The sequence below is a fragment of the Streptomyces parvulus genome, assembly GCF_014648855.1.
Classification (GTDB): Bacteria; Actinomycetota; Actinomycetes; order Streptomycetales; family Streptomycetaceae; genus Streptomyces; species Streptomyces parvulus.
The window spans coordinates 1-57671 of record NZ_BMRX01000008.1 but is presented as its reverse complement, the minus strand read 5'-3'; the positions used below and the strand labels follow the sequence as shown (position 1 = coordinate 57671).

Genomic DNA, 57671 nt, shown 5'->3' with positions numbered 1-57671 from the left:
GCCCATCTCCTTGCGGAACTCCGACTCGCCCTCCCGCGGCCCGGACGCGGCCGCGGCGCCGCCCGGCGCCCCGGCGGCGCTCACCGGTCCCGCCCTTCCGTCGGCAGCGGGCGCGGCGCGGGCCGGGCGGTGATCAGGTCGGCCGCGCGTTCGGCGGCGAGCAGCACCGTGACCATCGGGTTGATGGTCGGCATGGTGGGGAAGACCGACGCGTCCACGATGCGCAGCCCGTCGTGCCCGCGCAGCCGGAGCTGCGGATCCACCACGGCGAGCGGATCGTCCTCCGCGCCCATCCGGCAGGTCCCCGCCGGGTGGTAGACGGTGTGCGCCGCGCGGCGCCCGTACTCGGACAGGTCCGCGTCCGACGTCACGTCCGGGCCGGGGGCCACCTCGCGCACCAGCCAGTCGCTGAGCGGGGCGGTGGCCGCCACCTCGCGGGCGATCCGCAGACCGTCCACGACGGTGCGCTCGTCGTGCCCGTCCGGATCGGTGAAGTAGCGGAAGTCGAGAGCCGGTTTGACCTCGGGGTCGGCGCTGTGCAGCCACATGCGGCCCACCGAGCGGGCGCGCGGCACGTTCGGGGTCATGCACACGCCGTGCTCCGGGACGGGGTAGCCCAGCCGCTCCGTGTTGACCGTGAACGGCACCTGGTAGAAGTGGAACATCAGGTCCGGGCGCGGGCCGCCCGCCGGGTCGCGGCGCACGAACAGGCCCGCGTCGGAGTCCATGGCCGAGTTCGGCGGCAGCGGCCCCCGGGTCTCCCACACGATGACCGACTCGGGGTGGTCCAGCAGGTTCTCGCCCACGCCGGGCAGGTCCGCGCGCACCTCGATGCCCAGGTCGCGCAGGTGGCCGGCGGGGCCGATGCCGGAGAGCATCAGCAGCCGCGGCGTGTCGATCGCCCCGGCGCACAGCAAAACCTCCGCCTCGGCCTCCAGGGTCGACAGGGAGCCGTCGGGATTGCGCACCTGGACGCGGGTGAAGCGGCCCTCGGCGTCGGGCAGCAGCCGGTACGCCCAGGTCTCCAGACGCACCGTCAGGTTCGGCCGGTCCAGCACGGGGTGGAGGTAGGCGACCGACGCGGAGGAGCGGCGGTTCGTCTCCGGGTCGTACGCCAGGGAGAAGAAGCCGGCGCCGTCGGTGAAGGGGCGGGCGTTGAAGTCGTCCACGACCGGTACGCCGAGCCGGGAGGCGGCGGCGGAGACGAAGTCCTGCGCGATCGCGTTGCGGTCGGCGGCGCCCACGGGGACGATCGTGTTCTGGAGCCGCTGCCGGTACGGCAGGATCGTGTCGGGCCCCCAGCCCTCGCAGCCGCGGGCCACCCACTCGTCGAGGTCCTCGGGGAACGGCAGGAAGCTGATCAGCGTGTTGTGCGAGGAACAGCCGCCGAGCACGCGCGCGCGGGAGTGCAGGATGTGCGAGTTGCCGCGCGGCTGCTCCACGGTGGTGTAGCCGTAGTCGAACTCGGAACCGAGCAGGTTGATCCAGTTGCGCAGCCGCAGGATGCGCTCGTCGCCGACGTCGCTGGGACCCCCCTCCACCACGCACACCCGGCAGGCCGGGTCCTCGCTCAGCCGCGCGGCCAGCACCGAGCCCGCCGTGCCGCCGCCGATGATCACGTAGTCGTAGGTCGTCGTCTCGTCGTCCATGCGTCGCCCTCTCTCGCCCTGTCCGATTCAGCCCTTGAACCAGCCGGACGGGCCCGGCCGCAGGTTCTGGTAGATGTGCTTGGCCTCCTGGTACTCGCGCAGCCCGGTGGGCCCCAGCTCCCGGCCGATGCCGGAGCGGCCGAAGCCGCCCCACTCCGCCTGGGGCAGATAGGGGTGGAAGTCGTTGATCCAGACGGTGCCGTGCCGCAGCCGCGCCGCCACCCGCTGGGCGCGCGACGCGTCGCCGGTCCAGACGCCGCCGGCCAGGCCGTACCGCGTGTCGTTGGCCAGCTCCACGGCCTCCTCCTCGGTGCGGAAGCGCTCCACCGTGACGACGGGGCCGAAGACCTCCTCCTGGACGATGCGCATGGAGCGGTCGCAGTCGGCGTAGATCGTGGGCAGCAGGAAGAAGCCGTGGGAGAGGTCCGGGTCGTCCGGCCGGGTGCCGCCGCAGACCAGGCGGGCGCCCTCGGCCTGGGCGATCTCCAGATAGGACTCGACCTTCGCGCGGTGCTCCGCCGAGCTGAGCGGCCCGCTCTCGGTGGCCGGGTCGAGGCCGCTGCCGAGCCGGATGGTCCGCGCGCGGGCGGCCAGCCGCTCCACGAACCGGTCGTGCACCTCGTCCTGCACGATCAGCCGCGAGCCCGCCGAGCAGACCTGCCCCGAGTGCAGGAACGCGGCGTCCAGCGCGTAGTCCAGGGCGGCGTCGAAGTCGCAGTCGGCGAAGACCAGGTTGGGGTTCTTGCCGCCCAGCTCCAGCGCGAGGTTCTTCACGCCCGGCGCGCACGCCTCCATGATCCGGCGTCCGGTGGCCAGACCGCCGGTGAAGGAGACCAGGTCCACGTCCTCGTGGGCGGACATGGCCGCGCCCACGGTGGAGCCGGGGCCGAGCAGAAGGTTGGCGACACCGGGCGGGGCGCCCGCCTCGGCGATCAGGCGGACCATGTGGATCGTGGACAGCGGGGTCGTCTCGCTGGGCTTGAGGACGAAGGTGTTGCCCGCGGCCAGGGCGGGGGCGACCTTCCAGGAGGCCTGCAGCATCGGGTAGTTCCACGGCGCGATCAGCGCGCACACCCCGATGGGGTGGTAGGTGACGCGGCTGAGCACGTCGGGGCCCACGTCCACGACCCGGCCGCCGTCCTTGTCGGCGATCTCGGCGAAGTAGCGGAACGCGTTGGAGACGTCCTCCACGTCGATCCGGGCCTCTTTGAGGGTCTTGCCGGTGTCCAGGGACTCGACGTGGGCGATCTCCTCCTGGTCGCGCAGCAGGAAGCGGGACACCCGCAGCAGCACGTCGGCCCGCTCGCGGGTGGGCGCCGAGGACCAGTCGCCCCGGTCGAAGGCGCGCCGGGCGGCCGCCACCGCGAGGTCGACGTCGGCCTCGTCCGCCTCGTCGACCTGCTGGACGACGGAGGCGTCGTACGGGTTGATCACGTCCCGCCGCGCCCCGCCCACGGCGCCGGTCCACTCCCCGTCGACGAACAGTTCCGACATCGCGGCTCCCTCGCTCTCGTACCCGTCCGGCGCGGCACACGCCGCCCACCAACATGGGCCGTACGGGCCGCACCGGCCGCGTGGACGCACCGGGGGCCGGGAGGGGCGGGCGGGGATCAGACCCGGTCGGGCTACAGGCGCGGCGCGCGGACGCCGCCGGGAAAGCCCGAAGGGCCACCGCGTCCGACCGGGACGCGGTGACCCTTCCGAGGAGTGCCGGGGCCGGCGGGCCTCAGCGCACGTCGCCCATGAGCTCCTTGACGCGCTTGCGGTACATCCAGATCGCCACACCGGCGACGACCGCGAGGGTCGCCTCCGCGGCCACGATGCCCGTCTTGTTCAGGTCGACGCCCGCGATGGAGAGGAGGCCGGTCGTGGCGTCGCCGGCGGTGACGGCCAGGAACCAGACGCCCATCATCTGCGAGGCGTACTTCACCGGCGCCATCTTCGTGGTGACCGACAGGCCGACCGGGGAGAGCAGCAGCTCACCGCAGGTCTGGACGAAGTAGATCGCCACCAGCCACAGCGCGGCCGCCTTGTGGCCGCCGTCCGCGATGGCCAGCGGGGCCAGGAAGAGGAAGAAGGACGCGCCGACCAGGACCAGGCCGAACGAGAACTTCACGATGGTGCTCGGCTCCTTGCCGCGGCGGGCGAGCGCCAGCCACAGCATGGCGAAGACCGGGGCCAGGGCCATGATGATGACCGGGTTGACCGACTGGTACCAGGAGACCGGGAAGTCCCAGCCGAGGACGCTGTTCTCGGCCGAGGAGTCGGCGAACAGCGACAGCGTCGAGCCGCCCTGGTCGTAGATCATCCAGAACACGGCCGCGGCGACGAAGAACCAGATGTACGCCGACATCTTGGACTGCTCGGCGCGGTCCAGGGACTTGTCGCGCTTGATGCGGGTCAGGACCAGCACCGGGATGATCACGCCGAGCAGGGTCAGCGGGACCAGGATCCAGTTCAGGGTGTAGGCGCCGGAGAAGCCGACGATCGCGTAGAACACCACGGCGAGCGCGGCCCAGAAGGCGGCCTTGCGCAGCGTCGAGGTCTTCTCCTCGACGGACAGCGGCTTGGGGACCACGCTGGAGTGCGGGGCCAGGTGGCGGCTGCCGAGCAGGAACTGGATCACGCCCAGGCCCATGCCGAGCGCGGCGAGCGCGAAGCCCAGGTGCCAGTTGACGTTCTCGCCGATGGTGCCGATGACCAGCGGCGCCGCGAAGGCACCGAGGTTGATGCCCATGTAGAAGACGGTGAAGCCACCGTCGCGGCGCGGGTCGTCGGGGCCGTCGTAGAGCTGGCCGACCATCGTGGAGATGTTGGCCTTCAGCAGACCCGAGCCTATGGCGACCAGGCCGAGGCCCGCGTAGAAGGTGCCGGAGGACGGCAGGGCCAGCGTGAGGTGGCCGAGCATGATCACACCGCCGGCGATGGCGACGGTCTTGCGGGGCCCCCAGACGCGGTCGCCGAACCAGCCGCCGGGCATGGTCAGCAGGTACACCAGCGAGAGGTACACCGAGTAGATCGCGGTCGCGGTGCCGGCGTTGAGGCCGAGGCCACCCGGGGCGACGAGGTACAGCGGGAGCAGAGCCCTCATGCCGTAGTAGGAGAAACGCTCCCACATCTCGGTCATGAAGAGTGTGGCCAGTCCGCGGGGGTGGCCGAAGAAGGTCTTCTCGGGGCCGGGGGTGCCCGGTGTGACCGAGTCCTTCGTCAGGCTGGACGCCATGGTCGATCCTTGCTGGTCGGGACGCGCTCATTGAGGCGATGCGCGCCCGGTGGGGGGCGGCCGGCACCGGCGGCCTCCACCCGTCCACCCCACGCCTGAGGGATTTCCGCCCCGGATCACGGAGCGGAGGACGGCGGCCACCGGGATCCACGCCTGAGCGTGCTTCAGCGCACGCTTCGAGGCCCGGCCACAGGTCATTCCTTTCGAGGCCGGCCCTGGGCCGGCCCGCACACAAAAGAGACCTTCAGCGTCGAACTGTCGCCAAAGGTCCCCTGGGTGCTACAGGCGCTGATTCACCATACGGCAGGACACCGCCCGGTATGGAAGGACTTGAGACACGGATCACAGGTGATTCCGGAACCGGGAACGATCATTCGAAGGTCCACGCCAGGATGGCATCCCACAGCCGCAGGGCCGAACCGGGGGTGTACGGACCCCGTCGGCACGGGGGTGTCCGGCTTGTCCCTGGGTAAGAGTTCCGGGCGGCGATCATGCCCCGGCCGTTGCTCCGAGCGGTCTACCATCAGCTCATGACCCGTGTACTGCTCGCCGAGGACGACGCGTCCATCTCGGAGCCGCTGGCCCGCGCCCTGCGCCGGGAAGGGTACGAGGTCGAGGTGCGTGAGGACGGCCCCACCGCACTCGACGCCGGGCTCCAGGGCGGCGTCGACCTGGTCGTGCTGGACCTCGGCCTGCCGGGCATGGACGGTCTCGAGGTCGCCCGGCGGCTGCGCTCCGAGGGCCACGCGGTACCGATCCTGATCCTGACCGCGCGCGCCGACGAGGTGGACACCGTCGTCGGCCTGGACGCGGGCGCCGACGACTACGTCACCAAGCCCTTCCGCCTGGCCGAGCTGCTCGCCCGGGTCCGGGCCCTGCTGCGGCGCGGTGCCGTCGAGCCCCCGCAGCCGCCCGCCACGCACGGCGTGCGCATCGACGTCGAGTCGCACCGCGCCTGGATGGGCGAGGAGGAGCTGCAGCTCACCGCGAAGGAGTTCGACCTGCTGCGGGTGCTGGTGCGCGACGCCGGCCGGGTCGTCACCCGCGACCAGCTGATGCGCGAGGTCTGGGACACCACCTGGTGGTCGTCGACCAAGACCCTGGACATGCACATCTCCTGGCTGCGCAAGAAACTGGGCGACGACGCCGCCAACCCCCGCTACATCGCCACCGTGCGCGGCGTGGGCTTCCGTTTCGAGAAGAACTGACCCCTTCGCAGGGCCTGCCCGGGTAAGAGGACATGCGCCGCCGACTGATCCAGTCCACGCTCGCCGTGGTGCTCGTCGTGATCGCCGTCTTCGGCGTCTCCCTCGTGATCGTGGAGACCCGCACGATCAGCAGCACCGCCCAGGAGCGCGTCGACCTGGAGGCGGTGCGGCTGGCCAGCATCGTGGACAGCCGGCTGATCGGCACCGGCTCCGTCGACGCGACCTTCCTGCGGGAGCAGATCCGGGACGCGCGCTACGCCGTGATCCGCATCCCGGGCGAGCCGGTCATCGAGGTCGGCACCAAGCCGACCGGGGAGGTGCTGCGGGGCAGGGCCACGGGCGAGGAGGGCGAGACCGTCCTCGTCGAGGAGCCCAGCTCCTCGGTCACCCGCGAGGTGGGCCGGACCCTGCTGATCATCGGCCTGGTGGCGCTGCTCGCCGTGGTCGCCGCCGTCCTGCTGGCGATCCGGCAGGCCAACCGCCTCGCCTCCCCGCTCACCGACCTCGCGGAGACCGCCGAACGCCTCGGTTCGGGCGACCCGCGCCCGCGGCACAAGCGGTACGGCGTCCCCGAGCTGGACCGGGTCGCCGACGTGCTGGACTCCTCCGCCGAGCGCATCGCCCGGATGCTCACCGCCGAGCGCCGCCTGGCCGCCGACGCCTCCCACCAGCTGCGCACACCGCTGACCGCGCTGTCCATGCGGCTGGAGGAGATCACCCTCACCGACGAGCCGGAGACGGTGAAGGAGGAGGCGACGATCGCGCTGTCGCAGGTGGAGCGGCTGACGGACGTCGTGGACCGGCTGCTGACCAACTCGCGCGACCCGCGCAGCGGCTCCGCGGTCACCTTCGAGCTGGACGACGTCATCCAGCAGCAGATCGCCGAGTGGCGGCCCGCCTACCGCAGCGAGGGGCGGGCCATCGTCAGCTCCGGCAAGCGCCATCTGACGGCCGTGGGCACCCCGGGCGCGGTCGCGCAGGTGCTGGCCGCGCTGATCGAGAACTCCCTGATGCACGGCGGCGGCACGGTGGCCCTGCGGACCCGGGTGACCGGCAACCAGGCGGTGGTGGAGGTCACCGACGAGGGCCCCGGCGTCCCGGGCGACCTGGGGGCGCGGATCTTCGAGCGGGCGATCAGTGGCCGCAACTCGACGGGCATCGGCCTCGCCGTCGCCCGCGACCTGGCCGAGGCGGACGGTGGCCGCCTGGAACTCCTCCAGGGGCGCCCCCCGGTCTTCGGCCTGTTCCTGTCCCGCACGCCGCCCCCGAAGAAGTCGTCCGGGGACTCGGGCGGCACGGTGCGCTAGCCCTCGTCGCGGGGACTCGTCGCGGGGACTCCGCGCCGGTCCGCGCCGCGAGGGCTCAGCGGCGGCCGGCGGGGGTGCCGTCGGTGGTGGGCACCGCGGTCGGGTGCTCGTGCTCCAGGAAGGTCTCCGCCCGCGTGACGGGCGGCCGCGCGGGCAGGGCGCGGAAGACCCAGGTGCGGTACGACCAGAAGCGGAACAGCGTGCCGAGGCCGATGCCGAGGAACTTGAAGATGTTGCTCTGCAGCGGGCTGTCCCAGCCGAAGCCGTACGTCGCCGTGTAGAGCACACCGTTCTCGATGACCAGTCCGACCGCGCTGAACAGCAGGAACAGCGACATCTCCCGGGTCCGGTGGCCCTTGTCGCGGTCGCGGTAGGTGAAGTAGCGGAAGCCGACGTAGTTGAAGACGATCGCGACGATGGTCGCGACGACGCTGGCCCGCACGACCTGGAGGTCGCTCACGTGCCGCACGAAGTTGAAGACGAGGAGGTTGACCAGCACGCCCGCGCCGCCCACCGCCCCGAACTTCACGATCTCGCGGACCAGCCGGTCGATCCGCCCGCGCAGCGCGCCGCGGGGCGCCGGGGGTGCGAGGGGAGCCGTATGAGCACCCGAGGAACCACGTTCCATGGCCGTGCAGGCCCCCGTCCGTCGATTGGCGTCAATCTGTTCATGCTAACCACCCGGACGCGCGATCTTCCTGCGGACCGACCGGCGGGGTCCGGGAACGGGCGGCCGGGACGGCGGGAAACGGCCGGTAAACAGGTGGGCTCCCCGCGGCCGATACGCTAGGGGTGTGACGTTCCCCGTAGTCGGCATGGTCGGCGGTGGCCAGCTCGCTCGTATGACACACGAGGCGGGCATCCCGTTGGGCATCAGGTTCAAGCTCCTCAGTGACACTCCACAGGACTCCGCGGCGCAGGTCGTGAACGAAGTCGTCATCGGCGACTATCGCGATCTGGACACGCTGCGCGAGTTCGCGCGCGGCTGTGACGTGATCACCTTCGATCACGAACACGTGCCGACCGAGCACCTCAAGGCCCTGGAGGCGGACGGCATCCCCGTCCGGCCGGGTCCCGACGCGCTCGTGCACGCCCAGGACAAGGGCGTCATGCGCGCGAGGCTCGACGCGATCGGAGTGCCCTGTCCGCGCCACCGGATCGTGCGCGATCCGGCCGACGTGGCCGCCTTCGCGCAGGAGGGCGACGGCTTCCCCGTCGTCCTCAAGACGGTGCGCGGCGGTTACGACGGCAAGGGCGTGTGGGTGGTGGACTCCGTGGAGGAGGCCGCCGAGCCCTTCCGTGCCGGGGTGCCGGTCCTCGCGGAGGAGAAGGTCGACTTCGTCCGCGAACTGGCCGCCAACGTGGTCCGCTCCCCGCACGGCCAGGCGGTGGCCTACCCGGTCGTCGAGTCGCAGCAGGTCAAGGGCGTCTGCGACACGGTGATCGCGCCCGCCCCCGGCCTCGACGAGGACTTGGCCCTGCACGCCGAGGAGATGGCGCTCAGCATCGCCAAGGAACTCGGCGTCGTCGGCCACCTCGCCGTCGAGCTGTTCCAGACCCGCGACGGCCGCGTCCTCGTCAACGAACTGGCGATGCGCCCCCACAACTCCGGCCACTGGACGATGGACGGCGCGATCACCTCGCAGTTCGCCAACCACGTCCGCGCCGTCCTGGACCTCCCCCTCGGCGACCCGCGCCCGCGCGCGAAGTGGACCGTGATGGTCAACGTCCTCGGCGGCGACTACCCGGACATGTACTCCGCGTACCTGCACTGCATGGCCCGCGACCCCCAGCTGAAGATCCACATGTACGGCAAGGACGTGAAGCCCGGCCGCAAGGTCGGCCACGTGAACACCTACGGCGACGACCTCGACGACGTGCTGGAGCGCGCCCGTCACGCTGCCGGCTACCTGAGAGGGACGATCACCGAATGAACCCGGTAAGTCCGGTGAGTCCAGTCGTCGGCGTCGTCATGGGGTCGGACTCCGACTGGCCCGTGATGGAGGCCGCCGCCAAGGCCCTCGACGAGTTCGAGATCCCCTACGAGGTCGACGTCGTCTCCGCGCACCGCATGCCGCGCGAGATGATCGCGTACGGCGAGCAGGCGGCCGGCCGCGGCCTGAAGGCGATCATCGCCGGGGCCGGGGGCGCCGCCCACCTGCCGGGCATGCTGGCCTCCGTCACCCCGCTGCCGGTGATCGGCGTGCCGGTGCCGCTGAAGTACCTGGACGGCATGGACAGCCTGCTCTCCATCGTGCAGATGCCGGCCGGCGTCCCCGTCGCCACCGTCTCGGTCGGCGGCGCCCGCAACGCCGGTCTGCTGGCCGCCCGCATCCTCGCCGCGCACGACGAGGATCTGCAGGGCCGGATGCGCGAGTTCCAGCAGGAGCTGAACGACCAGGCCACCGAGAAGGGCAAGCGGCTGCGCAGCAAGGTCGAGGGCTCGGCGGCCGGCTTCGGATTCGGAAAGTGACGGAGGGGACGCGGATGACCTCGCTGGACCGGGCCCGGGAACTGCTGCGCGAGTTCCCCGTCGTCGACGGGCACAACGACCTGCCCTGGGCGCTGCGCGAGCAGGTCCGCTACGACCTCGACGCCCGCGACATCGCCGCCGACCAGTCGGCCCACCTGCACACCGACCTGGCCCGGCTGCGGGCCGGCGGCGTCGGCGCGCAGTACTGGTCGGTGTACGTCCGCTCCGACCTGCCGGGCGCGGTGACCGCGACGCTGGAGCAGATCGACTGCGTACGGCGGCTCATCGACCGCCACCCCGGGGACCTGCGGGCCGCGCTGACCGCCGCGGACATGGAGGCGGCCCGCGCCGAGGGCCGGATCGCGTCCCTGATGGGAGCCGAGGGCGGCCACTCCATCGACGACTCGCTGGCCACCCTGCGCGGCCTGTACGCGCTCGGCGTGCGCTACATGACGCTCACCCACAACGACAACGTGGCGTGGGCCGACTCGGCGACCGACGAGCCCGGCGTCGGCGGCCTGTCGGCCTTCGGCCGAGAGGTCGTGCGGGAGATGAACCGCGAGGGCATGCTGGTCGACCTCTCGCACGTCGCGGCGACCACGATGCGCGACGCGCTGGACGCCTCGACGGCGCCGGTGATCTTCTCGCACTCCTCGGCCCGGGCCGTCTGCGACCACCCGCGCAACATCCCGGACGACGTCCTGGAGCGGCTGCCCGGCAACGGCGGCGTGGCGATGGTGACGTTCGTGCCGAAGTTCGTGCTCCAGGCGGCCGTGGACTGGACGGCCGCCGCGGACGAGAACATGCGCGAGCACGGCTTCCACCACCTCGACTCCGGGCCCGAGGCGATGAAGGTCCACCAGGCCTTCGAGGAGCGCACGCCGCGCCCGGTCGCCACCGTGTCCACGGTCGCCGACCACCTCGACCACATGCGCGAGGTCGCGGGCGTCGACCACCTCGGCATCGGCGGCGACTACGACGGGACGCCCTTCACCCCGGACGGCCTCGGTGACGTGGCGGGCTACCCGAACCTGATCGCCGAGCTGCTCGACCGCGGCTGGTCCCGCGCCGACCTGGCCAAGGTGACCTGGAAGAACGCGGTCCGCGTCCTGGGCGACGCGGAGGACGTGGCGCGGGGCCTGCGCACGACGCGCGGTCCGTCCCACGCGACGATCGAGGACCTGGACGGCTGACCCGGCCGACCCGGGCCGCCCCGCGCGGCCCGGGTCCGTTCCGTACCCCCGAACGCGCCACCCACCAGGAAGCCCTTTCCGCTCCGTGCGACGGTGGCCGTACCTCACGAACGAGCGTACGGAGCGCGCCATGGCAGACCTCCAGGACGACCTGCACACCGGTACCGAGGCCGGCGGGCTCGGCGACCTGTCCGAGCCGCTCACCGCGCAGGCCTACCCGCCCGAGCCCTACGCGCCCGTGTCCGACCCCGACGACGAGCCGCTGACCCGCGCCCACGCCGTGCTGGCCGCCCACCCCGTCGCCGACGGCTACAGCGGGCTGCCCCGGGCCCTGGGGCGGCTGCCCTGGTACGACCTGGAGCTGGGCGAGAGCGGCGTCGACACCGACGTGCCCCGGCTGCGCGAGGGCCACGTCGGGGCGCTGCTGTGGTCGCTGCACCTGCCCGAGACCCCCGAGAACGCCCGCGGGGACCGCGCGGTCGGCGCCACGCTGGAGCAGCTGGACCTGGTCAAGACGGTCGTGCGGGCCCACCCGGAGGGGCTGCGCCTGGCCTACGACGCCGGGCAGGCCATCGACGCCCGCAACTGCGGCCGGGTCGCCGTGCTGCCCGGTCCGGCCGGCGCCGCCGCCCTGGGTGACCGCCTGGGCATCCTGCGCTCGCTGCACGCCCTCGGCCTGCGCGTGCTGACGCTGTCCGGGGTGAGCTGGGCGGGCGACGCCGGGCTGACCCGGTTCGGCGAGGAGGTCGTCCGGGAGATGAACCGGCTCGGTGTGCTCGCCGACCTCTCCGGCGCCTCGGCCGGCACCGTCCGCCGCACCTTCGCCGTCTCCAAGGCGCCGGCCCTGTGCACCCGCTCCGGCGCCCGGGCCCTGCGCCCGCACCCCGCCAACCTGCCCGACGACCTGCTCGTGGAGCTGGGCGCGGCCGGCGGCCTGTGCATGGTGCCGCTGACCGCCGAGCAGACCGGCCCGACCGTCCGGGACGTCGCCGACCACCTCGACCACGTCCGCACCGTGGCCGGACCGCAGAGCGTGGGCCTGTCCGGCACCTACGACTCGGGCACCGCCCACCCCCTGGAGCTGGGCGACCCCTCCTGCTACCCGCGGCTCATCGCCGAGCTGCTGCGCCGCGGCTGGGACGAGGCGGACGTGGCCCTGCTGACCTGGGGTAACTTCCAGCGCGTGCTGCGCGGCGCGGCCTTCACCGCCCGCGCCGTGCGGCAGCGCCGGGAGCCGTCCACGGCCACGATCGCCGAGCTGGACGGCTGAGCACCGGCCCCGTCAGGGGCGCTCGATGCGGCACAGGCAGAAGGGGTGCCCGGCCGGGTCGGCGTACACCATGAAGTCCTTCTTCTCCCGGTCCTCGAGGTCCAGCGGGCGGGCGCCCAGCGAGAGCACCCGCTCGTGCGCCGCGTCCATCTCGGCCCAGGTCGCCCCGCCGTCGAGGTCGAGGTGGAGCTGCTGGGCGTTGCGGTCGGAGCGCGGCCACTCCGGAGGGGTGAGGTCGGGAGCCTGCTGGAAGGCCAGCCGGGGCCCGCCGGGCACCTGGAGCACCACCCAGTCGGGGTCCTCGCCCTCGGGCGTGCCGCCGACGACGGCGGCGTAGAAGCGGGCCAGCTCATGAGGGTCGGGGCAGTCGAGGACGACGGAGCGGAAACGGGCCACGGGTGCCGTGGATGCCATGGGGGGACCTCCGGAGGTCTCGCGGTGTGCGGCGGGCCGGTGTCAGCAGGCGCAGAGGCAGAACGGGTGCCCGGCCGGGTCCGCGTAAACGCGGAAGGTGCGGGTGCGGTCCTCCGCGTCCAGCGGGCGCGCGCCCAGCTCCAGAACGGTCTTCTCGGCCGCGTCCAGGTCCTTCACGTCGAGGTCGAGGTGGAACTGCTGGGCGCCGTCGTCCCCGGGCCACTTCGGCGGCACATGGCCGGGGGAGCCCTGGAAGGCCAGCGTCCGCCCGCCGGGCAGATTGAGGTCGACCCACTCGTCCTGGTCGTCGCTGCGGTCCTCGACGGTCCCGCCGAGGACGCCGGCGTAGAAGCGCGCCAGCGCGTGCGGGTCGGGACAGTCCAGGACGACGGGGCCCAGTTCGGCGACAGCCATGACTTCCTCCTTGAAGTCCGCGTGGTTACCGGCACAGCACGGATAACCGGTAACGGTTACCTCATGCTCTCGTATTGGCGGTAACGTCACAAACATGAGTGTGAGGTCGCCCGCGCCGGGGGGTCTGGAGCTGGTCCGGGCCCTGGTGAACACGCTGGACGTCGACACGGGCGCCGACTGCCTGGACACACCGGAGAACCGGGCGCGGTTCGGTCTGGCGGAGGACGACGCCCCGCCGGCCGCCCGCGAGCTGCGCGAGTCCCTGCGCGTGACGCTGCTCGCGCACGCCGGGCACCCGCCGCACCGCGCGGTGACCCCGCTCGGCGAGCTGCTGCGGTCCGCTCCGCTGGTGGTGGCGGTCGACGACGCCGACGGCTCCGCCGCCCTCGCCCCGGCCCGGGAGGGCGTGCTCACCGCCCGGATCGCCGCCGCGATCGCCGAGGCGCTGGTCGCGGGCACCTGGAGCCGCCTGAAGGCCTGCGAGGCCGCCGACTGCCTCTGGGCGTACTACGACCGCAGCCCCGCCGGACGCGGCCGCTGGTGCTCGATGCAGGTGTGCGGGGCGCGGGCCAAGATGCGCCGGTACCGCGCGAAGGAGGCGTGAAGGGACGCGGAGTTCGACGGCCCGGGACGGCTCGATGGGGCAGAATGCCGACGGCGCCGGTTCGGCCGACTGAGCCTCGGCCGAACCGGCGCCGCCCGCGCGGACCGGGGTTCAGGCGGTGGGGCGGCCCATCGCCCGGTAGCTCCAGCCGGCCTTGCGCCACAGCTGCGGGTCCAGGGCGTTGCGCCCGTCCAGGATCACCCGGGCCGCCGCCGCCTGGCCCAGCGCCTCGGGGTCCAGCTCGCGGAACTCCCGCCACTCCGTCAGGTGCAGCACCACGTCGGCGCCCCGCACCGCCTCCAGCGCCGAGTCGGCGTAGCCGAGCGTCGGGAAGAGCCGCCGCGCGTTGTCCATGCCCTTGGGGTCGTACACCGTCACCTGGGCGCCCTGGAGGTGGACCTGCCCGGCGACGTTCAGCGCGGGGGAGTCCCGCACGTCGTCGGAGTCGGGCTTGAAGGTGGCGCCGAGCACCGCGATGCGCTTGCCGAGGAAGGGGCCGCCGCCGAGCGCCTGACGGGTCAGCTCCACCATCTGGCCGCGCTGGCGCATGTTGATCGAGTCGATCTCGCGCAGGAAGGTGAGCGCCTGGTCGGCGCCCAGCTCGCCGGCGCGGGCCATGAACGCCCGGATGTCCTTCGGCAGGCACCCGCCGCCGAAGCCGATCCCGGCCCGCAGGAACTTGCGGCCGATCCGGTCGTCGTACCCGATGGCCTCGGCCAGCTTGGCGACGTCGCCGCCGGCGGCCTCGCAGACCTCCGCCATCGCGTTGATGAAGGAGATCTTGGTGGCCAGGAAGGAGTTGGCGGAGGTCTTCACCAGTTCGGCGGTCGGGAAGTCCGTGACCACGAAGGGCGAACCCTCCGCGATCGGCGTCGCGTACACCTCGCGCAGCAGCTTCTCCGCCCGCTCGCTGCGCACGCCGACCACCAGCCGGTCCGGCCGCAGCGTGTCCTGCACGGCGAGGCCCTCGCGCAGGAACTCCGGGTTCCAGGCCAGCTCGGCGTCCGCGCCGGCCGGCGCGTGCTCGGCGAGGTAGGCGGCCAGCCGGTCCGCGGAGCCCACGGGCACGGTCGACTTGCCGACGACGAGGGCGGGCCGGGTCAGGTGCGGGGCGAGCGAGGCGATCGCGGAGTCGACGTACGACATGTCGCAGGCGTACTCGCCGTGCTTCTGCGGTGTGTTGACGCACAGGAAGTGCACGTCGCCGAAGGCCGCGACCTCCGCGAAGTCGGTGGTGAAGCGCAGCCGGCCGGTCGAACCCCCGATCCCGGCGACGTGCTTGCGCAGCAGCTCCTCCAGCCCCGGCTCGTACATCGGCACCTGGCCGCGGGTGAGCATCTCGATCTTCTCGGGCACCACGTCAAGGCCCAGCACCTCGAAACCGAGCTCGGCCATCGCCGCCGCGTGCGTCGCGCCGAGATAGCCGGTACCGATCACGGTGATCTTGAGGGCCATGGGTGCTCCAGAGGTGTACGGCGTGGGGTGCGCGCCCGAGCATACGGGGACGCGCGGCGCGCGCCCCGGTCGGCTGTCGTCAAGCTCACCTATCCACGACCGCGGGCGGGGCTCTAAAATTTGGGTTACTTAACGGTAGTTAGCGTGCCCAGCATCACAGCGTTTTGGAGCGTGAGACACCTTGGCCGGATCGGCTGACTTCGACCTGTACCGCCCGTCCGAGGAGCACGGCATGCTCCGGGACGCCGTCCGTGCGCTCGCCGAGGCGAAGATCGCGCCGCACGCCGCGGCGGTGGACGAGGAGGCCCGCTTCCCGCGCGAGGCCCTCACCGCCCTGACGGCGAACGACCTGCACGCGGTGCACGTCCCCGAGGAGTACGGCGGCGCCGGCGCCGACGCGCTCGCCACGGTCATCGTGATCGAGGAGGTCGCCCGCGTCTGCGCCAGCTCCTCGCTCATCCCGGCGGTGAACAAGCTCGGCTCCCTGCCGGTCATCCTCTCCGGCTCCGAGGAGCTGAAGAAGAAGTACATGAGCCCGCTCGCCAAGGGCGAGGGCATGTTCTCCTACTGCCTCTCCGAGCCGGACGCGGGCTCCGACGCGGCCGGCATGAAGACCAGGGCCGTGCGCGACGGCGACTTCTGGGTGCTCAACGGCGTCAAGCGCTGGATCACCAACGCCGGCGAGTCCGAGTACTACACCGTGATGGCCGTCACCGACCCCGACAAGCGCTCCAAGGGCATCTCCGCCTTCGTCGTCGAGAAGTCCGACGAGGGCGTCTCCTTCGGCGCCCCCGAGAAGAAGCTCGGCATCAAGGGCTCGCCCACCCGCGAGGTCTACCTGGACAACGTCCGCATCCCCGCCGACCGCATGATCGGCGAGGAGGGCACCGGCTTCGCCACCGCGATGAAGACGCTGGACCACACCCGCATCACCATCGCCGCCCAGGCCCTCGGCATCGCCCAGGGCGCCCTCGACTACGCCAAGGGCTACGTCAAGGAGCGCAAGCAGTTCGGCAAGCCGATCGCCGACTTCCAGGGCATCCAGTTCATGCTCGCCGACATGGCCATGAAGATCGAGGCCGCCCGGCAGCTGACCTACGCCGCCGCCGCCAAGTCCGAGCGCGTTGCCGCCGGAGGTGGAGAAGGGGACCTGACCTTCCAGGGCGCCGCCGCCAAGTGCTTCGCCTCCGACGTCGCGATGGAGGTCACCACCGACGCCGTCCAGCTGCTCGGCGGCTACGGCTACACCCGCGACTACCCGGTCGAGCGCATGATGCGCGACGCCAAGATCACGCAGATCTACGAGGGCACCAACCAGGTCCAGCGCATCGTCATGGCGCGCAACCTGCCGTAGCGGGCGCGCGCCGACGGCTCAGTCCTCGTACCCCTCCGCCACCCGCCGCTGCCGCAGCTCCATGATCGCGCGGCGGCGGGCCAGGCGGTGGGTGCGGCGGATCTGCGCCTCCTGGTAGCGGCGCTTGTCCTTCTCCGTCTCCGGAAGCACCGGCGGGACCGTGCGCGGCCTGCCGTCCGCGTCCACCGCGGCGAAGACCAGGTAGGCCGAGCCGACCTGGGTGGCGGGGGTGGACTCGTTCCACCGCTCCGCCATGACCCGCACGCCGACCTCCATGGAGCTGCGGCCGGTCCAGTTGACCTGGGCCTTCACATGGACGAGGTCGCCCACGCGGACCGGTTCGAGGAACGCCATCTCGTCCATGGACGCGGTGACGGCCGGACCGCCGGAGTGCCGGCCGGCCACGGCGCCGGCCGCGTCGTCGACCAGTTTCATGATCACGCCGCCGTGCACGGTGCCCAGCAGGTTGGTGTCCCCGTGGGTCATGATGTGGCTGAGGGTGGTGCGGGAGGCCGAGGTCGGCTTGCCCGGGATCTCCGGAGGCGCCGACCGCGCGGCCGAGGCCTGTTCTGCCTGGTCTGTCATGGCCTCCACCTTATGCCGGGGCGACACCGCCGTAATTTTGTGTCAGCTTCGCAACAGCGCTGACCTGATTTTCCGACGACCCTTGTATGGCCCGTAGGGCGGACCTGCACACTGGTGCGCATGAATGATTGGCCCGAGGGATGGTCCGGTGACAACCGCGGCCGGTACGGACGTGGCAGCGGGAGCGCCCAGCCCGAGAGCGCACGCGTGATGCGCCAGGTCCGCCGCGGCGCGGCCCCGCCGCCCGGCCCGGGCCCGTCGGCCCCGCCCTACGGCGGCGGGGTGCCCCAGCAGCCGTCCTACGTCGACGGCCAGGGCCACGGCGGCGACGGCTACGACAGCGGGTACAACACCGGCCAGGTCTACGGCAGCCCCGGCGGCCACGGGCCGGGACAGGGCCGCGGCGGCGCCGGCCGGCCCGCGCCGGACTGGCGCAGACGGATCAAGTGGACCGCGATCACGGTCGTGACCGCGCTGGTCGTCACCACCGTCGGCACCTACTTCTGGGCCGACTCCAAGCTGAACCGCGAGGTCGACCTGTCCAAGGTCATCGAGCGGCCCGAGGCCGGCGAGGGCACGAACTACCTGATCGTCGGCTCGGACAGCCGCGAGGGCATGACCGACGACCAGAAGAAGGACCTGCACACCGGCTCCGCCGAGGGCAAGCGCACCGACTCGATGATGATCCTGCACACCGGGGACAACGGGTCGACGCTGATCTCGCTGCCCCGCGACTCGGACGTGGAGATCCCCTCCTTCGTCGGCTCCGACTCCGGCAAGACCTACCCGGGCACCGGCCGGCACACCAAGCTGAACGCCGCGTACGCCGAGGACGGCCCCGAACTGCTGGTGCGCACCGTCGAGCACAACACCGGTCTGCGCCTCGACCACTACGTCGAGATCGGCTTCGCCGGCTTCGCGAACATCGTGGACGCGGTCGGCGGCGTCGAGATGGACATCCCGCAGGACATCAAGGACAAGAAGTCCGGCGCCGACCTCAAGAAGGGCAAGCAGACGCTGAACGGCGAGGAGGCCCTCGCCTTCGTCCGCACCCGGTACGCGCTGGCCGGCTCCGACCTGGACCGCACCAAGAACCAGCAGAAGTTCCTGTCGGCGCTGGCGAGCCAGGTGGCCACCCCCTCGACGGTCCTCAACCCGTTCAAGCTGTACCCGACGATGGGCGCCGGCCTGGACTCGCTCATCGTCGACAAGGACATGGGCTTGTTCGACCTGGCGAGCATGTTCTGGGCGATGAAGAGCGTCAGCGGCGGCGAGGGCACCTCGATGAACATGCCGATCTCCGGCAGCGTCGGCGGGAACCTCAAGTGGGACGACGCCAAGGTCAAGCAGCTCGTCCAGGAGCTGAAGAACGACGAGAAGGTCACCGTCTCCGGCAAGTGAGGGCCGCGCTCACTCCTTGCCGCAGACCACCTCGTCGCCCCGCACCACGGTGCCCGACTCCTGCGGCGGGTCGGCCGGCCGCACCTTCACGGCCTGCCGGAAGTCGGCGCCCGCGATCACCTTCAGGGTCGCCCCCTGCCCCTTGACCGGCCGCAGCTCGCTGCCGGGCAGGGCGGCGGCCAGCGACTTCGCCGACTGGTCCCAGCGCGGGTCGTAGGCGACCACGGTGCGCTCGACGGCGCGGTCGGCGGCGTTGCGCGGCAGCCGGGTCGTGCGGAAGCCGGTCGCGGCCAGCGCGTCGTCCACCCGCTTGCCGAGTCCCGCGGTGCGGGTGCCGTTCTCCACCTGGACCCGGATCTGCTTCGGGTCCACCGGGACGCGCACCGGCGCCGGGCCCGCGGGCTTCGGCCGGGGCGCGGACAGCGGCTTGTCGTGGCGCAGGGAGTCGAAGATCCGCTCGGACTTCGCCGGGTCCCACTTCAGCGTCGAACCGACGCCCTTGACCGCGTAGCCCATCTTCCCGATCGGCACGGTGGTGAACTCGGAGGACGACGGCGAGAAGTTCCGCATCGCCCGCCCCAGCGCCAGCAGCTCGTCGGTGCCGAAGCCCTTGTCGGCCCGGACCGAGCCGAGCACGGCCCGGGTGACGTCACGGAACTTCAGCGGGTTCAGCAGGATGCCCGACGAGGTCGCCCGGTCGATCAGGGCGGCCAGGAAGCGCTGCTGGCGCTTCATCCGGCTCAGGTCGGAGGCCCCGTCGAGGTGGCGGGCCCGGACGTACTGGAGCGCCTGCCCGCCCATCAGGGTGTGGTCGCCGGCCGCCAGGTTCAGCCCGGTGTAGCTGTCCTTCAGCGGCTGGACGGTGCAGATTTTCACACCGCCGAGGACGTCCACGGTCTTCATGAAGCTGGTGAAGTCGACCTCCAGATAGTGGTCGATCTTCACGTGCGTCATGTTCTCCACGGTGCGGATGGTCAGCTGCGGGCCGCCCTCGGCGTAGGCCGCGTTCAGCTTGACCGGGTGCCCCCGGTGCTGTTCGCCGGTGGTGCGGTCGGTGTGGCCGGGCGTCAGGGCGTACGAGTCGCGCGGCAGGCTCACCACGCTCGCCCGCTCCCGGTCCTCCGAGATGTGCACGATCATGATCGTGTCGGTGCAGTGGCAGGGGGCGCCGCCCAGCCGGTACCGGCGCCGCTCCTCCTCGCTGATCCGGTCCCGGCCGTCGGTGCCCACCATCAGGACGTTCATCCCGTCGCCCGCCCGGGGGCGGTTCTTCATGTCCTTGAAGGGGTCGACCCGCGAGATGTCCGAGTCCAGCCCCGAGAGCACCGCGTGCCCGATGCCGGCCGAGGCCAGCACCACCACCGAGAGCGCGGTCGCCGCCCGCATGGCCCAGCGCGGCTTCTTCCGCCGTACGGGGGGCCCGGGCGGGCGTCCGGAGGGCCGCGGTCCGCCGCGCTGGGGCGGGGGGCCGCCCCGGGGGGACGAGGCCGGGACCCGGGGGGAGCGGGGCGGCGTGGGCAAGGTGACACCTCCGCGAGGACGGGGCCCTGGCTGCGGACCGTGAGGCCGGACGTGGGATCCGTGAGCACCGTAGGCCCATACGATCTGCTGCCCGGGGCTGTGACCCCCGCGGCGCGCACCGGTGTCCCCCGTTCGCGGTAACGTGAGCACCGATGAACGCCAAGTCCGACGTGCGGCCGCCCGCCGTTTCCGTGATCATGCCCGTCCTCAACGAGGAGCGGCACCTGCGCGGCGCCGTCCGCGCCATCCTCGCCCAGGAGTACGCCGGCGAGATGGAGGTCGTGATCGCCCTCGGTCCCTCGACGGACCGTACGGACGAGATCGCCGCCGAACTCGTCGCCGAGGATCCGCGCGTGCACACCGTGCCGAATCCCACCGGCCGTACGCCCGCCGCGCTGAACGCCGCCATCAAGGCCTCCCGCCACCCGGTCGTCGTCCGCGTCGACGGCCACGGCATCCTCTCGCCCGGCTACATCGCCACGGCCGTACGGCTGCTGGAGGAGACCGGCGCGCAGAACGTCGGCGGCATCATGCACGCCGAGGGCGAGAACGCCTGGGAGGACGCCGTCGCCGCCGCGATGACGTCGAAGATCGGCGTGGGCAACGCCGCCTTCCACACCGGCGGCCAGGCCGCCCCGGCCGAGACCGTGTACCTGGGCGTCTTCCGCCGCGAGGCGCTGGAGCGGCAGGGCGGGTACAACGAGGAGTTCATCCGCGCCCAGGACTGGGAGCTGAACTTCCGCATCCGCGAGGCCGGCGGCCTGATCTGGTTCTCGCCCGAGCTGCGGGTCTCCTACCGGCCCCGGCCGAGCGTGCGCGCGCTGGCCAAGCAGTACAAGGACTACGGCCGCTGGCGGCACGTCGTCGCCCGCTACCACTCCGGCTCCATCAACCTGCGCTACCTCGCCCCGCCGACCGCCGTGTGCGCCATCGCGGCCGGTGTCGTGGTGGGCGCCGCGCTGACGCCGTGGGGCTTCGTCGTGCCGGGCGCCTACCTGGCCGCCATCGCCGCCGGGTCGGTCCCGGCGGGCAAGGGGCTCGGGCCGAAGGCGCGGGCGCAGATCCCCGTGGCGCTGGCCACCATGCACATGTCGTGGGGGTGGGGCTTCCTGACCAGCCCCAAGTCGCTGGCCAGGAAGGTCATCGCCTCGCGGCGCCCGGCCGTCAAGGCCGACACCGGTACCGCCGACGCCGCCGGAGCGCGCTGACGCCCCTCAGGGGCTGAACGCCGGGTCCACCTTCATGCAGGCGCTCGCGTCCGCGCCGTTGAGCGCCTCGGCCGACTCCGGGGTGCGGTCGTCGGACTCGGGCGCCTCGTAGGCGGTGCCCTCGCGCCAGTCGGCGCCCACGACGAGGGTGACGCCCGAGACGTCCGTCGACCGCTGCACCGAACTCGCCGGTATGCCGAGGGACTTGGCGACGCTTCGGGCGTCGCCCTCCAGGTCGGCGCTCGGGTAGCGGACGAGCGTGCGCTCCTCGCTCGGCAGCACCGAGGGGTCCGCGACCGCCTTGGTGAAGCCCCGCTCCACCAGCAGACCGGCGACCGTGTTCGCACGTCCGCCGGCCGCGCCTAGGCGGTCCGTGCGGGTGCCGTTGCGGACCTGGACCGCGATCTCGTCGTCCGGGGCGGCGGGGTCGTCCGGCTCCCGGGGCTCCGCCGGCTTCTTCTTCGCGTCCTTGCCGTCCAGCGCGATGTCCTCCCGTACCAGCCGGAAGAGCTGCTCGGCGTCCTCGGTCGGCTCCACGCGCGCGCCCACGTACCGGTTGGGCATCGTCGTCATCGTGATCCGCTCGGGCTTCACCCGGCGCAGCTCGTCGCTGAGGTCGTACAGCTTCTTGACGGTGTCCAGGCCCGGGTCCACGGTGAGCGCCGAGGTGGCCTCCTCGGCCAGCCTGCGCAGCTTGTTGGGGTTGCCGAGGGTCGCGTTCTCGCGCAGCGTCCGGACCATCGAGTTGAGGTACATGTGCTGGGCCTTGGCCCGCGCCAGGTCGCTGCCGTCCTCGAACCCGTACCGGGTGCGCAGCCACTGCAGGGCCTGCTCGCCCTTGACCGCGTGCGTGCCCTTCTCCAGCTTCAGACCGGAGCCGTGGCCCTGGGCGTCCCGCGAGTGGATGTCGGCGTCCACGCACACCGGGACGCCGCCGACGGCGTCCGCCATCGCGACCACGCCCGCGAAGTCGACCATCACGAAGTGGTCGATGTGGATGCCGGTCAGCTCCTGCCAGGTCGCCACCGCGCAGCCGGGCCCGCCGTGCCCGAGGCTCTGGTTGGTCATCACCCGGCCGTCGCTCGCCGGGTGCACCTTCCCGTCGTCCGGGTCGGTGCACTTGGGTATCTCGACCAGGGTGTCGCGCGGCATGCTCACCACCGACATGTTGCTGCGGTCGGCGGACACGTGCACCAGCATCTGCACGTCCGCCAGCGGCGTGGAGCCGAACGTCTCGCGGGCGCCGCCCAGTTGCTGGTTCTCCTCGCTGTCCCGGGCGTCCGAGCCGATCACGAGGATGTTCAGCGGGGTCTGCCCGGCCGCGTTCGGCGTCGGCGCGGCGACCTTGCCGTCCCCCAGGTTCAGGGGGTCCTGCTGGATGTTGCCGTTGAGGTGCTCGTAGTAGAGGTAGCCGGCACCGGCCGTGCCCGCGAGGATCACGGCGAGCGCCAGTCCCGTCCAGCGCAGCGCCCGGCGGGCACGCCGCGGCCGGCCGCCTCCGCCGGTCCCCCCGGTCCCCTTGGCCTCCGGGCCGCCCGGGACCCCCGGGTCGTCCTTGGTCTCCAAGCCGTCCGGGACATCCGGGACATCCGGGCCGTCCGGCCTGGACTCCCGTCTGTCCTCCTCCTGCACACCGCTTCGCGTCACTTGCGCGTCCCTCCCCACCCCCGCGCCACCCGCGGGCCCGTCGCCGTCATGAGAGACGCGCGAGGGGCCCGTCAGGTCAACTGGCGCACTGCTTCTGGTCGGCCGTGGACTTGTCCAGGTCCGGCGTCTCGACCGACTTGGCGTCGAGCTTGACCCCGGCGCCCTTGAAGTCCTTGCCGAGGGTGAGGGTCATGGTGGGCAGGCCCTGGGAGTTGGTGACGCTCTCGCCGGGCTTCATGGCGGCGCCGGACAGGCCGAGGATCTCGGCGAGGGCGCGGGCCTGGTCGGCCTGGTCGGGGGCGTACTCCAGGGTGGTCTTGGCGACCTCGCCCGGGGCGTTGCCGGCGTTCTCGGACTTGGTGACGCCGGCGTCGGTCTGCAGGTAGGCCAGCTCCTGCTGGGCGCTGCCGGCGGGGGCGCCGCCGTTCATGACGCGGACGCGGACCTCGGAGGGCTCCGACCGCTCGCCCTTGAGACGGGCGGCGACCGCGGCGGCCTCCTTCTTCTCCTTCTGCTTGACCTCGGTGAAGGAGATGTCGTTCCTGATCATGTCGAAGACCTGGGGACCCTTGGTCTCGTTCACGACCACCGTCGCCTTGACCTTCTCGGCGGGGTTGTCGATCACCGGCACCGTGGTGAACGTGATGTTCTTCGGCGGCACCTTCTTCAGCTCCAGGGCCATGTCCTTGAGCGTGCCCACCTTGCCGATGGCCTTGTCCACGGTCAGGGCCTTGGTCGCGGCCTCGGCGAGCTTCACCAGCTTGGTGGGGCTGGTCAGGGTGTCACTGGAGGACATCTTCCGCATGAGCGAGCCCAGGAACTGCTGCTGCACCTTGATGCGGTCCAGGTCGCCCTCGTTGCCGAAGGCGTGCCGGGTGCGGACGAAGGCCAGCGCCTGCTCGCCCTCCACCTTCGACTCGCCCGCGGGCAGCTTGAGATGGGACTTGGGGTCGTCCACGGCCTTCTCCACGCACACGTCGACGCCGCCGACCGCGGTGGTCAGCGTCTTGACCGCGTTGAAGTCGGCCATCATGAAGTGGTCCGGCTGGATCCCGGTCGCTTCCTTCACGGTGCGCATCGTGCAGCCCGCGTCCCGGCCGCTCTCGCCGAGGCTCGTGTTGAAGCGGACGTTCGAGGTGCCGGGGACGATCGTCTTCGTGCCGTCCTCCTGCACGGTCTCGCAGTCGGGGACGTCGACGATCAGGTCGCGCGGGATGCTGAGGGCGGTGGCGTTGGAGCGGTCCTCGGAGACGTGCAGCAGGATGTTCGTGTCCGCGTGCCCGACGCTGCCCTTGTCGCCGTAGCCCTCGTTGCCCTCACCGGTGCGCTTGTCGGTGCCGATGATGAGGATGTTGAAGGCCTCGTCCTTCTTGAAGCTGCTGCTTCCGGCGCTGCCGACGTCCGTCGTCGAGACGTTGCCCTCGAGGTGCTTGAGGTAGACGTAGCCGCCGACGCCGGCCACGAGGACGACGAAGGCCGTGCTGCCGCCGACCCAGAGCAGGGCGCGCTTGCCCTTCGACTTCTTCTCCGGCCGGCGTCCGCGCCGCCCCGGTGCCGGCTCCTCGGGCCTGCGCCGCCGCTGGGGCGGTACCTCGCGGCCGGGCGCGGCCGTACGCCGCCGCGCCGTGCCCGCGCCGCCGCCGGCGTCCTTGGCGGAACCGGGGGAGCGGGGTGCGCCCCGCCGGGGGCCGGGGACGGGCGACTGCGGTGCGGAAGGGGACAGTCGCAGTTCGTACTCACCGGTGCGTGGATTCAGTACCCACTGGTCTGCGGGATCGACATCGTCTGCCCGCCCACGTCCTTGCGCGTCCACGGTCTCCCAATCCTCCGTCGGGGGCCACGCGGCGCCTTCTCCGGAAGACGCACGATAAAGGGTCAACTAGTGCACGACGCCAGGGCTGGCCTCGCGGCAGGGGCACTGGAGCGCTCACACTATCCGTCCAGTTCAGCGGCGAACGACTCCGGTGTCACATTCGCCGCCCCTACAACAGGGCAATCCCTCCTATTTTCGTGAACTCCTACCATCGATAGGGCTTGTAGACGTCCATGCACTTGCCGGTGTCCGAGCCGTTGAGTGCGTCGCTGCTCTCCGGCAGGTCGCCCGCCTCGGGCGTCTTCTGCTTCGGATAGGACGTGCCCGAGCGCCAGTCAGCTCCCACGGCCAGCGTGATCCCCGACACGTCGGCGGACTTGTGCACCGCGCTCGCCGGGATGCCCAGCGCCTCGGCCACGCGTCGTGCGTCGCCCGCCAGTCCGTCGCTCGGGTAGCGGATCACGGTCCGCTCCTCGGAGAGCGCGGCGGTCGTGTCGGTGGCGGCCCGCGCGAAGCCCTTCTCCGTCAGCGCCCCGGCGACCGCGGCGGCCCGGCCGCTGACCGGGCCGAGCGTGTCGGAACGGGTGGCGTTCTGGACCAGGACGCCGATGTCGGAGTCGGCGGCGGGTTCGTCGGAGGGCCGCCCGGTGGAGCCCCCGGTGTCCTCCGGGTTCTCGGCGTCCTTGGCGCCTCCGCCGCCCTTGCCTCCCTTGCCTCCCTTGTCGTCGAAGGCCACGTCGTCGCGGACCATCGCCCACATCTTGTCCGCGTCGGCCGCCGGCAGCAGGTGGTTGGCGTCCTGGTCGTCCGGCACGGTGGGGATGGTCGTCATGGTGATGCGGTCCGTGGGCACCGTCTTGAGCTGCATGCCCAGGTCGTACAGCTTCTTGACGGTGCCGATCTCCTCGGAGACCGTCAGGGACTTGGTGGCGGCCTCGGCCAGGTTCATCAGGCGGCCGGTGTCGGTGAAGACGTTCTGCTGCTTCAGCGTCCGGATCATCGAGTTCATGTACATGTGCTGGGCGCGGGCCCGCAGCGGGTCGCTGCCCCAGGCGTGCCGGGTGCGCAGCCACTGGAGCGCCTGCTCACCCTGCACCTTGGTACGGCCGGCCTCCAGCTTCAGGCCCGAGCCGCCGGGCACGCCGGGCAGCGGGCGGTCCCACACGTTCTGGTTCACGCAGACCTCGACGCCGCCGACGGCGTCCGCCATCGAGACCACGCCCGCGAAGTCGATCGTCATCCAGTGGTCGATGTAGACCCCGGTGAGGTTCTCCCAGGTGGCCAGCGTGCAGCCGGCGCCGCCGCGGCCCAGCGACTCGTTGATGATGGTGTTGGTCGCCGGGAACTTCTCCCCGGTCTCGGCGTCCTCGCAGGCGGGGATGTCCACCCGGGTGTCGCGCGGGATGCTCACCACCGCCGCGCTCTTGCGGTCCGCGGACAGGTGGATCAGCATCTGCACGTCGCCCAGCGGCGGGTTGTCGCGGTTGTTCCTGCCGCCGCCCAGCGCCACGTTGGCGTCGGAGGCCCGGCTGTCGGAACCGATCAGCAGGATGTTCAGGGGGGTCTGCCCGGCCGCGTTCGGCTCGGTGCGCTGCGCCTTGGAGTCGCCGTTGCTGCGCGCGCCCTTCTCGATGTTGCCGTTCAGGTGCTCGTAGTAGAGGTATCCGGCGCCGGCCGTGCCGAGTATCAGCACCGCGAGGGTCGTCGCCGACCAGCGCAGCACCCGCCGCCGGCGCCCGGCGCGGCCCCGCCCGGGACGGCGGCGGCTCCCGCCAGGACGGCCCGGCCTCCCGGACGTGTCCGCACCGCCGCCGTCCCCGTCGCCGGTGTCCGTCCCACGGTCCTGCCGTACCGGGCCCGGTCGCGTTTCCTCCCCGTGCACACTGCCCTGCGTCATGTCCCTCTCCCACCCTCGGGCCCGCCGACGTGCCCCTGCGCGCGACCTGTCCGCACAGTTGGACGTCCGGGGCCCCTCGTTGGCTGTACGGCGGCCCCGACGGATTGCGCGCCCCCGAAAGGGCCGTCCCGTCCCGGCCGTCCCCGGCGCACCGATGGACTGTCGTCCTGTCAGACGGGTTCGGGGGCCCTCAGGTCACTTCGCGCACTCGACCTTGTCCGCGGTGGACTTCTCGACGCCCTCGGGCGTCTTGCCGGCGGCCGCGTTGATCTTGACTCCGGCGCCCTTGAAGTCCTTGCCGAGGGTGAGGGTCATGGTGGGCAGGCCCTGGGAGTTGGTGACGCTCTCGCCGGGCTTCATGGCGGCGCCGGACAGGCCGAGGATCTCGGCGAGGGCGCGGGCCTGGTTGGCCTGGTCGGGGGCGTACTCCAGGGTGGTCCTGGAGAGGTCGGCGGGGGCGTTGCCGGCGTTCTCGGACTTGGTGACGCCGGCGTCGGTCTGCAGGTAGGCCAGCTCCTGCTGGGCGCTGCCGGCGGGGGCGCCGCCGTTCATGACGCGGACGCGGACCTCGGAGGGCTCGGACCGCTCGCCCTTGAGGCGGGCGGCGACCGCGGCGGCCTCCTTCTTCTCCTTCTGCTTGACCTCGGTGAAGGAGACGTCGTTGGCCACCATGTCGAAGACCTGCTGCGCTGGGCCCTCCTTGAGCACGACGGTCGCCTTGACCTTCTCGGCCGGGTTGTCGACCACCGGCACGGTGGTGAAGGTCAGGTTCTTGGTGTTCAGCTTGCCCAGTTCGAGACCGAGGTCCTTCAGCTTGCCGATGCTGTCCAGCTGGGAGTCGACGGTCAGCGCCTCGGTGCCCGCCTCGGCCAGCTTCAGCATCTTCGACGGGCTGGTCAGCGTGTCGTTGGACTTCAGCTTGCGCATCAGGGCGCTGAGGAACTGCTGCTGGATCTGGATCCGGCTCAGGTCGCCGCCGAAGCCCACGGAGTGCCGGGTGCGCACGAAGGCCAGCGCCTGCTCGCCCTCGACGGTGTGCTCGCCGGCCGGCAGCTTCAGGTGCGAGTCCGGATCGTCGATGTCCTTCGCCAGGCACACCTCGACGCCGCCGACGGCCGAGGTCAGCGTCTTGACCGCGTTGAAGTCGGCCACCATGAAGTTGTCCGGCGTCACCCCGGTCAGCTCGGTGACGGTCCGCATGGTGCAGCTGGGCGTACGGCCGTCCTGACCGAGGCTGGTGTTGAAGCGGACGCCGGTGGAACCGGGGATGACCTTCTGCGTCCCGTCCTCCTGCGTGGTCGGGCAGTCGGGGACGTCGACTATCAGGTCGCGGGGGATGCTGAGGGCGGTGGCGTTGGAGCGGTCCTTGGACACGTGCAGCAGGATCGTGGTGTCGGCATGGCCGGCGCTGCCCGTGTCGCCGTAGCCCTCGTTGCCGCTGCCGGTGCGCTTGTCGGTGCCGATCAGCAGGATGTTGATGGCCTTGTCCTTCTGGAAGCCACCGGTGCTCGCGCCGTCGTCGGCGACGGACTGGATGTTGTCGTTGAGGTGCTGGAGGTAGAGGTATCCGGCGGTGCCTCCGGCCAGGACGACGAACGCCATGGTGCCGCCGGTCCACAGCAGGACGCGTTTGCCCCGCGACTTCTTCTTCGCGGGCCGCCGGCGCCCCGCCCGTCCCGGCGGCGGTTCCTCCGGGGCCGAACGACGCCTGCGCTGGGGCGGGACCTCGCGGTCCGGCGCGGCGGCGGGCGCGGCCCCCCGGGGGCCCGGCACGGGCGACTGCGCTGCGGAAGGGGGCAGTCGCAGTTCGTATTCGCCGGTGTCCGGGTTGAGTACCCACTGGTCCGCGGGGTCGATGTCCCCCGCCCGTCCACGGCCTTGCGCGTCCACGGTTGTCCGAATCCTCCGTCGGGGCCACGCGGCGCCCTCCCCTCAGGGCACCCGGTCTCGCTCGCTCGGTGCGCGGCCCGGGCGGAACCTGGGGGCCGGGCACACCGGATCGCTCACATTAACCGCCCGGTTCGCCTCGGGGCGATGGCAGTGACGCATGCCACGAAACTTACAACTGGGCAATCCAGCGCATTTCTTGGACAATTGTCCGTACTTTCATGCGTGCCTTGCTCAGGTCTTGCCGCGTCTTTGAAAGCGCTTTACTCGCAGACCTTTTCGTCGGCGGTGTTCCCGCTGAACGTCGGCGCGGGGGGCTCGGTGTCACCCGGCACGCCCCCGGCGGGCGCCGCGATCGTCACCGGCTCGTCCGTCCGCAGCCGGGCGAAGAGCCTCCCGGCATCCGGCTGCACGAGCTGGTCGCGATTGGGGTCGCCCGAGTACGCCTCCCTGGGGACGGTCAGGAACTGCACGCGCTCGGTGGGGACGTCGCGCAGCCCGCGCACGAGGTCGTACAGACCGCGCAGGCTCGCCAGGTTCGGGTCCGTGGTCAGCGACGACGTGGCCGCGTCCAGCACCGGGTACAGCTTCACCGGGTTCAGCAGTACGCCGTTGCTCTGCACCTTGTTCACGAGCGCGCCCAGGAAGCGCTGCTGCCGGTCCATCCGGTCGGTGTCGCTGCCGTCGCCGAGCGACTTGCGGGCGCGGACGTAGCCGAGGGCCTGCTCGCCGTCGAGGGTCACCCGGCCCGCCGGCAGCCGCAGCCCGGCGTCCTTGTCGTCGACCGGCTCGCGCAGGCACACCTCGACGCCGTCGAGCGCGTCGACCATCTTCTTGAAGCCCTGGAAGTCGACGACCACGTGGTGGTCGACGCGGACGCCGGTCAGCTTCTCCACGGTACGGATCGAGCACGCCGAACCGCCCGCCGCGAAGGCGTAGTTGAACTGGGCGAACACCGGCTCTGTGCGGGACCCGTCCCGGCCGCGGCAGCCGGGCACGTCCAGCATCAGGTCGCGGGGGAGGGAGACGGCGGTGGCGCTGTCCCGGCCCGCCGCCAGGTGCAGCAGGATCGTGGTGTCCGAGCGCTCGGTCCCGGAGTCCCGCCCGTAGCGCGCGTTGCCGTCGCCGGCGCGCGAGTCCGAGCCGATCAGCAGGACGTTCTGAGCGCCGCGGACCAGGGCGGTGGGCCGCTCCCTCTCGTACCGGGCCAGCTCGGCCGCCGCCGCCTCGTCCGACGTGATGTTGCCGCTCAGCTTGGCGTACACCGCCCAGCCGACGCCCCCGGCGCCGGCGGCGAGCACGGCGACCGCGATCCCCGCCCGGCCCAGCCGCCGCCTGCGACGCCGCCGCTTCAGCCCGGCCCCGGACGCGGACGCCCCCGCCGCCTTCCCGGCGTCATCGCTCACGTCTCCCTCCGTCCCGCACGCGTGCGCTTTCACGATCATGCGGGGCGGGGGTGGGAGACGCGGAACGATACTGAGCCGAACGGGTCGGACTCGCTCAGCTGCGGGCAGTCGTGCCTCCGCCAGTGCCTGAACGGCCTGGGAGGTACCCCCAGGGCGGCACGGGTGGGCGGTGGGGGAGGCACCCCGCAACGCCGGGCCGCGACACCCCCCCCCGCCCCAGCTCGGACCCCGGGCGCCCTGTCAACGCCGGATCAGCACCCCCCGTACACCCACCTCACCGAGCCGTCGCAGAAACCCTCTCCGCCTCGATCCGCTGATCCAGCACCCCGTCCCCCGCCCGCTCCAGATGCCGGCACAACACCACCGACCCCCCACTCGCCAGCGGCCCGTACAACCCCGCGCTCAACCCCTCCCAGGTGTCGTACGGCAGCCCCGACAGGATCCGCGCCCCCGGCCCGGTGAGCCCGAGCCCAGACGCCTCCGCCCGTGCCCGCTCCACGACCTCCGCCCCGCTGAACTCCCGCCCCGCGACGATCAGCGCGGGCGCCTGCGGATCCACCGGCGCGTACGGCACGAACCGGTCCCCCTGCCCCGGCACCTCCACCGCGTAGTCGGCGAAGCCCTCCGGCGCGTGCGGTGCGAACCGCCCCCCGAGCGGCCGCAGGGCCAGCGCGATCCGCGGCCCCGAGCACGCGCGCGCGGCGTCCAGCGACTCCGCGTCCGGCCCGCTGACGACCACGTCGGCCGACGCCGCGTCACCCGCCACGTCGGCGACGACCCCCACCGACGCACACGCCAGCAGCCACACGGCCGTCTGCCAGTGCGCGGGCAGCAGCAGCGCGACCCGGTCGCCGGGTTCGACGGAGAGTTCGTCCTGGAGCAGGTTGGCTGTCTTGGCCACCCAATTGGCGAACGTGGCCACGGACAGTTCGACGCGTTCGCCGGTGGCGTCGTCGTAGAAGGTCACGAGGGGGCGTCCCGGGTCCGCGGCGAGCGCGGAACTCAGCAGGTCGGCAGGGGTGCGGTCGGTCGCGTTCATCCGCGCAAGCGTACGCGGCCCCCAACACCCGCACCGAGCGGACGGCGTACCGCGTCACCACCGGTTCGGACGAAAGGACCCTACGGGCCGTCAGATCTCCAATGGACATATTTGAATGGTCATGTCCAGTATCAGGGGTATGCGTGGATTCCTTGCTTCCTCGATCGGTGTCACGTGCGCGGCGGCCCTGGCGGTCCCGCTCACCCCACCCGCGGCGGCGGCCACCTCCGCGCCCCCGCCCCCGCCCACGACCGAGCGAGCGGCGGGCGCCGAGGCGTACGCCCCCGGCGGCACCCAGTCGCTGCCCCTCGCCCCCCTCACCGCCGACCGCGCCCCCGGCGCCGCCGCCCAGGGGCTGCCCCGCCGCGACGTACGGCACTTCTCGCTCGTCGGCGTCGTCTGGGACAACCCCGGCACGGCCCTCCACGGTCGCGTCGAGGTCCGCACCCGTGCGACCGCCACGGGCGCCTGGTCCCCCTGGCAGGAGTTGGAGACCCACAACGCCGAGCACTCCGCCGACCCCGGCACGCCCGAAAGCGCCTCGCGCCGGGTCCGCGGCGCCACCGCACCCCTGTGGGTGGGCGAGTCGGACGGGGTGGAGGTGCGGGTACGGGCGGAGAGCGGGCCGGAGACCGCCCGCGCCGCGGCACCCCTGCCCGGCGGCATGCGCCTGGAACTCGTCGACCCCGGCAAGGGGGCGCCGCCGGCCAGGGCCCCCGAACCGGAGGAGGGGCCCCGCACGACGACCACGTCCGGCGGGACCCCGGCCGCCGCCGAAGCGGTCGCCGCCTCCGCCGCCAACGCCGGCCTCGCCCCGCTCGGCGCCACCGAGATCCCGGCCCTGAGCCAGGCGGAGACCGAGGCCGAACTCGGCGCCGGGCAGCACACCAAGCCGTTCGTGGGCGCCCGCCCGAGCATCACCACCCGCCACGGCTGGGGCGCGGACGAAGGGCTGCGCGAGAAGGGCTTCGTGTACACGAAGAAGGTCAAGGCCGCCTTCGTGCACCACTCGGCCACCGGCAACAACTACCGCTGCTCGCAAGCCTCGTCGGTCATCCGCAGTATCTACCGCTACCACGTCAGGAGCACCGGCTGGCGCGACCTCGGCTACAACTTCCTCGTCGACAAGTGCGGAAACATCTACGAGGGCCGCGCCGGGGGCGTGTCCAAGGCGGTACTCGGCGCCCACACCCTGGGGTTCAACTCCAACAGCATGGGCATCGCCGTCCTCGGCACATACAGCGACAGGAAGCCGTCCTCGGCCGCCGTGAAGGCGATCGCGCGGCTCACCGCGTGGAAGCTCGGCATCTACGGCATGAATCCCGACGGGAAGACATACCTGAAGTCCGGTGGTGGCAATCTCTACCGAAAAGGTAAGAACGTACGACTGAACGTCATCTCAGGTCACCGCGACGGCTTCGCGACGAACTGCCCCGGCAAGCTGCTCTACGGCAAGCTCGACACGAGCCGCGCGAAGGCCGCGCGGTACCAGGGCCGCTGAGGGCGGAACACCGCACGGCCGTCGAAGGCACCGAGGAACGGTCTGCATACACTGGCCGGCCGAAAGACAGTTCGGCCGGTCCCGGCAGGAAGCAGAGACGACGGTGACAGAAGCGATCCTCCTGGTCGGCGGCAAGGGCACGCGGCTGCGGCCGCTCACGGTGCACACCCCGAAGCCCATGGTCCGGGCGGCCGGGGTGCCGTTCCTCACGCACCAGCTGGCGCGGGCGAAGGCGGCGGGCGTCGACCACATCGTGCTCGCGACGAGCTACCTGGCCGAGGTCTTCGAACCGTACTTCGGCGACGGCTCGGCGTTGGGGCTGCACCTCGAGTACGTCACCGAGGAGGAGCCGCTCGGCACCGGCGGCGCGATCCGCAACGTGGCCTCGCGGCTGCACTCGGGGCCGGACGAACCGGTCCTGATCTTCAACGGCGACATCCTGACCGGCCTCGACATCGCCGCGCTGGTCCGCACCCACGAGACGACGGGCGCGGACGTCTCCCTGCACCTGACGAAGGTCACCGACCCCAGGGCGTACGGGCTGGTCCCCACGGACGGCACGGGCCGGGTGCTCGCCTTCCTGGAGAAGCCCCAGACACCGGAGGAGATCGTCACCGACCAGATCAACGCGGGGGCGTACGTCTTCCGCCGCTCGGTCATCGACACGATCCCGGCGGGGCGGCCCGTCTCGGTCGAACGGGAGACCTTCCCGGACCTGCTCGCCAACGGGGCGCACCTCCAGGGCATGGTCGACTCCACGTACTGGCTGGACCTCGGCACCCCGGCGGCCTTCGTGCGCGGCTCGGCCGACCTGGTCCTCGGCCGCGCCCCGTCCCCGGCCGTACCGGGCCGCTGCGGCGACCGCCTGGTCCTGCCTACGGCCCAGGTCGCACCCGACGCGAAGCTGGCAGGCGGCACGGTGGTCGGCGAGGGCGCCTTCGTGGCGGAGGGTGCGCGCGTCTTCGGCAGCACGATCCTGCCGGGCGCGGTGATCGAGCCGGGGGCGGTCATCACCGACTCCCTCATCGGCACCCGCGCCCGCGTCGGCACCCGCTCGGTCCTCAGCGACGCGGTCATCGGCGACGGGGCGGTCATCGGCGCCGACAACGAACTCCGCTCCGGCGCCCGCATCTGGTGCGACGCCCACATCCCCCCGGCGGCCCTGCGCTTCTCCTCGGACACGTAACGCCGCACGGCCGTGCGGGGCCGACGCGCCTCCTTCACCGCGGACACCTGTGCCGTCGGGGGCGCGCCTGCCCCCGCCCAGCCCAGCCCCTTGCCTCCGTCACCACGGGCACCTGTGCCGTGGGGGGCGTTTGCCCCGCCCAGCCCCTTGCCTCCGTCACCGCGGGCACATGTGCCGTCGGGGGGCGTTTGCCCCCGCCCAGTCGCGCGCCTCCGTCGCCGCAGGCAGCCGCGTGACCGCGGGCGCGCGTGCCCCTCCCGTTACCCGCGGGCGCGCGTCCCCGTCTCGTTACCCGCGGGCACGCTTCTCCCTCCCGTTACCCGCGGGCGCGCGTCCCCGTCTCGTTACCCGCGGGCACGCTTCTCCCTCCCGTTACCCGCGGGCACGCGTCCCCCTCCCATTACCCGCGGGCACATGTGCCGCCTGGGGCGGCACGGGTGGGCGCGGGCGGCACCCGGCAAGCGCCGGGCCGCGTCACCCACCCAGCGCCGACTGCGACGCCCTGCACCTGGCCGGCGCCGGTCCCGTGACCCAACTGACGCGCCGACTGCGACGCCCGGCACTTGGCCGACCCCGGGCCGCATGCCCACCCCGCGCCCACGGCCACGCCCCGCTCAGATCCGCTCGATCCCCCGCGGAGCCATCCGCGGCGCCCGCCTCCCCGGCACCCGCCCGCTCAGCAGCACCAGCCGAGCCGCCCGATGCCGCTGCCCGGCGTATGGCTCCAGCAGCCGCAGCATCTCCGCGTCGTCCGCGTACCGGTCCCCGCCCAGCGCGAACCCCACGATCCCCGGCAGGTGCAGATCCCCGACCGTCACCGCGTCCGGCGCCCCGTGACTGCGCTGCACGGTCTCCGCCGACGTCCACGGCCCGATCCCCGGTACGACCTCCAGCCGCGCCTGCGCCGCCGCCGGCTCCATCCCGGCCGCCTCCTCCAGCCGCGCCGCGACCCGCACGGCCCGCAGGATCGTCGACGCCCGCTTGTCGTCCACCCCGGCCAGGTGCCACTCCCAGGACGGGATCAGCGCCCACGTCCGCGCCGACGGCATGACGCACATCCGCCCGGGCGCGGGCCCCGGCGCCGGCTCCCCGAACTTCCGGACGAGGATCCGCCACGCCTGGTACGCCTCCAGCGTCGTGACCTTCTGCTCCAGCACCGAGGGGATCAGCGACTCCATCACGAGGCCGGTCCGGGTCAGCCGCAGCCCCGGCCGCCGATGCCGCGTCAGCGCCAGCAGCCGGTGCCTGGGCACGAACGCGGACGGGTCGTCGTCGGCGCCCAGCATCCGCGGCAGCCGCTCCAGCAGCCACTCCGCGCCGGGCCCCCAGGCCTCGCCCCGCACCTCGTCCCCCCGCGCGGTCACCCGCAGCGTGCCCGGCCCGGCGGGTGTGCGGCTGGTCCGCCACACGGCCCCGTCCGGCGTCGTTCGGAACGTCGGATCGCCCGGCCCCCGGCGCAGCGGCCCGAGCACCAGCCCCAGCTCCAGCGGCCCGTCCGGCACCCACACCCGTACCCGGCCCGGCGCGAGCCCCTGCCGGGGTATCCCGCCGCGCACGTCGGCGCGCGGGTGCCGGGGGGCGAAACGTCCTGCCACGAGTGAGGGTCCTTGAACGAGAAGAGCGGGAGGGCGAAAGGGCGAAAGGGCGTAAGAAAGGGAGAAGTCCTCTACGAGAGTAGAGGGCTCACCGCACCTCGATGAACGACCCCGCGTCCCGCTCCGGCCGCGCGCGCGGCTCCTCGGCCGGATGACCCACCGCCACCGCGCCCATGGGATCCCAGTCGCCCGGCAGGCCGAGCACCTCGCGCACCACGTCCCGGCAGAACATCGTGGACGACACCCACGCCGAGCCCAGCCGCTCCCCGGCCAGCGCGACGAGCAGGTTCTGCACGCCCGCGCCGGTGGCGACCACGAACATCTCCCGCTCGGCCCCGTCCCGCCGCGCGTCCCCGTACGTGTGCGACCCGTCCATGACCAGGCAGGGGACGACGAGGTAGGGCGCGTTGCGCAGGACGTCCCCGCGCCGGACCCGCTTGGCGATGGACTCCTCGCTCTTGCCGTCCCGCCGCAGGTCCGCGACCCAGGCGTCCCGCATCGCGTCCAGCAGCCGGGTGCGGGAGTCCTCGGACTCCAGCAGCACGAACCGCCACGGCGTCGTGTGGTGCGGCGCCGGTGCGGTGACCGCCGCAGCGACCGCCCGGCGGACCGCGCCGGGATCGACCGGCTCGTCGGTGAAGGCCCGTACCGTACGGCGCTGGGTGACCGCCTGCCGCACCGCCTCGGAGGTGCCCAGCCGGAACATGTCGTCGCGCGCGCCGCGCACCATCGCCCGCGCGCCCTCCCCGTCGCCGGTCACCACCTGCGGCAGCCCGCGCACCACGGCGACCGGCAGGCCCGCGGCCTTGCCCTTGACCAGGTCACCCGCGGCGGCCAGCTCGTCGGCGGTGGCGACGACGGTGGAGCCCAGCGGATTGCCGTGCGCGTCCACGCCGCCGCGCAGGTCGTCCAGAACCCGCACCCCGGCGGCGCCGATCGCCACGTCCGTCAGCCCGGCGCGCCAGGGGCGGCCGAAGGTGTCGGTGACGACGACCCCGACGTCGACGCCCAGCGCGTCGCGCAGCCCCTCGCGGATGCCGCGCGCGGAGGCGTCCGGATCCTCGGGCAGCAGCAGCACGGTGCCGGAGGGGGTGTTGGAGGCGTCGACGCCGGCCGCCGCCATCACCAGTCCCTGCCGGTTCTCGACGATGCGCAGCGGACCACGCCGGGCCACCACCCGCACGGTCTCCGCGTCGATCGCGGCCTCCCGGTCGTCGGCCCGTACGACGCGTCCCTCGGCCTTGGACACGATCTTCGAGGTGACCAGCAGCACGTCGCCGTCGGCCAGCCCCGGCTCCGCCGCCGCGATCAGCTTGGCCAGGTCGTCGCCGGGCTGCACCTCCGGCAGGCCCGGCGGTGCCCAGACCCGGTAGCCCTCCGGGCGGGCGGGGACGCCCGCACGCGTGCCGTCGCTCATGCCTCGCGCACCTCCTCCGCCATCGCCAGCGCCTCCCGGGCCATCTGCGTCGTGGCGTCGAGGCCGGACATCATCAGCGGAACGGCGCGGCAGAGGATGCCGGCCGCCCTCACGCGCGTGACGGCGTCCGCGTCGACCGTGTCGACCAGCCAGCCGTCGAGCAGCCCCGAGCCGTAGTGCTCGGCGACGGCGGCGGCCGTGGACTCCACGCCGACCGCGGCGAGCACCTTGTCGGCCATCCCGCGCACGGGCGCGTCCCCCACGATCGGGGACAGGCCCACCACGGGCACCCCGGCGTCGGCGATCGCCTCCCGGATGCCGGGCACGGCGAGGATCGTGCCGATGGAGACCACGGGGTTGGACGGCGGGAAGAGGATCAAGTCCGCCTCGGCGAGGGCCTCCAGGACGCCGGGTGCCGGCTTGGACTGCTCGGCGCCGACCGGCACGACCGCCTCGGCGGGGACGGAGGCGCGCAGCCGGACCCAGTACTCCTGGAAGTGGACCGCCTTGCGCTCCCCGTCCAGTTCGACGGCGACATGGGTCTCGACCCGGTCGTCGGTCATCGGCAGGAGGCGCACCCCGGGCTTCCAGCGGTCGCACAGGGCCTCGGTCACCGCGCTGAGCGGGAAGCCCGCGGTGATCATCTGCGTCCGCACGATGTGAGTGGCGAAGTCGCGGTCGCCGAGACCGAACCACTCGGGCCCGACGCCGTACGCCGCCAGTTCCTCCTTGAGGTGGAAGGTCTCGTCGGCCCGTCCCCAGCCCTGCTCCTCGTTGATGCCGCCGCCGAGCGTGTACATCACCGTGTCGAGGTCCGGGCAGACCTTCAGACCGAAGAGGTGGATGTCGTCCCCGGTGTTGCCGATGACGGTGATGTCCGCGTCGGGCGCGGCCTGCTTCAGACCACGCAGGAACCGGGCACCGCCGATGCCGCCTGCCAGAACCACAATGCGCATGGCCCCAGTCTCGCAGGCGGGTACGACACCGCGTCAGGCAGTCGTCACGGCCCCGTCGTCCGCGTACCGCGGCGCGGCGGCCGAGCACTGGGGCGCGTGCATGGGCATCTCGGTGAGGCCCGGGTAGTAGACGTGCAGGCTGACCGCCGGCTCCAGCGCGTCGTTGACGACCTCGTGCACGTGCCCGGGGGCGAACACGCGCTGGGTCCCCGCGCGCCACGTGTGCGTGCCGCGCTCCGTGCGCTCGGTGAGGGTGCCCGCGAGGACGGTCCAGACGCCGGCCGAGGGGCCGTGGTCGTGGCGCCCGCTGCCCTGCCCCGGCACCCAGGAGAGCAGCCACACCTCGTAGCCCGGGCCCGTGCGCAGCCGGTGGTACCAGCGTGTCGTCGCGTCGTAGCGGACGAGGTGCTCCCACTGGGAGCGGTCGGCGGCGACGGCACGGGCCAGGCCGGCGAACTCGGCCACGGTGGCCGGGTGCTCGCGCGGTGGCTGGAGCAGGTGGGGGACTTCGAGGATGTCGCCGGCGATCTGGAGGTCGCTGTCGCTGTTCATGGGTGCGGTGGTTCCTCGGCGGAAGAGTGCGGCGGGGGGAACGAATGACTCAGGAACGCCCTGGTGGGGCGGGCAGGCGGAGCGTCGAGTCGCGTGGACCCGGGAAACAGCCGGAGCGCGGTCGGCTCAACAGCTGGAACAGCGGCAACAGCTACAGCGAGCACGGGCAGCACCGTGGGACCCGGCGGGGCGGGTCGAGGTGAGTGCCAAGTTCGCGAGCATGCCCACAAGGACACCGGCTCACACCGGCACTGTCAACTCGCGCCCGGTATGTGGGACTCGTTTCACTCTTTCCGGTACACCTGGGCAGACGGAAGGTTTGTGCGGACGTCCGGGGGAAACACGGGCCACGAACAGGGCGCACACCCCTCGTTGTGATCTCGTGATCCGACTGTGATCAAGTTCGCTCCGGCGTGTGTATCGGAACGGACACGAACGCACACGCGTCTCTCCAGGTGCGATCCGTCGCACTGTTCGAATGCCTTTTGGGCCTCACTGGCATGTCAAGGTTTATGGCGATTTGAACACTTTCCGCTTGACCTTGGTTCCGCAGAGTGAATAAGGGGCCCAATAGCAGATCTCGGCTTGACTCGCCCGGATCAGCACACTTGTAATTTCACTCGTGTCGTTCAGCCGCAATGGGTAACGGCCGGATCACGGGGACGCGAAACAGACGAGGGGCGCACGCACATGACCGAGACGGTGCAGCAACTGCTGGTCGACGACGCGGACGAGGAACTCGGCTGGCAGGAGCGCGCACTGTGCGCCCAGACCGACCCCGAGTCCTTCTTCCCCGAGAAGGGCGGCTCCACCCGCGAGGCCAAGAAGGTCTGCCTCGCCTGCGAGGTCCGCTCCGAATGCCTCGAATACGCCCTCGCCAACGACGAACGCTTCGGCATCTGGGGCGGACTCTCCGAGAGAGAACGGCGCCGGCTGAAGAAGGCCGCCGTCTGACACGGGGCCAGAACCGGGCGCCGGTACCGGCGCACACGGCGGGACCAGCGGGAACGGGCCCTCGCAGGTGGGTTGTCCACAGGCGGCGGGCCCTCTTGCCGTCCAGCCGATAGTGTGGGCGCTCGTCCGAGACGCCCCGCCATTCCCCACAGGCACGGGCGTCCACCGCAGTCCACCGAACCGGGGCCCGTACCTCGATGTCCGTGCAGAGTCACACGGCAGCCCAGCAAGACCTCGCTGCCACACCTGAGTTCCCGCGCCACGTCGTGACCGCGGTCCTCGTCGCCCACGACGGAGCCCGCTGGCTGCCCGACGCGCTGGCCGGTCTGCTCGGCCAGGAGCGCCCCGTCCAGTACGCCGTGGCCGCCGACACCGGCAGCGCCGACGACTCGGCCCGGCTGGTCGGCGAGGCCCTCGGCGGCGACCGCGTCCTGCACCTCGCCCGGCGCACCGGCTTCGGCCAGGCCGTGGAGGAGGCGGCCCGCACCGTCCCCGTGCTCACTCCGGAGGACCTGCCGTACCTGAAGCGGCCCAGCGGCTGGGACCCCGCCACGCGCACCTGGCGCGACGACGCCTACGACCTGCCCGAACTCCCCCACGGCGAGCCGGTCCAGTGGCTCTGGCTGCTGCACGACGACTGCGCACCCGAACCCGACGCCCTGGCCCAGCTGCTGCGCGTCGTCGAGACCGAGTACGAGCTGGGCCGCGAGGACGTCGCCGCCGTCGGCCCCAAGCTCCGCGGCTGGTACGACCGCAGGCAGCTGCTTGAGGTCGGCGTCTCCATCGCCAACTCCGGCCGCCGCTGGACCGGTCTGGACCGCCGCGAGCAGGACCAGGGCCAGCACGACCACGTCCGGCCCGTGCTGTCCGTCTCCACCGCCGGCATGCTGATCCGGCGTGACGTCTTCGAGCGGCTGGGCGGGTTCGACCGCCGGCTGCCCCTGATGCGCGACGACGTCGACCTGTGCTGGCGCGCCCACGCCGCCGGACTGCGCGTCCTCATCGCCCCCGAGGCGGTCGTCCGCCACGCCGAGGCGGCCTCCCGCGAACGCCGCGCCGTCGACTGCGCCGGCCGCACCACCGCCTCCCCGCACAAGGTGGACAAGGCCGGCGCCGTCCACACCCTCCTCGCCAACGTCCGTACGGCGGCCCTGCCCTGGGTCCTGCTGCGCATCGTCCTCGGCACCCTGCTGCGCACCCTCGCCTACCTCGTCGGCAAGGTGCCCGGGCAGGCGCTCGACGAGATCCGGGGCCTGCTCAGCGTCCTGCTGCGTCCCGAACGCATCGTCGCCGCACGGCGCGAACGCGGCCGCCCGCAGGTCGAGAAGGACGAACTGCGCCCCCTGTTCCCGCCCCCCGGCGCGACCATCCGCGTCACCGTCGAGCAGGTCGCGGGCAACCTCGTCGGCAGCACCGAGGCCGAGACCGCCGCGGGCGCCGGACGCCACGGCGGCGGCATCGAGTCCGGACCCGGCGGCGACGACGCCGACTTCCTGGAGATCGAGCAGTTCGCCCGCCTCAAGCGCATCGCCCGCAAACCCGGCCCGGTGCTCTTCCTGATCCTGCTGCTCGCCTCCCTGGCCGCCTGCCGCGCCCTGCTCACCGGCGGCGCACTCGCGGGCGGCGCCCTGCTGCCCGCCCCGGCCGACGCCGGTGAGCTGTGGTCGCGCTACGCGGACGCCTGGCACACCGTCGGCACCGGCGGCACCGCCTCCGCACCGCCCTACCTCGCGATCCTGGCCGCCCTGTCCTCCCTGCTGTTCGGCTCGACCGGCACCGCCGTCACCCTGCTGCTGGCCGGCTCGGTGCCGCTGGCCGGCGCCACCGCGTACTTCGCGTCCCGCCCGCTGGTCATGTCCCGGCTGCTGCGCGCGTGGGCGGCCGTCGCCTACGCCTTCCTGCCCGCCGCCACCGGCGCCCTCGCCGGCGGCCGCGTCGGGACCGCGGTCCTCGCCGTACTGCTGCCGCTGATCGCCCGCGCGGGCGTCGCGGCCGCCGGCCTCACGAGCACCTCCGGCGCCCGCGGCAGCTGGCGCGCCACCTGGGCGTACGCACTGCTGCTGACGGTCACCACCGCCTTCACGCCCGTGGTCTGGCCCATCGCGCTGGTCCTCGGCCTCGGCGTCCTGGCCCTGCGCCGCGCCGAGATCACGGCGTACGGCCCGCGCTTCCTCGCCCAGCTCGGTACCCCCCTGCTGCTGCTCGCGCCCTGGTCGCTGTCGCTGCTGCCCTTCGGTTTCTTCGACGAGGCCGGACTGGAGTACGGAGCCTCGGCCGCCTCCGCCCTCGACCTGCTCGGCGCGAGCCCCGGCGGCCCCGGCACGGTCGGCGGGCTGGTCCTCATCGGCATCGTGCTCGCCGCCCTGGCCGCGCTGCTGCGCTCGGAGCGGCAGCCGGCCGTGCGGGCGGCGTGGGCCGTCGCCCTCGCCGGGCTCGTCTTCGCGGCCCTGTCCAACCGCTCCGCCTGGGCCGGCCCCGCCACCCTCGTCTACGGCATCGCCCTGCTGTCCGCCGCGACGCTCGGCGCCGACGGAGCCCGCTTCCGGGTCGCCGAGCAGAGCTTCGGCTGGCGCCAGCCCGTCGCCGCGCTGATCGCCCTCGCCTCGGCCGTGGGCCCGCTGATCGCCGCCGCCGGGTGGATGATCGGGGGCGCCGACGGCCCCCTTGAGCGGCGCGACCCCGTGCAGGTGCCCGCGTTCGTCGCCGAGGAGAGCCGCACCCGCGACCAGGCCCGCACCCTCGTCCTCGACAGCGACTCCACCGCCCACGTGGGATACATGCTCGTCCGCGGCTCCGGAGCCCGCCTCGGCGACGGCGAACTGGCCGCAGGCGACGGCGAGAACGCCACCCTCGACAAGATCGTCGCCAACCTGGTGGCCGGCTCCGGCGCCGACCAGGCGGACCAGCTCGGCGGCTTCGCCGTGCGCTACGTGCTCGTGCACAAGGGCGCGCCCCGCGAGGTCACCCGGGTCCTGGACGCCACCCCCGGCCTGAGCAGGCTCAGCCAGCAGGACGGCAGCGGACTGTGGCGCGTGGACCAGGAGGTCGCCCGCGCCACCATCGTGGCGGGCGGCGACACTGGCGGCGAGCCGCAGCCGGTCGCCGCCGGACCCGTCGACATCCACACCGACGTCGAACCGGGCCCCGACGGCCGGGTGCTGCGCCTCGCCGACACCGCGGCCGAGGGCTGGACGGCCACCCTGGACGGCAAGCCCCTCACCCGCACCACGGTCGACGGCTGGGCCCAGGGCTTCGAACTCCCCGCCTCCGGCGGCAGGCTGGACGTCACCTACGACGATCCGTTCACCCACACCGCCTGGCTGTGGGCCCAGGGGCTGCTCGCCGTGGTCCTCGTCGTCCTCGCCCTGCCCGGCAGGCGCCGCGACGTCGACGACGACCTGCCGGACGAGCCGCTGGTCCCCGCCGAGGCACTGGAGGGCGAGGGCCGCCGGGCGCGTCGCCTGCGCGCCCAGGCGGAGGCCGAGGCCGAGCAGCCCGGCGCCCCCGCGGACGGCACCCCCGAGATGCCCGAACCACCCGCCGCGCCCCCGGCACCCCCGACGGCCCCGGTCCCGCAGCAGCCCGCCTACGGCGACTGGGACTCCGCCGGGTACCAGAACGAGTACGGCGGTTACGCCGCCTACGGCCAGGAGCAGTACCAGGGCGCCCAACAGCAGTACGACCAGGGCGCGTACGGGCAGCAGCCGTACCAGGCGGAAGGGCCCTACCAGGGCGAGCCGTACCCGGCGGGCGCCTACCAGGACGGCACCGGCGGCCAGTTCGAGCAGGGCGGGTACGACCCGTACACCTACGGCGAGCACGCGCAGACCCAGCAGCCCCGGGACGGCGAGTACGACCCCGCCTGGGACCAGGCCTACGGCCAGGGCCGCTACGACACGCCGTACGACCCCTCCCAGCCCGACCACCCCCACGGCCCGGGCAGTGAGCGTCCCCACGGGAGCCAGCAGTGAAGCGCACGACCCTGTCCCTGATCGCCTGCACGGCCGCGCTCGCCGCCGTCACCGGGTTCGCGGCGGTCGCCACACCCGACGGCGCGGAATCCGGCCCCGCCGCGCCGGCCGCCCGCCTGCCGGTGGAGCGCACCAGCCTGCTCTGCCCCGCGCCCAGCTCCTCCGACCTCGCCGAGACGCAGTACACCTCCTTCACGCCCGTCACCAAGGGCGCCGAGGAGAAGGGCGAGGCGGCCCTCACCGTCGCGGCACCGGGTGACGCGGCCGAGGACCCCAAGGACGGAAAGAAGGGCGACGAGAAGGGCGACGACAAGGCCGCGAAGCCACCCGTCGAGCCCGAGAAGCCCGGCACCCCGGCCACCGGCAAGACCTCCGGCTCCGGCACGCCCGCCCTGATCGGCACCGCCGACGGCGGCCGGGCGCCCGGCTGGACGGTGCAGCAGACCACGGAGGTCGCCGCCGGGACCGGCCGCGGCCTCCAGGGCGTCAACTGCTCGGCCCCGGACACGGAGTTCTGGTTCCCCGGCGCCAGCACGGCGGCCGGCCGCACGGACTACGTCCACCTGACGAACCCGGACGACTCCGCCGCCGTCGTCGACATCGAGCTGTACGGCAAGGACGGCGCCCTCGAATCGACGGTGGGGGAGGGCGTCACGGTCCCGCCGCACGGCACCGAGTCCCTGCTGCTGTCCACGCTCGCCGAAGCGAAGGAGGCCGACCTGACCGTGCACGTCGGTGTCAGGAGCGGGCGGGTCGGCGCGGCGGTGCAGGCCCTGGACGACAAGACCGGCGGCGACTGGCTCACCGCGGCCGCGGACCCGGCGGCCGACCTCGTCCTGCCGGGCATCCCGAAGGACGCGACCGCCGTGCGCCTGGTCCTGTTCACCCCCGGCGGCACCGACGCCGACATGAAGGTCCGGCTGGCCTCGCCGTCCGGTCTGATCACCCCCGCCGGACACGAGACGGTGCACGTCAAGGCCGGTATGACGACCGGCGTGGACCTCGGCGCGGTCACCCGAGGCGAGGCGGGCTCGCTCGTGCTCACGCCGACGGACGGAGCCGTGCCGGTGGTGGCCGCGGTCCGGGTCGTCCGCGGCAAGGGCGGCGAGCAGGAGTCGGCGTTCATTCCGGCGTCCGACCCGGTGGGAGCCCGTGCGACGGCCGCGGACAACCGCGCCAAGAGCACCACCCTGGCCCTGACCGCCGCCGGCGAGGGCGCCGAGGTGCGGGTGACGGCGTCGGCGGGCTCCGAGGGCGGCACCCCGGCGACCAAGACGTACACCGTCAAGGCGGGCACCACGCAGAACGTCGAGGCACCCGTACCGGCCGGTCTGAAGGGCGGCTACGCGCTCACGGTCGAGACGGTCTCCGGCGGGCCGGTCCACGCCTCCCGCACCCTGACCGGCTCCGACGACGACGTCGCGTCCTTCACCGTCCAGACCCTCCCCGACGACCGGGGAACGGTGTCGGTGCCGAACGCGGAGGAGGACCTGTCGGTGCTGCAGGACTGAGGCGGGCGGTCACCCGCGGCCGGGAGGGGCGCCCGGGGCGCCGTCAGTCCTCGCCGTACCGCGGGTCCACCGTCTCCGGCGTCAGTCCCAGCAGCTCCGCGACCTGCTCCACGACGACCTCGTGCACGAGCGCCGCCCGCTCGTCGCGCCCCTTGGTGCGGATCTCGACCGGCCGCCGGTACACGACCACCCGCCCCCGCCGCCCCTCGCTCGCGGGCACCGTGCCGCCGAGCGGCACGGCCTCGTCGTTCCACATCTCCTCGGGGCCCTCGAGACGGGGCACGTCGAGGACGACGAAATCGATGTCGGAGAGCTGCGGCCACCGCCGCTCCAGGCGCTCCACGGAGTCCTGCACCAGGTCCGCGAAGACCTCACCGCGGCTCGCGGCGAGCGGCACCTGCGGGGGAGCCACCGGACCGCGCATGCCCCGACCGTGGCGATCACGACGGCGGGGCCCTGGGCGGCCGGCATCACGGGGCGTCACGGGGTTGTCCATCACTGGTGAAGGGTAGTCCCCGCCGAGGTCGGGCGCCCGGCCGCACACGCGGACCGGACACCGCGACGGGCCGGAACACGGCTTGTCGCCGGATGACCATTCCAGCCAAGGTTGAGCACGATTCCGTATCTCTCCACGACCGTGCGACTCACGGCAAATGTCGCTGTTTGTATCGGCTCGTGACCGTCCCCAAGGCCGCCCCGTGCGCGGCGAGTCGGCGTCCGCGCAGGTCACCGAGGTGTGAGCGGTGGGGGTTTCGGGGTGTTTCACGCCACGACACGGTGGTGTGACCCGGTGGAGAGTCGTCGCGGCCCGCTCAAGAGTGCGGTACCGTCCAACATCGTGAGCCCTGTACGTCGCTGTTCGCGCACCGCCTGCGGCCGTCCCGCCGTCGCGACGCTGACGTACGTCTACGCCGACTCGACCGCGGTCCTCGGCCCGCTCGCCACCTACGCCGAACCCCACTGCTACGACCTGTGCGCCGAGCACTCCGAGCGCCTCACCGCCCCGCGCGGCTGGGAGGTCGTCCGCCTGCTCGACGGGTCGGCCCCGGCCCGCCCCAGCGGCGACGACCTGGAAGCGCTCGCCAACGCGGTGCGCGAGGCGGCCCGCCCCCAGGAGCGGGCGGCCGAGGGCGGGGGCGGCGGACGGACGGCCGACCCGATGGAGGTCGCGCGCCGCGGCCACCTGCGGGTGCTCCGCTCGCCGGACAACTGAGCCGATCCTCCTCTGTATCCCACGTCACATCCGTTGCTGCACACCCATTGACGTCGCCTTGTCGCGGACACGACCATTCCGGAAGCCGCGAGAAAACGCTTTCGCATGGCGGAATCCGGGGAGGCGCCCATGTACGTGCAGGAACTGGAACCCGTCGCCGGCTCACTGGGCCTGTCCGCCCTGGTGGCGGCCCTCCCCCTGGTGATCGTCCTCGTCCTGCTGGGCGGCGTCCGCATGAAGGCCCACCTGGCGGGCCTCACCGGCCTCCTGGCGGCCGTACTCGTCGCCTGGCTCGCCTACGGCATGCCGCTGGACCAGACGGCGTCCAGCGCCGTCCAGGGAGCCGTTTTCGGACTCTTCCCCATCCTGTGGATCGTCGTGAACGCCCTGTGGGTCTACCGGATGACCGTCCGCACCCGGCACTTCGACATCCTGCGCCGCTCCTTCGGACGGCTGTCCGACGACCCCCGCATCCAGGCTCTCGTCGTCGCCTTCTGCTTCGGCGCCCTGCTGGAGGCCCTGGCCGGCTTCGGCGCGCCGGTCGCGATCTGCTCGGTCATGCTCGTCGCGCTCGGCTTCGACCCGGTCCGCGCCGCCGTCGTGTCGCTGGTCGCCAACACCGCGCCGGTCGCCTTCGGCGCGATGGGCACCCCGGTGGTGACACTGGCGCAGGTCACCGGACTGCCCCTGGACGACGTCGCCTCCGTCGTCGGCCGCCAGACCCCGCTGCTCGCCCTGATCGTGCCGCTGCTGCTGGTCGGCCTGGTGGACGGCCGGCGCGGGCTGCGCGAGACCTGGGTGCCGGCCATGGCCTGCGGAGTCGCCTTCGCCGTCGCCCAGTTCGTCGCCTCCAACTACTTCTCCGCCCAGCTCGCCGACATCGCCGCCGCCCTGGCCGGCGCCGGCGCCCTCGTCGCCGTACCGCACTCCCGCAGGCCCGCCGCCGAACCGGTCCGGGCGTCCGTCCTCACCGGCGCCCGCAGCGAGGAACTCGACGAGGAGGACCCCGGCCGCGAGGTGCTGCGCGCGTACGCGCCCTACGCCCTGATCGTCGCGATCTTCTCCGTCGCGCAGATCCCCGCGGTCAAGGACTGGCTGGCCGGGGCGACCCAGACGTACGACTGGCCGTTCCTCGACGTGGCCGACTCCGAGGGCGATCCGGTCGGCGGCAACGTCTTCTCCTGGCCGATCGTCTCCACCGGCGGCACCCTCGTCCTGTTCGCCGGGCTGGCCACCGCCGTCGTCCTCGGCGTGCACGCGCGCGTGGCGGTCAAGGAGTGGCTGGCGACCGTGCACGAACTGCGGTTCGCCATCCTCACCGTCACCTCGGTGCTGGCCCTCGCCTACGTCATGAACCTCTCCGGACAGGCCGCCACCATCGGCCACTTCGTCGCCGCGGCCGGCGCCGGACTCGCCTTCCTGTCCCCGGTGCTCGGCTGGTTCGGCGTCGCCGTCTCCGGCTCCGACACCTCGGCCAACGCGCTCTTCGGCGCCCTCCAGGTGACCGCCGCGCGGGAGTCCGGCCTCTCACCCGAACTGCTTGCCGCCGCCAACAGCTCCGGCGGCGTCCTCGGCAAGATGATCTCCCCGCAGAACCTCACCATCGCCTGCGCCGCCGTCGGACTCGCGGGCCGCGAGGGCGACCTGCTGCGCAAGGTGCTGCCCTGGAGCCTCGGCCTGCTCCTGGTGATGTGCCTGATCGTGGTCGGCCAGTCCACGGTCGTCCTGGGCTGGATGCTGCCCTGACCTTCGGCGACCGCGCGCCGGCCGGGTCGCGGGTGCGGGTACTTTGGGGGCCCCAGAGCACCTCCAGGAAGGCTGGCCGTGGCTGCTGATCTGTCGCAGATCGTGAAGGCGTACGACGTGCGCGGTGTCGTCCCCGACCAGTGGGACGAGTCGCTGGCCGAGCTGTTCGGCGCGGCCTTCGTCGAGCTGACCGGCGCGAGCGCCGTCGTCGTCGGTCACGACATGCGGCCCTCGTCGCCCGGCCTCTCCGACGCCTTCGCGCGCGGGGCGGCGGCCCGGGGCGCCGACGTGACCGGGATCGGCCTGTGCTCCACCGACCAGCTGTACTACGCCTCGGGCGCGCTGGACCTGCCGGGCGCCATGTTCACGGCCTCGCACAACCCGGCCCGGTACAACGGCATCAAGCTCTGCCGCGCCGGCGCCGCACCCGTCGGCCAGGACACGGGCCTCGCCGAGATCCGTGCCCTCGTGGAGCGCTGGAGCGTCACCGGCGCCCCGGAACCGGCGGCCCGCCCGGGCACCGTCACCCGCCGCGACACCCTCGCCGACTACGCCGCCCACCTGCGCTCCCTCGTCGACCTCACCGCCATCCGCCCCCTGAAGGTCGTCGTCGACGCGGGCAACGGCATGGGCGGCCACACCGTCCCCTCGGTCCTCGCCGGGCTGCCCCTCGACGTGGTGCCGCTGTACTTCGAACTGGACGGCACCTTCCCCAACCACGAGGCCAACCCGCTCGACCCGGCCAACCTCGTCGACCTCCAGAAGCGCGTCCGCGAGGAGGGCGCCGACCTGGGCCTCGCCTTCGACGGCGACGCCGACCGCTGCTTCGTCGTCGACCAGGACGGAAACCCGGTCTCCCCGTCAGCGGTCACCGCCCTCGTCGCCGCCCGCGAACTCGCCCGCAACGGCGGCCGGGGGATGGTCATCCACAACCTGATCACCTCCTGGTCCGTCCCGGAGGTCGTCCGGGAGCAGGGCGGCACCCCGGTACGCACGCGCGTGGGCCACTCCTTCATCAAGGCCGAGATGGCCCGCACCGGCGCCATCTTCGGCGGGGAGCACTCCGCGCACTACTACTTCCGCGACTTCTGGAACGCCGACACGGGCATGCTGGCCGCCCTGCACGTCCTCGCCGCCCTCGGCGGGCAGCCGGGCACGCTGTCCGCCCTCGTCGCCCAGTACGACCGCTACGCCGGCTCCGGCGAGATCAACTCCACCGTCGCCGACCAGGCGGACCGCCTCGCCGCGATCAGGGCCGCCTACGAGGGCCGCGACGACGTCACCCTGGACGACCTGGACGGCCTCACCGTCACGGCCGCCGACTGGTGGTTCAACGTCCGCCCCTCCAACACCGAGCCCCTCCTCCGCCTCAACGCCGAGGCGCGCGACGAGGCCACGATGACGAAGGTCCGGGACGCCGCCCTGGCGATCATCAGGGCGTGAGGCGCGCGAGGCCGGCGACCTCACCGCCGACCTCCGCCACCACCGCCACCGGCGGTACCCTGACCAGCACATCCGCACATACCGAACCGCCCCGAAGGGAACCCCCATGCCGCTCGAAGCCGGCCTCCTGGAGATCCTCGCCTGCCCCGCCTGCCACGCCCCCCTCGAGGAGCGGGACGCGGAGCTGATCTGCACCGGCCAGGACTGCGGCCTGGCGTACCCGGTGCGCGACGGCATCCCCGTCCTCCTCGTCGACGAGGCCCGCCGCCCCGCCTGACCGGCGACGACGCGACCGGCACCCGGCCACCCGGCGACCCCGCGCAACCGAACGAACGCCCCGGCGATCGGAGACCTGCCGCCATGCTCGACGAATCGCTCCTCGACAGCCCGGAGCGCCTCACCGAGGCCGACCACCGCGGCCTGCTCCGCGGCGCCGCCGAGGCCGGTGCCCGGGTCCGCACCGCCGCCCGGCACGCCGCCGAGGCCGGCGTCGGGAACCTCCAGCCGGACGGCCGCCCCCGCGCCGTCCTCATCGCCGGCCCCGGCGCCGCCGCCACCCACGCCGCCGACCTCCTCGGCACCCTCGCCGGCGCCGGCAGCCCCGTCATCCGCCTCGCGCCCACCGGCGTGGCGCCCGCCGCCGGCGCCCTGCGCTGGGAACTGCCCGGCTGGGCCGGCTCCGTCGACCTCCTGCTGATCACCACCCCCGACGGCACCGAGCCGGGCCTGTCGCTCCTCGCCGAGCAGGCCTACCGGCGGGGCTGCACCGTCGTCGCCGTCGCCCCCGCGGGCACGCCGCTCAGCGAGTCGGTGAGCGCCGCGCACGGCCTGTTCATCCCCATGGCGACCGCCCCCTACGACCAGGACGAACCCCTCGCCGGTGCCGCCCCCGGCGTCCTGTGGGCGCTGCTCACCCCGCTCCTCGTCCTCCTCGACCGCACCGGGCTGCTCGACGCGCCGCCCGAGGCCGTCGACCGCATCGCCGACCGGCTCGACCGCATCGCCGAACGCTGCGGGCCCGCCATCGTGACGTACAGCAACCCCGCCAAGACCCTGGCGGCCGAGCTGGCCGAGTCCCTCCCGGTGATCTGGACCGAGGGCACCTCCGCCGGCCCCGCGGGCCGCCGCTTCGCCGCCGCGCTCGCCGAGCTGTCCGGCACCCCGGCCGTCGTCGCCGACCTGCCCGAAGCGCTCGCCGCACACAGCGCCCTGCTCGCCGGACGCCTCGCCGCGGGCGCCGATCCCGACGACTTCTTCCGGGACCGCGTCGAGGAGGCACCCGCACTGCACGCACGCGTGGTGCTCCTGCGCGACCGGCCCAGCGGCGGCCTCACCGCCGCCCCCGGCGCCCGTGAACTGGCCCTGAGCCACGACACGCCGATGAGCGAACTGGAGCCCGAGGCGGGCGGCGAACTGGAGACCCTCGCCGAACTGATCGCCATCACGGATTTCGCCGCCGTTTACCTGGCGCTCGCCTCGGGCGCCTGATCTCGTACGCAGTAGCGGGGACGAACCCCGCACGCACAGGACACGCACCGGCAGAGAGAGCCCATGGACCGCCTCGACAACACCGTCCGCCCCTACGCCTGGGGTTCCACCACCGCGATCCCGGCCCTGCTCGGGACCGAACCGACCGGCGAACCGCAGGCGGAGATGTGGATGGGCGCCCACCCCGGCGCCCCCTCCCGCACCGGCCGGGGCACCCTCGCCGAGGTCGTCGACGCCGCACCCGAACGCGAACTGGGCGCCGCCTCCGTGGCGAAGTTCGGACCCCGGCTGCCCTTCCTCCTCAAACTCCTCGCCGCCGGCGCCCCGCTCTCCCTCCAGGTCCACCCCGACCTCGCCCAGGCCAGGGCCGGCTACGAGGACGAGGAGCGCCGCGGCGTCCCCCTGGACGCCCCGCACCGCAACTACAAGGACGCCAACCACAAGCCCGAACTCATCTGCGCCCTGACCGAGTTCGACGGGCTGTGCGGCTTCCGCCCACCGGCCGAGACCGCCGACCTGCTCGACGGCCTGGGCGTCGCCTCCCTCAAGCCGTACGTCGACCTGCTGCGCGCACACCCCGAGGACGCCGCCCTGCGCGAAGTCCTCACCGCCGTCCTCACGGCCGACCCCGAGGAGATGTCCCGCACGGTCACCGAGACCGCGGCCGCCTGCGACCGCCTCGGCGGCGCGTACGCCCCGTACGCCGACATCGCCCACCACTACCCCGGCGACCCCGGCGTCCTCGCCGCGATGCTCCTCAACCATGTCAGGCTCCAGCCCGGCGAGGCCCTCTACCTCGGCGCCGGCATCCCGCACGCCTACCTCAACGGCCTCGGCGTCGAGATCATGGCCAACTCCGACAACGTCCTGCGCTGCGGCCTCACCCCCAAGCACGTCGACGTGCCCGAACTGCTGCGCATCGTCCGCTTCGAGGCCGGCGACCCCGGTGTCCTGCGGCCGGAGGCGTCCCCCGACGGCGAAGAGGTCTACGAGACCCCGATCGACGAGTTCCGCCTGTCCCGCCACGTCCTGCCCGAGGGCACCGCCGCCCGCGACCTCACCCTGCCCACCCCGCAGATCCTGCTCTGCACCGCGGGCACCGTGCGAGTCGGCGAGCACGAACTCACCCCGGGACAGTCGGTGTTCGCCGCCGCGGACGAAAAGGCCGAAGTGTCCGGAACCGGCACGCTCTTCCGCGCCACCGTGCTCCTCTGACGCACGTCTGAGGGGCGGACGAAGGGGCATCCGGCACGTCGGGGCCCGCGCGGGCTGCAACAATGGCGCACCGCAAAGGAGGGGCAAAGCCGTGCACCGGCCGCGCCCCCACCGGCGTACGGACGCAGACGAAGGCGAAGGGACAACGCGACACATGAGCGCGTCAGGCGGAACCAAGGCGATCGTGGCGGCACTGCTCGCCAACCTGTCGATCGCGGTAGCGAAATTCGTGGCGTTCCTCTTCAGCGGATCGTCCTCGATGCTCGCCGAGTCCGTGCACTCCCTCGCCGACTCCGGCAACCAGGGACTCCTGCTCCTCGGCGGCAAGCGCGCCCAGCGCGAGGCCACCCCCCAACACCCCTTCGGCTACGGCCGCGAGCGCTACATCTACGCCTTCCTCGTCTCCATCGTGCTCTTCTCCCTCGGCGGCATGTTCGCCCTCTACGAGGGCTACGAGAAGATCAAGCACCCGCACGAGATCGAGCACTGGTACTGGCCGGTCGGCGTGCTGGTCTTCGCGATCATCGCCGAGGCCTTCTCCTTCCGGACCGCCATCAAGGAGTCCAACACCCTGCGCGGGAAGAAGTCCTGGAAGGAGTTCGTCCGCCACGCCAAGGCCCCCGAGCTGCCGGTCGTCCTCCTGGAGGACCTCGGCGCCCTCGTCGGCCTGGTCCTCGCCCTCGGCGGCGTCGGCCTCGCCCTCCTCACCGGCGACGGCGTCTGGGACGGCATCGGCACCCTCTGCATCGGCGTGCTGCTCGTCCTGATCGCGCTGGTCCTGGCCGTCGAGACCAAGTCACTGCTGCTCGGTGAGGCGGCCGGCCCCGAGGCGGTCCAGCGGATCGAGGCCGCGATCGTCGCCGGCGACACGGTCACCGGCGTCATCCACATGCGCACCCTCCACCTCGGCCCCGAGGAACTGCTCGTCGCCGCCAAGATCGCCGTCCGCCACGACGGCACGGCCACCGAGATCGCCTCCGCGATCGACGCCGCCGAGTCCCGCATCCGCGAGGCGGTCCCGATCGCCCGCGTCATCTACCTGGAGCCCGACATCTACAGCGAGTCCGAGGCCGCCAAGGGCCCGGACCGCGAGGCCACCCCCGGCGGCCCGGCGACACCTCCCGACGCCCACTGAGGTCCACCCTCCCACCCTGAGCCCCGCTCGATCCTCGCTCGGAACGTCCTGAAGTGTGCGGAGGCGGACTGGGGCGCGCGGGCGCCCGCGGTGTAGCTTGGGGTGGAGCCAGACGTCGCTGCTGATGGCGGTCGGGCGGTCCAGGACGGACCGGCCGAGGGAGAGAGGGCCTCCGACGGACTGCGCTGCGCGTACGCGGGCATGCCTGTGTCCTCTTCCGGGGGCACCCCTGTGTCCGCCGCCGCGCAGGTCAGCCGTACCCACCCTCGACCCAACCCGAGGAGCAGCTCGCAATGACGACTGTCGACAACCGGCAGGACTTCAAGGTCGCCGACCTCTCCCTGGCCGCCTTCGGCCGCAAGGAGATCACCCTCGCCGAGCACGAGATGCCCGGCCTCATGGCGATCCGCAGGGAGTACGCCGAGGCCCAGCCCCTCGCCGGCGCCCGTGTCACCGGCTCCCTGCACATGACCGTGCAGACCGCCGTGCTCATCGAGACCCTCGTCGCCCTCGGCGCCGACGTCCGCTGGGCCTCCTGCAACATCTTCTCCACCCAGGACCACGCGGCCGCCGCCATCGCCGTCGGCCCGAACGGCACCCCGGACGACCCCCAGGGCATCCCGGTCTTCGCCTGGAAGGGCGAGACCCTGGAGGAGTACTGGTGGTGCACGGAGCAGGCGCTGACCTGGCCGAACACCCCCACCGGCGGCCCGAACATGATCCTGGACGACGGCGGTGACGCCACCCTCCTCGTCCACAAGGGCGTCGAGTACGAGAAGGACGGCAAGGTCCCCTCGCCCGACACCGCCGAGTCCGACGAGCACCGCGTCATCCTCGAACTCCTCACCCGCACGGTGGGCGAGAGCCCGCAGAAGTGGACCCAGTTGGCGTCCGAGATCCGCGGCGTGACCGAGGAGACCACGACCGGCGTCCACCGCCTGTACGAGATGCACCGCGACGGCACCCTGCTGTTCCCGGCGATCAACGTCAACGACGCCGTGACCAAGTCGAAGTTCGACAACAAGTACGGCTGCCGCCACTCCCTGATCGACGGCATCAACCGCGCCACCGACGTCCTGATCGGCGGCAAGACCGCCGTCGTCTGCGGCTACGGCGACGTGGGCAAGGGCTGCGCGGAGTCCCTGCGCGGCCAGGGCGCCCGAGTGATCATCACGGAGATCGACCCGATCTGCGCCCTGCAGGCGGCGATGGACGGCTACCAGGTCTCGACGCTCGACGACGTGGTGGAGCAGGCCGACATCTTCGTCACCACGACCGGCAACAAGGACATCATCATGGCCGCGGACATGGCCAAGATGAAGCACCAGGCGATCATCGGCAACATCGGCCACTTCGACAACGAGATCGACATGGCCGGCCTCGCCCGGATCCCGGGCATCGTCAAGGACGAGGTCAAGCCGCAGGTCCACACCTGGACCTTCCCCGACGGCAAGGTCCTCATCGTCCTCTCCGAGGGCCGCCTGCTGAACCTGGGCAACGCGACCGGCCACCCGTCGTTCGTCATGTCCAACTCGTTCGCGGACCAGACCCTGGCCCAGATCGAGCTGTTCACCAAGCCCGACGAGTACCCGACCGACGTGTACGTGCTGCCCAAGCACCTGGACGAGAAGGTCGCCCGCCTCCACCTCGACGCCCTCGGCGTCAAGCTGACCACGCTCCGCCCGGAGCAGGCCGAGTACATCGGCGTCAAGGTCGAGGGCCCCTACAAGGCGGACCACTACCGCTACTGAGCCCTGCCGGCTCCTCCGAGACAGGCCCCCGCACCCCCGTGTCGGGGGCCTGCCCCGTTGGCGCCTCAGCGGCCGGACCAGCAGCCCGTCACCCCCCAGGACCACCATGCCCCGCGGCCGCTATTCCCTCCACGACCCGCATGACCACACCCCCCTCGCGGAAGAACACTTCCAGTGCGCCCCGGGCCCCTCGGGCTGGCGCTACGTCTCCCGGCTGACCACGCCCACCGGAAACGACCACGGCTCCGTCGACCTCGCCCTCGACGAACTCGGCCGCCCCATCCGCCTCGAACTCCACGCCGCCGACTGGCAGGTACGCGGCGCGGCCATCGACGGAGTCACCTGGGTCCGTACCGACCCCACCGGAGTCCACGCCACCGAAGGCAATGCGCGCGCCCACGCCTTCACCGGCACCTCCCCGGCCTTCCTCGTCGCCGTCACCCGACTCCTGCGCCTCACCCCCTCCGATCCGGCCACGCGTCTGCGCATGGTCGCCCTGACCGACCCGGTCCTCGCCCCCCGCACCGTGGACCAGTCCTGGGCCTTGCTGGGAAGAGAAGCACACGCCACTGACAACGGCCCCCTCACCGTGGACGAATACCAGGTCACAGCCCTGGACACGGGGGAGCAGTACGCCGTGCACATCGTCGGCGACGTCGTGCTCGCGGCCCCCGGCATCGAGCTGGAGGACCTGGAGTCACCGCCGTCCGCGTTCCCCGCCCACTAGGCCGGCGGCACGAACCCGGTACCGGGCCGCCGGTCCGACGGCGCGGCGGGAGGCGTCACGAGAGGAGGCGTGGCGGGCGCTGCCGCTTGGGGCGGTGCGGCGGCCGGAGGCACGGCAGGGGAGGCGGGGCTGACAGGAGAGGGCGCTGCGGGAAACGGCTCCCCGCCACCCGTGCCCCCGAACGCCCGCCGGGCCTCCCGGGCCTGCCGCTCCTGCAACACCGCCGCGAGATAGGCGGGCGGCGGCACCTCGTACGGCACCGGGGCACCCGTCCGGGCGGCCACGTCGGCGGCGAGGCGTTCGGCCATCGCCCAGCCGACCCGTGCGTCGAGCTGCCCCATGCGCGTCAGGTACTGGCGGACGGCGAGCCACAGCTCGTCGGGGACCGCGGACAGGTCGAGCCCCGCGAAACGCCCGGCCAGCCACGGCGGGGGCGGCGGCATGAAGCCCGCGGAGGAGACCGGCACCCGTTCCCGCACGACCAGGGTTCCCGCGAACACGTCCCCGAGCCGCCGCCCGCGAGCAGAGACCAGCGAGGCGACACAGGCGACCACCCCGAACGTCATGAGGATCTCGATCACCCCGATCAGCCCCCGGACGAGCGCGTGCCGGAACCGGATGGGCCCGCCGTCGTCCCGTACGACCCGCAGACCGCACGCCATCTTCCCCAGCGACTGGCCGTGACTGAGCGTCTCGACCGCGATCGGCACACCCACCAGCACGAGCACGAACGCGGCGATCGACAGCGCGGTCTGCGCCGCCATGTCAAGGGACGCGGTGGAGGCCACCAGGGCGATGGTGACGGCCACGTAGACGGCCACGGCCACCGCCAGATCGAGCAGCACCGCCAGCGCCCTGCTGGGCAGCCTCGCGGGCCGCAGCTCCAGCGCCACGGCCTCGCCCGTCACCAGCTCGCTCACGCCCGCCGCCCTTCCCTCGTCTCCCCCCGTCCCCGCCAGTCTGCCAAGCTGAGGACGCACCGCGCCGCGGTACGACAAGCTGATCCACGACGAGCCGCCGACGATAGCCGAGGAGCAGGCACCCCGATGGACCTCGACGTCTTCGTCTCCGCCCACCGCGCGGAGTGGGACCGCCTCGACGCGCTCCTGCGGCGCAGGCGCCGGCTCACCGGCGCCGAGACGGACGAACTCGTCGCCCTCTATCAGCGCACGGCCACCCATCTCTCCCTGATCCAGTCCAGCGCGCCCGACCCGCAGCTGACCGGACGCCTCAGCCGGCTGGTGGCACGCGCGCGCAGCGCGGTGACCGGCACCCGCCGAGCCTCCTGGCGGGACGTCACCCGCTTCCTCACCCAGCAGTTCCCGGCCGCCGTCTACCGGGCCCGCCACTGGTGGGTCCCCACCGCACTCCTGTCGACCGCCGTCGCGGCCCTGCTCGGCTGGTGGATCGGCACGCACCCCGAGGTGCAGTCCACCATCGCGGCCCCCGCCGAGCTGCGCGAGATGACGCGGCCGGGCGGCCAGTACGAGACGTACTACTCCAGCCACCCCGCGGCCTCCTTCGCCGCACAGGTCTGGACGAACAACGCCTGGGCCGCGGCCCTCTGCCTGATCCTCGGCGTCTTCCTCGGCCTGCCCGTCATCTGGATCCTCTTCCAGAACATGCTGAACCTCGGTGTCGGCTTCGGTCTGATGTCGTCGGCCGGCCGCCTCGACACGTTCCTCGGCCTGGTCCTGCCGCACGGTCTGCTCGAACTGACGGCGGTCTTCGTCGCCGCCGGCACCGGACTCCGCCTGGGCTGGACCCTGATCGACCCCGGCCCGCGCAGCCGGCGCGTCGCCCTGGCCGAAGAGGGCAGAGCCGCCATCGGCATGGCCATCGGACTCGCCCTGGTCCTCTTCGTGTCCGGCGCCATCGAAGGCTTCGTCACCCCGTCCGGCCTGCCCACCTGGGCCCGCATCACCATCGGCGTCGTCGCCGAGGCGGCCTTCCTCGCCTACGTCTACGTCCTGGGCCGACGCGCCGTACGCGCGGGCGACACGGGCGACGTGGAGGAAGCCGAGCGCAGCGCCACCGTGCCCACGGCCGCCTGATGTGCGTGGACCCTCGGTGAGCTGCTACTGTCCTCTTCGTTCCCGCGAGAGCCGTTGACACGGCGCGAGCGGGGAGGTAGATTCGAACAGTTGCCTGTAGACGGGTTCATCCCAGAAGGCCACAGTGAACATCTGCTTGCTTCCTCCCGAATCTCGAATTCGACGAAGCACTCTGCCGATCAAAATCGGAACGAACGAGCCGGTCAGACCGACTCAGAACTTCTGATAAAGTCGGAACCGCCGGAAAGGGAAACGCGAAAGCGGGAACCTGGAAAGCACCGAGGAAAT

The 57671-nt window shown here is 72.7% G+C and carries 47 protein-coding genes (1 of these 47 running past the window's edge); 25 read left to right on the top strand and 22 right to left on the bottom strand.

Going from position 1 to position 57671, the window contains the following annotated elements:
- The 4 genes from IE108_RS16500 to IE108_RS16485 all read right to left on the bottom strand — a co-directional run.
- Positions 1 to 84 carry the 5' end (the start) of an APC family permease gene (locus IE108_RS16500; RefSeq protein WP_064728257.1) on the bottom strand. Its footprint begins 1422 nt before the window's first position, so only the first 84 of its 1506 coding nucleotides appear in the window; it begins with the start codon at positions 82 to 84; the stop codon falls past the left edge of the window.
- Positions 81 to 1649: a GMC family oxidoreductase gene (locus IE108_RS16495; protein ID WP_064728256.1), complete on the bottom strand. Its 1569-nt coding sequence runs from the start codon at positions 1647 to 1649 to the stop codon at positions 81 to 83. The genes IE108_RS16500 and IE108_RS16495 overlap by 4 nt, the downstream gene beginning before the upstream one ends.
- Positions 1650 to 1676: 27 nt before the next feature.
- Positions 1677 to 3143, bottom strand: a complete 1467-nt coding sequence (locus tag IE108_RS16490; RefSeq protein ID WP_064728255.1) for an aldehyde dehydrogenase family protein — start codon at positions 3141 to 3143, stop codon at positions 1677 to 1679.
- Positions 3144 to 3375: 232 nt separating this feature from the next.
- Entirely contained in the window at positions 3376 to 4872 is a 1497-nt protein-coding gene (locus tag IE108_RS16485) for an MFS transporter (protein WP_064728254.1), read from the bottom strand.
- Positions 4873 to 5402: 530 nt separating this feature from the next.
- Between IE108_RS16485 and IE108_RS16480 the strand changes: the two genes are divergently transcribed.
- Both IE108_RS16480 and draK read left to right on the top strand, forming a co-directional pair.
- Complete coding sequence (locus IE108_RS16480; RefSeq protein ID WP_052842140.1) at positions 5403 to 6080, top strand: response regulator transcription factor; 678 nt, start codon at positions 5403 to 5405, stop codon at positions 6078 to 6080.
- A gap of 32 nt (positions 6081 to 6112) precedes the next feature.
- Positions 6113 to 7387 carry a two-component system sensor histidine kinase DraK gene (gene draK / locus IE108_RS16475; RefSeq protein WP_064728253.1) on the top strand — a complete coding sequence of 425 codons (1275 nt, stop codon included), beginning with the start codon at positions 6113 to 6115 and terminating at the stop codon, positions 7385 to 7387.
- A gap of 55 nt (positions 7388 to 7442) precedes the next feature.
- On the opposite strand, the gene IE108_RS16470 is transcribed toward draK, so the two are convergent.
- Positions 7443 to 8015, bottom strand: coding sequence for a GtrA family protein (locus IE108_RS16470; protein ID WP_079163532.1), 573 nt, complete (start codon positions 8013 to 8015; stop codon positions 7443 to 7445).
- A 166-nt stretch (positions 8016 to 8181) separates the two neighbouring features.
- Here IE108_RS16470 and IE108_RS16465 point away from each other — a divergent pair, with 166 nt between their 5' ends.
- From IE108_RS16465 to IE108_RS16450, 4 genes are all read left to right on the top strand, one after another.
- Positions 8182 to 9321, top strand: a complete 1140-nt coding sequence (locus IE108_RS16465) for a 5-(carboxyamino)imidazole ribonucleotide synthase (RefSeq protein ID WP_079163531.1) — start codon at positions 8182 to 8184, stop codon at positions 9319 to 9321.
- Complete coding sequence (purE, locus tag IE108_RS16460) at positions 9318 to 9860, top strand: 5-(carboxyamino)imidazole ribonucleotide mutase (RefSeq protein ID WP_064728251.1); 543 nt, start codon at positions 9318 to 9320, stop codon at positions 9858 to 9860. Before IE108_RS16465 ends, purE begins: the two co-directional genes overlap by 4 nt.
- A 14-nt stretch (positions 9861 to 9874) precedes the next feature.
- Positions 9875 to 11053: a dipeptidase gene (locus tag IE108_RS16455; RefSeq protein WP_064728250.1), complete on the top strand. Its 1179-nt coding sequence runs from the start codon at positions 9875 to 9877 to the stop codon at positions 11051 to 11053.
- Between the two features lie 130 nt (positions 11054 to 11183).
- The gene (locus IE108_RS16450; protein WP_064728249.1) at positions 11184 to 12323 is read left to right on the top strand and encodes a dipeptidase; all 1140 of its coding nucleotides are present in this window, start codon (positions 11184 to 11186) and stop codon (positions 12321 to 12323) included.
- Between the two features lie 12 nt (positions 12324 to 12335).
- Here the strand turns inward: IE108_RS16450 and IE108_RS16445 are convergent, their stop codons facing one another.
- Both IE108_RS16445 and IE108_RS16440 read right to left on the bottom strand, forming a co-directional pair.
- Positions 12336 to 12737, bottom strand: a complete 402-nt coding sequence (locus IE108_RS16445; RefSeq protein ID WP_064728248.1) for a VOC family protein — start codon at positions 12735 to 12737, stop codon at positions 12336 to 12338.
- Positions 12738 to 12779: 42 nt separating this feature from the next.
- On the bottom strand, positions 12780 to 13151 hold the full coding sequence (locus tag IE108_RS16440; RefSeq protein WP_064728247.1) for a VOC family protein: 372 nt from the start codon (positions 13149 to 13151) through the stop codon (positions 12780 to 12782).
- A gap of 94 nt (positions 13152 to 13245) precedes the next feature.
- Here IE108_RS16440 and IE108_RS16435 point away from each other — a divergent pair, with 94 nt between their 5' ends.
- Positions 13246 to 13755: a CGNR zinc finger domain-containing protein gene (locus tag IE108_RS16435; RefSeq protein WP_064728246.1), complete on the top strand. Its 510-nt coding sequence runs from the start codon at positions 13246 to 13248 to the stop codon at positions 13753 to 13755.
- Between the two features lie 111 nt (positions 13756 to 13866).
- Here the strand turns inward: IE108_RS16435 and IE108_RS16430 are convergent, their stop codons facing one another.
- Positions 13867 to 15210, bottom strand: a complete 1344-nt coding sequence (locus tag IE108_RS16430) for a UDP-glucose dehydrogenase family protein (protein WP_064728245.1) — start codon at positions 15208 to 15210, stop codon at positions 13867 to 13869.
- Between the two features lie 181 nt (positions 15211 to 15391).
- Here IE108_RS16430 and IE108_RS16425 point away from each other — a divergent pair, with 181 nt between their 5' ends.
- A complete protein-coding gene (locus IE108_RS16425) occupies positions 15392 to 16564 on the top strand; it encodes an acyl-CoA dehydrogenase (RefSeq protein ID WP_064728244.1) in 1173 nt (390 codons plus the stop codon).
- 18 nt (positions 16565 to 16582) lie between these two features.
- Here the strand turns inward: IE108_RS16425 and IE108_RS16420 are convergent, their stop codons facing one another.
- Entirely contained in the window at positions 16583 to 17149 is a 567-nt protein-coding gene (locus tag IE108_RS16420; protein ID WP_064728243.1) for an acyl-CoA thioesterase, read from the bottom strand.
- 120 nt (positions 17150 to 17269) lie between these two features.
- Between IE108_RS16420 and IE108_RS16415 the strand changes: the two genes are divergently transcribed.
- The gene (locus IE108_RS16415; protein WP_189397678.1) at positions 17270 to 18550 is read left to right on the top strand and encodes an LCP family protein; all 1281 of its coding nucleotides are present in this window, start codon (positions 17270 to 17272) and stop codon (positions 18548 to 18550) included.
- Between the two features lie 9 nt (positions 18551 to 18559).
- Here IE108_RS16415 and IE108_RS16410 read toward each other — a convergent pair whose 3' ends face one another.
- On the bottom strand, positions 18560 to 20071 hold the full coding sequence (locus IE108_RS16410; protein WP_435272311.1) for an LCP family protein: 1512 nt from the start codon (positions 20069 to 20071) through the stop codon (positions 18560 to 18562).
- A gap of 152 nt (positions 20072 to 20223) precedes the next feature.
- Between IE108_RS16410 and IE108_RS16405 the strand changes: the two genes are divergently transcribed.
- On the top strand, positions 20224 to 21279 hold the full coding sequence (locus tag IE108_RS16405) for a glycosyltransferase family 2 protein (RefSeq protein ID WP_064728240.1): 1056 nt from the start codon (positions 20224 to 20226) through the stop codon (positions 21277 to 21279).
- Positions 21280 to 21285: 6 nt separating this feature from the next.
- On the opposite strand, the gene IE108_RS16400 is transcribed toward IE108_RS16405, so the two are convergent.
- From IE108_RS16400 to IE108_RS16375, 6 genes are all read right to left on the bottom strand, one after another.
- Entirely contained in the window at positions 21286 to 22926 is a 1641-nt protein-coding gene (locus tag IE108_RS16400; protein WP_064728239.1) for an LCP family protein, read from the bottom strand.
- Between the two features lie 76 nt (positions 22927 to 23002).
- A complete protein-coding gene (locus IE108_RS16395; protein WP_064728238.1) occupies positions 23003 to 24739 on the bottom strand; it encodes an LCP family protein in 1737 nt (578 codons plus the stop codon).
- A gap of 205 nt (positions 24740 to 24944) precedes the next feature.
- Positions 24945 to 26636: an LCP family protein gene (locus tag IE108_RS16390; protein WP_189397676.1), complete on the bottom strand. Its 1692-nt coding sequence runs from the start codon at positions 26634 to 26636 to the stop codon at positions 24945 to 24947.
- A 195-nt stretch (positions 26637 to 26831) separates the two neighbouring features.
- Positions 26832 to 28526 carry an LCP family protein gene (locus tag IE108_RS16385; RefSeq protein ID WP_064728237.1) on the bottom strand — a complete coding sequence of 565 codons (1695 nt, stop codon included), beginning with the start codon at positions 28524 to 28526 and terminating at the stop codon, positions 26832 to 26834.
- A 260-nt stretch (positions 28527 to 28786) separates the two neighbouring features.
- Positions 28787 to 29929: an LCP family protein gene (locus IE108_RS16380; protein ID WP_064728236.1), complete on the bottom strand. Its 1143-nt coding sequence runs from the start codon at positions 29927 to 29929 to the stop codon at positions 28787 to 28789.
- A 274-nt stretch (positions 29930 to 30203) separates the two neighbouring features.
- Entirely contained in the window at positions 30204 to 30968 is a 765-nt protein-coding gene (locus IE108_RS16375; RefSeq protein WP_064728235.1) for a TIGR03089 family protein, read from the bottom strand.
- Positions 30969 to 31107: 139 nt separating this feature from the next.
- Here IE108_RS16375 and IE108_RS16370 point away from each other — a divergent pair, with 139 nt between their 5' ends.
- On the top strand, positions 31108 to 32469 hold the full coding sequence (locus IE108_RS16370) for a peptidoglycan recognition protein family protein (protein WP_064728234.1): 1362 nt from the start codon (positions 31108 to 31110) through the stop codon (positions 32467 to 32469).
- Between the two features lie 103 nt (positions 32470 to 32572).
- Entirely contained in the window at positions 32573 to 33655 is a 1083-nt protein-coding gene (gene manB / locus IE108_RS16365; protein WP_064728233.1) for a mannose-1-phosphate guanylyltransferase, read from the top strand.
- Between the two features lie 614 nt (positions 33656 to 34269).
- Here the strand turns inward: manB and IE108_RS16360 are convergent.
- The 4 genes from IE108_RS16360 to IE108_RS16345 all read right to left on the bottom strand — a co-directional run bounded on the left by IE108_RS16360 (position 34270) and on the right by IE108_RS16345 (position 38175).
- Positions 34270 to 35250 carry a DNA-3-methyladenine glycosylase family protein gene (locus tag IE108_RS16360; RefSeq protein WP_064728232.1) on the bottom strand — a complete coding sequence of 327 codons (981 nt, stop codon included), beginning with the start codon at positions 35248 to 35250 and terminating at the stop codon, positions 34270 to 34272.
- Between the two features lie 88 nt (positions 35251 to 35338).
- Positions 35339 to 36667, bottom strand: coding sequence for a coenzyme F420-0:L-glutamate ligase (locus IE108_RS16355; protein WP_064728231.1), 1329 nt, complete (start codon positions 36665 to 36667; stop codon positions 35339 to 35341).
- The gene (gene cofD / locus IE108_RS16350) at positions 36664 to 37623 is read right to left on the bottom strand and encodes a 2-phospho-L-lactate transferase (RefSeq protein ID WP_064728230.1); all 960 of its coding nucleotides are present in this window, start codon (positions 37621 to 37623) and stop codon (positions 36664 to 36666) included. Before cofD ends, IE108_RS16355 begins: the two co-directional genes overlap by 4 nt.
- A 33-nt stretch (positions 37624 to 37656) precedes the next feature.
- Positions 37657 to 38175: a cysteine dioxygenase gene (locus IE108_RS16345; protein ID WP_064728229.1), complete on the bottom strand. Its 519-nt coding sequence runs from the start codon at positions 38173 to 38175 to the stop codon at positions 37657 to 37659.
- Positions 38176 to 38865: 690 nt separating this feature from the next.
- Between IE108_RS16345 and IE108_RS16340 the strand changes: the two genes are divergently transcribed.
- From IE108_RS16340 to IE108_RS16330, 3 genes are all read left to right on the top strand, one after another.
- Positions 38866 to 39129, top strand: a complete 264-nt coding sequence (locus IE108_RS16340; RefSeq protein WP_010034659.1) for a WhiB family transcriptional regulator — start codon at positions 38866 to 38868, stop codon at positions 39127 to 39129.
- A 197-nt stretch (positions 39130 to 39326) separates the two neighbouring features.
- Positions 39327 to 43100 carry a glycosyltransferase gene (locus IE108_RS16335; RefSeq protein WP_079163530.1) on the top strand — a complete coding sequence of 1258 codons (3774 nt, stop codon included), beginning with the start codon at positions 39327 to 39329 and terminating at the stop codon, positions 43098 to 43100.
- Positions 43097 to 44611, top strand: a complete 1515-nt coding sequence (locus IE108_RS16330) for a DUF5719 family protein (RefSeq protein WP_064728227.1) — start codon at positions 43097 to 43099, stop codon at positions 44609 to 44611. Before IE108_RS16335 ends, IE108_RS16330 begins: the two co-directional genes overlap by 4 nt.
- A gap of 43 nt (positions 44612 to 44654) precedes the next feature.
- On the opposite strand, the gene IE108_RS16325 is transcribed toward IE108_RS16330, so the two are convergent.
- Positions 44655 to 45107, bottom strand: a complete 453-nt coding sequence (locus IE108_RS16325; protein WP_161346750.1) for a metallopeptidase family protein — start codon at positions 45105 to 45107, stop codon at positions 44655 to 44657.
- A 294-nt stretch (positions 45108 to 45401) separates the two neighbouring features.
- On the opposite strand from IE108_RS16325, the gene IE108_RS16320 reads away from it, so the two are divergent.
- The 9 genes from IE108_RS16320 to IE108_RS16280 all read left to right on the top strand — a co-directional run bounded on the left by IE108_RS16320 (position 45402) and on the right by IE108_RS16280 (position 55329).
- Positions 45402 to 45824: a DUF3499 domain-containing protein gene (locus tag IE108_RS16320; protein WP_079163528.1), complete on the top strand. Its 423-nt coding sequence runs from the start codon at positions 45402 to 45404 to the stop codon at positions 45822 to 45824.
- Positions 45825 to 45953: 129 nt separating this feature from the next.
- Positions 45954 to 47570 carry an L-lactate permease gene (locus IE108_RS16315; RefSeq protein ID WP_064728224.1) on the top strand — a complete coding sequence of 539 codons (1617 nt, stop codon included), beginning with the start codon at positions 45954 to 45956 and terminating at the stop codon, positions 47568 to 47570.
- 78 nt (positions 47571 to 47648) lie between these two features.
- On the top strand, positions 47649 to 49013 hold the full coding sequence (locus IE108_RS16310; RefSeq protein ID WP_064728223.1) for a phosphomannomutase/phosphoglucomutase: 1365 nt from the start codon (positions 47649 to 47651) through the stop codon (positions 49011 to 49013).
- 106 nt (positions 49014 to 49119) lie between these two features.
- The gene (locus IE108_RS16305) at positions 49120 to 49290 is read left to right on the top strand and encodes a Trm112 family protein (protein ID WP_079163527.1); all 171 of its coding nucleotides are present in this window, start codon (positions 49120 to 49122) and stop codon (positions 49288 to 49290) included.
- A gap of 83 nt (positions 49291 to 49373) precedes the next feature.
- Complete coding sequence (locus IE108_RS16300; RefSeq protein ID WP_064728222.1) at positions 49374 to 50501, top strand: SIS domain-containing protein; 1128 nt, start codon at positions 49374 to 49376, stop codon at positions 50499 to 50501.
- Between the two features lie 63 nt (positions 50502 to 50564).
- The gene (gene manA, locus IE108_RS16295) at positions 50565 to 51716 is read left to right on the top strand and encodes a mannose-6-phosphate isomerase, class I (RefSeq protein WP_064728221.1); all 1152 of its coding nucleotides are present in this window, start codon (positions 50565 to 50567) and stop codon (positions 51714 to 51716) included.
- A gap of 154 nt (positions 51717 to 51870) precedes the next feature.
- The gene (locus IE108_RS16290; RefSeq protein WP_064728220.1) at positions 51871 to 52851 is read left to right on the top strand and encodes a cation diffusion facilitator family transporter; all 981 of its coding nucleotides are present in this window, start codon (positions 51871 to 51873) and stop codon (positions 52849 to 52851) included.
- Positions 52852 to 53144: 293 nt separating this feature from the next.
- A complete protein-coding gene (gene ahcY, locus IE108_RS16285; protein WP_064728219.1) occupies positions 53145 to 54602 on the top strand; it encodes an adenosylhomocysteinase in 1458 nt (485 codons plus the stop codon).
- A gap of 106 nt (positions 54603 to 54708) precedes the next feature.
- Positions 54709 to 55329, top strand: coding sequence for a hypothetical protein (locus IE108_RS16280; protein ID WP_064728218.1), 621 nt, complete (start codon positions 54709 to 54711; stop codon positions 55327 to 55329).
- Here IE108_RS16280 and IE108_RS16275 read toward each other — a convergent pair.
- Positions 55326 to 56249 carry an RDD family protein gene (locus IE108_RS16275; protein WP_064731794.1) on the bottom strand — a complete coding sequence of 308 codons (924 nt, stop codon included), beginning with the start codon at positions 56247 to 56249 and terminating at the stop codon, positions 55326 to 55328. The two genes, IE108_RS16280 and IE108_RS16275, sit on opposite strands and share 4 nt — an antisense overlap.
- A 126-nt stretch (positions 56250 to 56375) precedes the next feature.
- Here IE108_RS16275 and IE108_RS16270 point away from each other — a divergent pair, with 126 nt between their 5' ends.
- Complete coding sequence (locus tag IE108_RS16270; protein ID WP_064728217.1) at positions 56376 to 57383, top strand: stage II sporulation protein M; 1008 nt, start codon at positions 56376 to 56378, stop codon at positions 57381 to 57383.
- The last annotated feature ends 288 nt before the right edge of the window (positions 57384 to 57671 follow it).

Coding starts and splice junctions, on each gene's coding strand:
- IE108_RS16315 (WP_064728224.1), top strand. CDS start 45,954: ATGTACGTGCAGGAACTGGAACCCGTCGCCGGCTCACTGGGCCTGTCC.
- IE108_RS16495 (WP_064728256.1), bottom strand. CDS start 1,649: ATGGACGACGAGACGACGACCTACGACTACGTGATCATCGGCGGCGGC.
- IE108_RS16430 (WP_064728245.1), bottom strand. CDS start 15,210: ATGGCCCTCAAGATCACCGTGATCGGTACCGGCTATCTCGGCGCGACG.
- IE108_RS16270 (WP_064728217.1), top strand. CDS start 56,376: ATGGACCTCGACGTCTTCGTCTCCGCCCACCGCGCGGAGTGGGACCGC.
- IE108_RS16290 (WP_064728220.1), top strand. CDS start 51,871: ATGAGCGCGTCAGGCGGAACCAAGGCGATCGTGGCGGCACTGCTCGCC.
- IE108_RS16300 (WP_064728222.1), top strand. CDS start 49,374: ATGCTCGACGAATCGCTCCTCGACAGCCCGGAGCGCCTCACCGAGGCC.
- IE108_RS16490 (WP_064728255.1), bottom strand. CDS start 3,143: ATGTCGGAACTGTTCGTCGACGGGGAGTGGACCGGCGCCGTGGGCGGG.
- IE108_RS16335 (WP_079163530.1), top strand. CDS start 39,327: ATGTCCGTGCAGAGTCACACGGCAGCCCAGCAAGACCTCGCTGCCACA.
- IE108_RS16370 (WP_064728234.1), top strand. CDS start 31,108: ATGCGTGGATTCCTTGCTTCCTCGATCGGTGTCACGTGCGCGGCGGCC.
- IE108_RS16470 (WP_079163532.1), bottom strand. CDS start 8,015: ATGGAACGTGGTTCCTCGGGTGCTCATACGGCTCCCCTCGCACCCCCG.
- cofD (WP_064728230.1), bottom strand. CDS start 37,623: ATGCGCATTGTGGTTCTGGCAGGCGGCATCGGCGGTGCCCGGTTCCTG.
- IE108_RS16440 (WP_064728247.1), bottom strand. CDS start 13,151: ATGGCTGTCGCCGAACTGGGCCCCGTCGTCCTGGACTGTCCCGACCCG.
- IE108_RS16420 (WP_064728243.1), bottom strand. CDS start 17,149: ATGACAGACCAGGCAGAACAGGCCTCGGCCGCGCGGTCGGCGCCTCCG.
- IE108_RS16405 (WP_064728240.1), top strand. CDS start 20,224: ATGAACGCCAAGTCCGACGTGCGGCCGCCCGCCGTTTCCGTGATCATG.
- IE108_RS16455 (WP_064728250.1), top strand. CDS start 9,875: ATGACCTCGCTGGACCGGGCCCGGGAACTGCTGCGCGAGTTCCCCGTC.
- IE108_RS16375 (WP_064728235.1), bottom strand. CDS start 30,968: ATGAACGCGACCGACCGCACCCCTGCCGACCTGCTGAGTTCCGCGCTC.
- IE108_RS16280 (WP_064728218.1), top strand. CDS start 54,709: ATGCCCCGCGGCCGCTATTCCCTCCACGACCCGCATGACCACACCCCC.
- IE108_RS16355 (WP_064728231.1), bottom strand. CDS start 36,667: ATGAGCGACGGCACGCGTGCGGGCGTCCCCGCCCGCCCGGAGGGCTAC.
- IE108_RS16450 (WP_064728249.1), top strand. CDS start 11,184: ATGGCAGACCTCCAGGACGACCTGCACACCGGTACCGAGGCCGGCGGG.
- purE (WP_064728251.1), top strand. CDS start 9,318: ATGAACCCGGTAAGTCCGGTGAGTCCAGTCGTCGGCGTCGTCATGGGG.
- IE108_RS16435 (WP_064728246.1), top strand. CDS start 13,246: ATGAGTGTGAGGTCGCCCGCGCCGGGGGGTCTGGAGCTGGTCCGGGCC.
- IE108_RS16345 (WP_064728229.1), bottom strand. CDS start 38,175: ATGAACAGCGACAGCGACCTCCAGATCGCCGGCGACATCCTCGAAGTC.
- manA (WP_064728221.1), top strand. CDS start 50,565: ATGGACCGCCTCGACAACACCGTCCGCCCCTACGCCTGGGGTTCCACC.
- IE108_RS16340 (WP_010034659.1), top strand. CDS start 38,866: ATGACCGAGACGGTGCAGCAACTGCTGGTCGACGACGCGGACGAGGAA.
- IE108_RS16305 (WP_079163527.1), top strand. CDS start 49,120: ATGCCGCTCGAAGCCGGCCTCCTGGAGATCCTCGCCTGCCCCGCCTGC.
- IE108_RS16325 (WP_161346750.1), bottom strand. CDS start 45,107: ATGGACAACCCCGTGACGCCCCGTGATGCCGGCCGCCCAGGGCCCCGC.
- IE108_RS16485 (WP_064728254.1), bottom strand. CDS start 4,872: ATGGCGTCCAGCCTGACGAAGGACTCGGTCACACCGGGCACCCCCGGC.
- IE108_RS16480 (WP_052842140.1), top strand. CDS start 5,403: ATGACCCGTGTACTGCTCGCCGAGGACGACGCGTCCATCTCGGAGCCG.
- draK (WP_064728253.1), top strand. CDS start 6,113: ATGCGCCGCCGACTGATCCAGTCCACGCTCGCCGTGGTGCTCGTCGTG.
- ahcY (WP_064728219.1), top strand. CDS start 53,145: ATGACGACTGTCGACAACCGGCAGGACTTCAAGGTCGCCGACCTCTCC.
- IE108_RS16390 (WP_189397676.1), bottom strand. CDS start 26,636: ATGACGCAGGGCAGTGTGCACGGGGAGGAAACGCGACCGGGCCCGGTA.
- IE108_RS16415 (WP_189397678.1), top strand. CDS start 17,270: ATGAATGATTGGCCCGAGGGATGGTCCGGTGACAACCGCGGCCGGTAC.
- IE108_RS16445 (WP_064728248.1), bottom strand. CDS start 12,737: ATGGCATCCACGGCACCCGTGGCCCGTTTCCGCTCCGTCGTCCTCGAC.